48 protein-coding genes, 1 rRNA gene and 1 pseudogene (1 of these 50 only partly in view) are annotated in these 44,565 nt (G+C 35.5%); 14 read left to right on the plus strand and 36 right to left on the minus strand.

Features of this window, described 5'->3' with window-relative positions:
* Positions 1–126, minus strand: partial view of a DUF2179 domain-containing protein gene (locus T323_RS0103675; protein WP_026672069.1) — the 5' end (the start) only. 438 nt of this gene lie to the left of the window's left edge; 126 of the gene's 564 nt are visible here — the first part of the coding sequence; the start codon lies at positions 124–126; its stop codon lies beyond the left edge, outside the window.
* A gap of 801 nt (positions 127–927) precedes the next feature.
* On the opposite strand from T323_RS0103675, the gene T323_RS0103685 reads away from it, so the two are divergent.
* Both T323_RS0103685 and T323_RS25885 read left to right on the plus strand, forming a co-directional pair.
* Entirely contained in the window at positions 928–2,118 is a 1,191-nt protein-coding gene (locus tag T323_RS0103685; protein WP_026672070.1) for a chromate transporter, read from the plus strand.
* A gap of 212 nt (positions 2,119–2,330) precedes the next feature.
* Entirely contained in the window at positions 2,331–2,921 is a 591-nt protein-coding gene (locus T323_RS25885) for a spore coat protein (protein ID WP_051556342.1), read from the plus strand.
* A gap of 160 nt (positions 2,922–3,081) precedes the next feature.
* On the opposite strand, the gene T323_RS0103700 is transcribed toward T323_RS25885, so the two are convergent.
* The 3 genes from T323_RS0103700 to T323_RS0103710 form a co-directional block, all read right to left on the minus strand.
* Positions 3,082–5,601, minus strand: a complete 2,520-nt coding sequence (locus tag T323_RS0103700; RefSeq protein ID WP_026672071.1) for a GGDEF domain-containing protein — start codon at positions 5,599–5,601, stop codon at positions 3,082–3,084.
* A gap of 158 nt (positions 5,602–5,759) precedes the next feature.
* Positions 5,760–6,884 carry a DEAD/DEAH box helicase gene (locus T323_RS25890; RefSeq protein WP_051556343.1) on the minus strand — a complete coding sequence of 375 codons (1,125 nt, stop codon included), beginning with the start codon at positions 6,882–6,884 and terminating at the stop codon, positions 5,760–5,762.
* Positions 6,885–6,990: 106 nt separating this feature from the next.
* Positions 6,991–7,188 (minus strand): cold-shock protein, encoded by a 198-nt coding sequence (locus T323_RS0103710; RefSeq protein ID WP_026672072.1) that lies wholly within the window; start codon positions 7,186–7,188, stop codon positions 6,991–6,993.
* Between the two features lie 329 nt (positions 7,189–7,517).
* Here T323_RS0103710 and T323_RS0103715 point away from each other — a divergent pair, with 329 nt between their 5' ends.
* Positions 7,518–8,951, plus strand: coding sequence for a hypothetical protein (locus tag T323_RS0103715; protein WP_026672073.1), 1,434 nt, complete (start codon positions 7,518–7,520; stop codon positions 8,949–8,951).
* Positions 8,952–8,991: 40 nt separating this feature from the next.
* Here T323_RS0103715 and T323_RS0103720 read toward each other — a convergent pair whose 3' ends face one another.
* The 21 genes from T323_RS0103720 to T323_RS0103820 form a co-directional block, all read right to left on the minus strand.
* A complete protein-coding gene (locus T323_RS0103720) occupies positions 8,992–9,807 on the minus strand; it encodes a uroporphyrinogen-III synthase (RefSeq protein ID WP_026672074.1) in 816 nt (271 codons plus the stop codon).
* A gap of 152 nt (positions 9,808–9,959) precedes the next feature.
* Positions 9,960–10,628: a hypothetical protein gene (locus T323_RS25895; RefSeq protein WP_035177515.1), complete on the minus strand. Its 669-nt coding sequence runs from the start codon at positions 10,626–10,628 to the stop codon at positions 9,960–9,962.
* A 155-nt stretch (positions 10,629–10,783) separates the two neighbouring features.
* The gene (locus T323_RS0103730; protein ID WP_026672075.1) at positions 10,784–11,392 is read right to left on the minus strand and encodes an alpha/beta hydrolase; all 609 of its coding nucleotides are present in this window, start codon (positions 11,390–11,392) and stop codon (positions 10,784–10,786) included.
* 10 nt (positions 11,393–11,402) lie between these two features.
* A complete protein-coding gene (locus tag T323_RS0103735; RefSeq protein WP_026672076.1) occupies positions 11,403–12,383 on the minus strand; it encodes a ring-cleaving dioxygenase in 981 nt (326 codons plus the stop codon).
* 127 nt (positions 12,384–12,510) lie between these two features.
* Positions 12,511–13,113 (minus strand): NAD(P)H:quinone oxidoreductase, encoded by a 603-nt coding sequence (wrbA, locus tag T323_RS0103740; protein WP_026672077.1) that lies wholly within the window; start codon positions 13,111–13,113, stop codon positions 12,511–12,513.
* A gap of 231 nt (positions 13,114–13,344) precedes the next feature.
* Positions 13,345–13,980 (minus strand): MSMEG_1061 family FMN-dependent PPOX-type flavoprotein, encoded by a 636-nt coding sequence (locus T323_RS0103745; RefSeq protein ID WP_026672078.1) that lies wholly within the window; start codon positions 13,978–13,980, stop codon positions 13,345–13,347.
* Positions 13,981–14,003: 23 nt separating this feature from the next.
* Complete coding sequence (locus T323_RS0103750) at positions 14,004–14,522, minus strand: hypothetical protein (protein WP_035177519.1); 519 nt, start codon at positions 14,520–14,522, stop codon at positions 14,004–14,006.
* A 114-nt stretch (positions 14,523–14,636) separates the two neighbouring features.
* Positions 14,637–15,002 carry a hypothetical protein gene (locus tag T323_RS0103755; RefSeq protein ID WP_026672080.1) on the minus strand — a complete coding sequence of 122 codons (366 nt, stop codon included), beginning with the start codon at positions 15,000–15,002 and terminating at the stop codon, positions 14,637–14,639.
* Between the two features lie 77 nt (positions 15,003–15,079).
* Entirely contained in the window at positions 15,080–15,565 is a 486-nt protein-coding gene (locus T323_RS0103760) for a GyrI-like domain-containing protein (RefSeq protein ID WP_026672081.1), read from the minus strand.
* 182 nt (positions 15,566–15,747) lie between these two features.
* Positions 15,748–16,578, minus strand: a complete 831-nt coding sequence (locus tag T323_RS0103765) for a pirin family protein (RefSeq protein WP_026672082.1) — start codon at positions 16,576–16,578, stop codon at positions 15,748–15,750.
* Positions 16,579–16,691: 113 nt separating this feature from the next.
* Entirely contained in the window at positions 16,692–16,883 is a 192-nt protein-coding gene (locus T323_RS0103770) for an alpha/beta-type small acid-soluble spore protein (RefSeq protein WP_026672083.1), read from the minus strand.
* A 56-nt stretch (positions 16,884–16,939) separates the two neighbouring features.
* On the minus strand, positions 16,940–17,131 hold the full coding sequence (locus T323_RS0103775; RefSeq protein WP_026672084.1) for an alpha/beta-type small acid-soluble spore protein: 192 nt from the start codon (positions 17,129–17,131) through the stop codon (positions 16,940–16,942).
* A gap of 238 nt (positions 17,132–17,369) precedes the next feature.
* Complete coding sequence (gene pepF, locus T323_RS0103780; protein ID WP_026672085.1) at positions 17,370–19,154, minus strand: oligoendopeptidase F; 1,785 nt, start codon at positions 19,152–19,154, stop codon at positions 17,370–17,372.
* A gap of 99 nt (positions 19,155–19,253) precedes the next feature.
* On the minus strand, positions 19,254–19,922 hold the full coding sequence (locus tag T323_RS0103785; protein ID WP_026672086.1) for a GNAT family N-acetyltransferase: 669 nt from the start codon (positions 19,920–19,922) through the stop codon (positions 19,254–19,256).
* A gap of 21 nt (positions 19,923–19,943) precedes the next feature.
* The gene (locus T323_RS0103790) at positions 19,944–20,834 is read right to left on the minus strand and encodes a carbon-nitrogen hydrolase family protein (protein ID WP_026672087.1); all 891 of its coding nucleotides are present in this window, start codon (positions 20,832–20,834) and stop codon (positions 19,944–19,946) included.
* Between the two features lie 174 nt (positions 20,835–21,008).
* Complete coding sequence (locus T323_RS0103795; RefSeq protein WP_026672088.1) at positions 21,009–21,632, minus strand: nitroreductase family protein; 624 nt, start codon at positions 21,630–21,632, stop codon at positions 21,009–21,011.
* 68 nt (positions 21,633–21,700) lie between these two features.
* Entirely contained in the window at positions 21,701–22,897 is a 1,197-nt protein-coding gene (locus T323_RS0103800; protein WP_035177522.1) for a Ger(x)C family spore germination protein, read from the minus strand.
* A 1-nt stretch (position 22,898) separates the two neighbouring features.
* Complete coding sequence (locus T323_RS0103805; protein ID WP_245613676.1) at positions 22,899–24,488, minus strand: spore germination protein; 1,590 nt, start codon at positions 24,486–24,488, stop codon at positions 22,899–22,901.
* Positions 24,485–25,597, minus strand: coding sequence for a GerAB/ArcD/ProY family transporter (locus tag T323_RS0103810; protein ID WP_051556345.1), 1,113 nt, complete (start codon positions 25,595–25,597; stop codon positions 24,485–24,487). Before T323_RS0103810 ends, T323_RS0103805 begins: the two co-directional genes overlap by 4 nt.
* Positions 25,598–25,612: 15 nt before the next feature.
* A complete protein-coding gene (locus T323_RS0103815) occupies positions 25,613–25,831 on the minus strand; it encodes a hypothetical protein (protein WP_026672092.1) in 219 nt (72 codons plus the stop codon).
* A 202-nt stretch (positions 25,832–26,033) separates the two neighbouring features.
* A complete protein-coding gene (locus tag T323_RS0103820) occupies positions 26,034–26,879 on the minus strand; it encodes a gamma-glutamylcyclotransferase family protein (RefSeq protein ID WP_026672093.1) in 846 nt (281 codons plus the stop codon).
* A gap of 139 nt (positions 26,880–27,018) precedes the next feature.
* Here T323_RS0103820 and T323_RS0103825 point away from each other — a divergent pair, with 139 nt between their 5' ends.
* Positions 27,019–27,714: an ABC transporter ATP-binding protein gene (locus T323_RS0103825; RefSeq protein WP_245613677.1), complete on the plus strand. Its 696-nt coding sequence runs from the start codon at positions 27,019–27,021 to the stop codon at positions 27,712–27,714.
* Positions 27,707–28,923 (plus strand): annotated as a pseudogene (locus tag T323_RS0103830) (ABC transporter permease). The gene T323_RS0103825 and the pseudogene T323_RS0103830 overlap by 8 nt, the downstream one beginning before the upstream one ends.
* A 211-nt stretch (positions 28,924–29,134) precedes the next feature.
* On the opposite strand, the gene T323_RS0103835 reads toward T323_RS0103830, so the two are convergent.
* Positions 29,135–30,652, minus strand: a complete 1,518-nt coding sequence (locus tag T323_RS0103835) for a glycine betaine uptake BCCT transporter (RefSeq protein WP_026672096.1) — start codon at positions 30,650–30,652, stop codon at positions 29,135–29,137.
* A gap of 142 nt (positions 30,653–30,794) precedes the next feature.
* Here T323_RS0103835 and T323_RS0103840 point away from each other — a divergent pair, with 142 nt between their 5' ends.
* The 3 genes from T323_RS0103840 (at position 30,795) to T323_RS0103850 (ending at position 32,971) form a co-directional block, all read left to right on the plus strand.
* Positions 30,795–31,490 (plus strand): hypothetical protein, encoded by a 696-nt coding sequence (locus T323_RS0103840; RefSeq protein ID WP_026672097.1) that lies wholly within the window; start codon positions 30,795–30,797, stop codon positions 31,488–31,490.
* A gap of 71 nt (positions 31,491–31,561) precedes the next feature.
* Positions 31,562–32,695 carry an MBL fold metallo-hydrolase gene (locus T323_RS0103845; protein ID WP_026672098.1) on the plus strand — a complete coding sequence of 378 codons (1,134 nt, stop codon included), beginning with the start codon at positions 31,562–31,564 and terminating at the stop codon, positions 32,693–32,695.
* Positions 32,696–32,971 carry a DUF3006 domain-containing protein gene (locus T323_RS0103850; protein WP_026672099.1) on the plus strand — a complete coding sequence of 92 codons (276 nt, stop codon included), beginning with the start codon at positions 32,696–32,698 and terminating at the stop codon, positions 32,969–32,971.
* 34 nt (positions 32,972–33,005) lie between these two features.
* Here T323_RS0103850 and T323_RS0103855 read toward each other — a convergent pair whose 3' ends face one another.
* The 3 genes from T323_RS0103855 to T323_RS0103865 form a co-directional block, all read right to left on the minus strand.
* Positions 33,006–34,583 carry a response regulator gene (locus T323_RS0103855; RefSeq protein WP_026672100.1) on the minus strand — a complete coding sequence of 526 codons (1,578 nt, stop codon included), beginning with the start codon at positions 34,581–34,583 and terminating at the stop codon, positions 33,006–33,008.
* A 79-nt stretch (positions 34,584–34,662) separates the two neighbouring features.
* A complete protein-coding gene (locus tag T323_RS0103860) occupies positions 34,663–35,514 on the minus strand; it encodes a CheR family methyltransferase (protein WP_026672101.1) in 852 nt (283 codons plus the stop codon).
* Positions 35,508–38,240 carry a sensor histidine kinase gene (locus tag T323_RS0103865; RefSeq protein ID WP_026672102.1) on the minus strand — a complete coding sequence of 911 codons (2,733 nt, stop codon included), beginning with the start codon at positions 38,238–38,240 and terminating at the stop codon, positions 35,508–35,510. The genes T323_RS0103860 and T323_RS0103865 overlap by 7 nt, the downstream gene beginning before the upstream one ends.
* Before the next feature lie 192 nt (positions 38,241–38,432).
* Between T323_RS0103865 and T323_RS0103870 the strand changes: the two genes are divergently transcribed.
* Complete coding sequence (locus tag T323_RS0103870; protein WP_026672103.1) at positions 38,433–38,831, plus strand: GNAT family N-acetyltransferase; 399 nt, start codon at positions 38,433–38,435, stop codon at positions 38,829–38,831.
* A gap of 31 nt (positions 38,832–38,862) precedes the next feature.
* Here T323_RS0103870 and T323_RS0103875 read toward each other — a convergent pair whose 3' ends face one another.
* From T323_RS0103875 to T323_RS0103900, 6 genes are all read right to left on the minus strand, one after another.
* Positions 38,863–39,258: a hypothetical protein gene (locus T323_RS0103875; RefSeq protein ID WP_026672104.1), complete on the minus strand. Its 396-nt coding sequence runs from the start codon at positions 39,256–39,258 to the stop codon at positions 38,863–38,865.
* Positions 39,259–39,336: 78 nt separating this feature from the next.
* Positions 39,337–40,206, minus strand: coding sequence for a GNAT family N-acetyltransferase (locus tag T323_RS25900; protein WP_051556346.1), 870 nt, complete (start codon positions 40,204–40,206; stop codon positions 39,337–39,339).
* A 13-nt stretch (positions 40,207–40,219) separates the two neighbouring features.
* Positions 40,220–40,789, minus strand: a complete 570-nt coding sequence (locus tag T323_RS0103885; RefSeq protein WP_026672105.1) for a TetR/AcrR family transcriptional regulator — start codon at positions 40,787–40,789, stop codon at positions 40,220–40,222.
* Between the two features lie 3 nt (positions 40,790–40,792).
* Positions 40,793–41,512 (minus strand): MBL fold metallo-hydrolase, encoded by a 720-nt coding sequence (locus T323_RS0103890; RefSeq protein ID WP_026672106.1) that lies wholly within the window; start codon positions 41,510–41,512, stop codon positions 40,793–40,795.
* Between the two features lie 116 nt (positions 41,513–41,628).
* On the minus strand, positions 41,629–41,790 hold the full coding sequence (locus tag T323_RS28710) for a hypothetical protein (RefSeq protein WP_156942385.1): 162 nt from the start codon (positions 41,788–41,790) through the stop codon (positions 41,629–41,631).
* Positions 41,791–41,859: 69 nt separating this feature from the next.
* On the minus strand, positions 41,860–42,183 hold the full coding sequence (locus tag T323_RS0103900; RefSeq protein WP_026672107.1) for a YolD-like family protein: 324 nt from the start codon (positions 42,181–42,183) through the stop codon (positions 41,860–41,862).
* 75 nt (positions 42,184–42,258) lie between these two features.
* On the opposite strand from T323_RS0103900, the gene T323_RS0103905 reads away from it, so the two are divergent.
* From T323_RS0103905 to T323_RS0103925, 5 genes are all read left to right on the plus strand, one after another.
* Positions 42,259–42,477, plus strand: coding sequence for a hypothetical protein (locus T323_RS0103905; protein ID WP_026672108.1), 219 nt, complete (start codon positions 42,259–42,261; stop codon positions 42,475–42,477).
* A 65-nt stretch (positions 42,478–42,542) separates the two neighbouring features.
* The gene (locus tag T323_RS0103910; RefSeq protein WP_026672109.1) at positions 42,543–42,746 is read left to right on the plus strand and encodes a DUF1659 domain-containing protein; all 204 of its coding nucleotides are present in this window, start codon (positions 42,543–42,545) and stop codon (positions 42,744–42,746) included.
* A 36-nt stretch (positions 42,747–42,782) separates the two neighbouring features.
* Entirely contained in the window at positions 42,783–42,998 is a 216-nt protein-coding gene (locus tag T323_RS0103915; RefSeq protein ID WP_026672110.1) for a DUF2922 domain-containing protein, read from the plus strand.
* 46 nt (positions 42,999–43,044) lie between these two features.
* On the plus strand, positions 43,045–43,191 hold the full coding sequence (locus T323_RS0103920; protein ID WP_026672111.1) for a YvrJ family protein: 147 nt from the start codon (positions 43,045–43,047) through the stop codon (positions 43,189–43,191).
* A gap of 422 nt (positions 43,192–43,613) precedes the next feature.
* Positions 43,614–44,117, plus strand: coding sequence for an RDD family protein (locus T323_RS0103925; protein WP_026672112.1), 504 nt, complete (start codon positions 43,614–43,616; stop codon positions 44,115–44,117).
* A gap of 172 nt (positions 44,118–44,289) precedes the next feature.
* On the opposite strand, the gene rrf is transcribed toward T323_RS0103925, so the two are convergent.
* Positions 44,290–44,405 (minus strand): 5S ribosomal RNA (rrf, locus tag T323_RS0103930).
* Between the last annotated feature and the right edge of the window lie 160 nt (positions 44,406–44,565).

Below are 44,565 nucleotides of genomic sequence, written 5' to 3' on the forward strand. Positions count from 1 at the left end.
AATGCCTTCTAACATACCCATCCCTGAAGCTTGCCGTTTCATCCCTTTGACCATGAGCACGGTTCGTAATGTCAAAACGGGTACAAGTAACAGTTGAGCGATAAAAATAATGAGTGCTTGCCACATTGTGCATCTTCCTTTCTTTCATTATTACCTTGCTAAGTGTAACAGATGTTACAAGGAAACATAACCTTAAAGTCATGATTTCTATAAAATGTTTACTTGCCATTTCTATCAAATGATTTACTGCTCTGTTTTGTTCCATATATAATTAAGAAAAACACGGGAGCGTCTTTTCTTTCAAGCGAAGTGAGAAACCCTGCCCGCTTTTGAAAGTGAACCCCAAGTGCTCTTCTTTGGGTGAAACGCGCAGGTGCGAAACCTTGCTCTTCTAGAATAAACTTTCAAAGCTTCACTGCTATCCAAAATTTTTATTTCTAATATAATAAAAAAGAGAGGAGATGGAAGAAATGAGTGATTATCATACGTTTAATACAAGATGTTTTTTTTTTATGTGGTATACAACAAGTAAAAGAAGTCACTGAAAACCACCACATTGAATGGATTGTAGATTTACGAGGTGAAATCGAAGTTCCTCCCGAAAACTCTAAAATAAACTAGTTCAATTTCCACTAATCGATGCAAAACCAAATCAAACAGAACCATTAAACAAGCAATTGATTATGTCGCTTCTAAAGCAAGGCAAAACGAACCTTTAGTTCTGCATTGACAAGGTGGCAAAAGCCGCACCGGTAGTGTGGCCATTGGATTATTACTTGCATTAAAAAAGCAAACACAATTGAAGAGGCCGAAAAAGCTATTAAAAAATATATTGTAAAGAATTCGTAAAAAATACGAAAGTTCAATTGTTCATAAAGCTAAATATTGGTATGGTAACGTTAGACTTTTTAATTGGGGGTACAAAGTGTGTCAACGAAACAAAAATACGAGCGTAGGTCCCTACTTGAAATCCTCCTTGTTTCCACAAGGCTTGGATTTACTTCTTTTGGCGGACCGATTGCTCATTTAGGCTATTTCCATGAAGAGTATATTCGGAGACGGAAATGGATGGATGAAAAAAGTTATGCAGACCTCGTTGCGCTATGTCAATTCCTTCCTGGGCCTGCAAGCAGTCAAGTAGGGATAGGAATTGGCGTCATGCGAGCTGGATTGTTAGGTGGGTTGCTTGCCTTTATTGGATTTACTTTACCTTCTGTCATTGCTTTAATTGTATTTGCTTTAATTCTACATAGTTTTGGATTTGATGGAAGTGGATGGATTCACGGATTAAAGATAGTCGCTGTCGTCGTTGTCGCCCACGCGATTTTAGGAATGGCTAAAAACTTAACACCTGATTTAAACCGGAAAACCATTGCACTTTTTGCGGTCATCGCAACATTATTATGGCCAACCACTTTTACACAAGTTGGTGTCATTATTATAGCCGGTGTGATTGGCTTTCTTTTATTCAAACAGCAAATCATTGAAAACGGTGACACATCAGTTGAGTTTCCGCTGTCAAAACAGTTTGGCATCGTTTGCCTTACTTTATTTTTTAGTTTACTTGTTCTTCTTCCTCTTTTACGTGAGATAACTTCATTTCAATGGGTCGCCTTATTTGATAGCTTTTACCGTGCAGGTTCACTCGTTTTTGGAGGCGGACATGTCGTCTTACCTTTACTTGAACGAGAATTTGTTCCTACAGGTTGGTTAACAGAAGAACAATTTTTAGCAGGGTATGGAGCGACCCAAGCAGTGCCAGGTCCATTATTTACTTTTGCAGCTTATATCGGCACGGTTATTTCTGGGTGGCAAGGTGGCTTACTTGCGACGGTAGCAATCTTTTTACCTGCATTTCTTCTTATTTTAGGAACATTACCTTTTTGGGACGCCCTTCGAAAAAATTCAACGGTTAAAGGTGTATTTATGGGAGTAAATGCAGCGGTTGTCGGAATTTTAATTTCTGCATTATACGATCCAATTTGGACAAGTTCTATTCTTTCAACTGTTGATTTTGCCTTTGCTGCTCTTTTATTTAGTATGTTAGTGTTTTGGAAACTCCCCCCTTGGGTTATTGTGCTTGTTGGAGCCGTTGGAGGATTTTTCCTTTCGTTATAAAAAAATATTAGAGGCTGAGAAAACATCAACTATTGCATGAGAGAAAAACCGCTATTTTAAACTTCATTCCGTCTTTTTCTCTGCTTTAGTCTCAGTATTTTTTTTGTTTTCTATTGGTAAAAAAATACAAAAAAATTTATTGTATGCTTTTTTCAGACTAACTAACAATAGCAATGGGAGCAATCCTAATACACTTTTTGGAGGGACTAAATATGAACTTAGCAGCTCACGAATTATTAGAAACATCAGAAGCCTTAAGAACGAAAGCAGCAGAAATCGAACAACATGGGGTGTTTGCGTCTCAATGTAATGACCAAACCTTACAATCTATCCTTAAAAAGCATCAACAACAAATGATTTCTGCTTATCAACAAGGGATTAACTTGATGACTGGAAAAGGTGCTCACGTTACACACCAACCCCCTAGTTTCCAATCGCAACATTCTATTGGAATCGAAAACCAAACAACAATGTCAACACCAGCAACAAACCCCACAACATTATCAGACCAAACGATTGCTACATTAGCCTTGAACGTTCATAAAACTGGTTCAATGATGGGAATGCAATGGGCTAACGAATGTGCTGACCCTCAACTTCGTATGTATCATGTAAATGGAGCTAATCTTTGTCAAGAAATGGCTTATGAAATTTGGGCATGGATGAACCAAAACGGTTATTATCAACCTCCGACATTTAGTCAACAACAAACAACCCAAATGACAGCAATGTTCCAGCCGATGAATACGATGACAATGGGGAATACAACAATGCAACAGCATAACAGCGGGTATACAATGTAATAAAGAAAAACACGGGAGCGTCTTTTCTTTCAAACGAAGTGCGAAGCCTTTGCTCTTCTTGAAATAGCTTTCAAAGCTTCACTGCCAGACCAAAACTTTTATACTTTCCTACCTATCAAAAAAGAAAAAACCTCAATTCATTGAACTGAGGTTTTTCTATTTATATAATTGCTGCAAAATCAAACGCCTTTAAAGGCTTTGCAAATAAATAACCTTGCATTCGATTACAACGATGAGAGACAAGAAACTGTTTTTGATGGACTTTTTCCACACCTTCAGCAATAATTTCCAATTTTAACGTATGAGCTAATTTAATAATCGCTTCAGCAATTTCGGAATTATTGTTATTTTCATCAATATTTTGAATAAAGGACTGATCAATCTTTAACTTATTAATCGGTAATGTGTTCAAATAACTTAATGAAGAATATCCTGTCCCAAAATCATCAACTGAGATTTTAATTCCATATTGTTGTAGCTCTTGTAATGCTTTTATTGTGTTGACTGTATCGTACATTAAAATCGATTCTGTAATTTCAATTTCAAACCATTCCGGTTTCACATGGAATTCGGAAAGTAGTTCTTTCACTTTATTCACCATAAACTTTGGTTCATGAAATTGCTTCGCTGAAAAATTGACAGCGATTGTTAAAGGGTTATCCATCTTTTTGTTCCATTCTGCTACTTGTTGTAAGGCCTTCCGCATCACTTGTTCCCATACGTCAGTAATAAGACCGGTATCTTCAGCTAACGGAATAAAATCTATTGGTGAAACTGGTCCTAATGTCGCATCCTCCCAACGTACTAACGCCTCTGCCCCCACAACTTGATTTGATTCAACATCAAAAATAGGTTGGAATACAGCTTCAATTTCTTTTTGTTCAATCGCCTTTCGCAGACGAGATTCAATATGAAGTTGTTCATCAGAACGACTTTTCATATGTCTATTGTAAACAACGATGCGATTACCACCTTTTGCTTTTGCTGTATACATGGCCATATCCGCATAAGTTAGTAATTCAGAAATATTCATTGTATCTGTTGGATATTGTGCTATTCCAATACTTGCACGTATATACACTTCTGTCCCTAATAAATTCACAGGGAATTCAAGATTGTTTAATAAAGAACTCATTCTCGTTTCAATCGTTTTTTGATCCATATCATCTAGTAAGATAATAAATTCATCTCCACCTTGTCTAGCTACAATACCAATTTCTGGTGGGAAACATTGTTTAATCCGCTTTGCCACTTTACAAATCAATTCATCTCCTTGACTATGACCAAGTGAATCGTTAATTTGTTTAAAACGGTCTAAATCGATAAAAGCTAAAGCGATGTTCGAACCTTCTACTTCTGCTTTTTCTTTTAATTGTTGCAGTTTTTCTTGGACATATCTTCGGTTTGGTAAATTCGTTAATGGGTCATGGTATGCTTGATGTTGGATAATCGCTTTACTTTCTTCTAAATCATCAATGTACTCTTTTAAGTGTTGACTTAACTGGTTAACGTCTGTAGCTAAACGCCCAAGTTCGTCTTTTCTTTGCAACTCAATTTTTCGATTGAAATTTCCTTTTGTAATTTCATTAACAGAATCGGCAATATAGGAAATTGGACTAGTCAATGACTTTGATAAAAGAACCGAAATAATAAGAACTAATAGGAAAAAAAGTGCAGAAACACTAATTTGATTCATTAAATCTTCTTTTAATTGGTTACCGATTACTGAATAATCATAGGAAACACCTACAACAAACGGTTCCCCTGTCGTCGAAAAAACTGGAACAAACGATTTTTGAACTTCTTTCCCGTTTATCATTTCTTTATAATATGTTGTCGTTTTCGAATCCATTGCTTCTTTAATATGTGCAGCATCCGTTTTCGTATTTTCATAATGATAACTTCCATACCAAATCGGTTGCTCTGAAATCCGAACATACGTATTTCCATTTAAATTCACCGTTTTTTCGTTCTTACCAAAATTATTAGGATTAAATACAGTTAACTCCAGTAATCCTTCACGTGTTGATTCATAATGCTGAATTGCGCTATAGGGTCCAAAACGACGCTCAAAATCTAAAACATCTTCATCGCGAAAATAAGGGTTAATGAGAAAATCAGTTGTCCCATCATAATAGTATCCCCATTTATCACGGTGATTCGGGTTTGATGAGGCTATTTCAATGGGACCTGACCAATAATGCTTTAAGGTCTGACCTTCATCCACAGTAACAGGCTGGACGTCAAATAGCTGTGAAAATGCCTCATACCAATAGCCCCATTCTTTTGTAGACAAATCAATTTGATAAGGGTCGGAAGAACGAACTCCTATAATATCATCATCAGATTTTGCAAATAATGTAATATGAGCTAACATTAGTTCTCTTGCTATTTCTACCAGTTCCTCATTAGTGACATTGTCATACTCATCATCAATCATATGCTTGACTGCAATGGAGGCGGTTCTAAGCTCTCGACCCATCATTTCTTCAATGAATTGAGTCGTTTCTTTTGAGCGATTCACATGATACGTAACCTCACGAGTAATCATTGAAATATCAGATTCATACCGCTCCATTACCTTGTTTTCCCAGCGTATATAGTGAATCGCACTAAATGTTGTTAATATCACTAGTACGACGAGTGAAAAAATAAAAGGAATTTTTTTCTTTATCGACATCCTGCCTTTTCCTCCTGTTACTTTCAAATACAAAATATTACAAAAAAAGAAGCACTATGGAATCATTAGTGACTTAGGTGCCTCATTATCTAACTCATTATACCATGGTTTACAAAGGAGGAATGGAGGTATATATTACAATCTTTTTAAAGACTCATTTAATTTCGTTTATGTTTTGTCTTTACCTTTTCAATGGATACTTTCAGTTCGTTTTCAATATGTGCAAGGTGTATTTTATCCTTTTGTGCGACTAATGTAATCGCAACTCCTTTTTCTCCTGCCCGACCAGTTCTTCCGATTCGATGAATATAGCTTTCGATATCATGAGGAATATCATAGTTAATCACGTGAGTTACTCCTTCGACATCTAATCCTCTTGCCGCAACATCTGTTGCAATTAAATATTGTATTTCGGCTTTTCTAAACCTTATCATGACTTCTTCTCTTTTTGTTTGAGACAAGTCTCCATGGAGAACATCACAAAGATAACGAAACCCATGTAACGCTTCATGAAGTCGGTTAACCCTTCGTTTCGTTCGACAAAATATAATCGCTAAAAACGGCTGTTGTTCATCGAGAACATTACGTAATGTTTCTTGTTTAGCACGATCTGTAGTTTCCACAACATATTGGTCAATATCAGCTATTGTCCATTTTTCTCTTTTAACCCTTATATCATAAGGATCTTTCATATGTAATGTTGCAACACTTTTCAATTCTACAGGTAATGTAGCTGAATACATTAACGTTTGTCTTGTAGTCGGAGTTTGTTCGATAATCGCTAACACTTCTTGTAAAAAACCCATATGTAACATTTGGTCAGCTTCATCAAGAACAAGCATGTTGATTTGAGAAATATCAATGGTTCCTCTTCTAATATGGTCTAACAAACGACCTGGAGTCGCAATTACTATATGAATATTCCCATTAAGCTTATGAATTTGTTGCACAACATCTTGTCCACCATAAACAGCAACAACATGTATATCGTTCATTTTTCGAACGATTTTGTTCGCTTCTTCTGTAATTTGAATCGCTAACTCTCTCGTAGGAGAAAGAATTAAAGCTTGTATTTTGTTATTAGAAACTTGTATTTTTTGAAGAAGTGGCAAAAGAAACGCTAACGTTTTTCCGGTACCCGTTTGTGCTTGTCCAATGATATCTCTTCCTTCTAACGCGGGAGGGATCGTACTAATTTGAATCGGTGTTGGTTCAACTATACCTTGCTCAGCAACTATAGCACGTAATTGTTCTGACAAACCAAGGATAGCAAAATCTTTCATGCCACCACACCTACTTTCATAGTTTTTTCTTTATTTTTCCCTACTTTCGTTTGAAAAACAAAATAAAAAAGATTCCAATGAAGGAATCTTTTTCTATAATGGTTACTTATTTTTGTACGTTAGCTGCTTGTGGTCCACGTTGACCTTGCTCGATTTCGAAAGTAACTGTTTGACCTTCTTCAAGTGATTTGAAACCTTCGCCTTGAATTGCAGAGAAGTGAACGAATACGTCGTCTTGTCCTTCTACTTCGATGAAACCGAAACCTTTTTCTGCATTAAACCATTTTACTGTACCTTGTACCATATTGTTGTGCCTCCTGTGTGGACTTTCCCACTTTGTATTACTATTTTTGCTCTTCAAAATCTTTCAAGACGAAAATCACTTTATTAAGCTCTTTCTTCTATCCAATTATCCGAACAACAATAATTAATCTTATTATAGCATGTTATATATAAAAAGCAAATAAAAATTGGAAAAATAATTTAATTAGGTTTGTAGACCTAGAAAAGGGTAAGCGTTTCCCAAATTAATTTGATCACCAATTACCGAATGCCTACATATAGTATTTTATCGGTGTTTCTTCACCATTAAGAATGGTTATCTCACCTTTTTAGAAAGGGGAATTTATTAAAATGGAACTAACAGTCGCTCATTGGATGTACTTACTTGGCACTTGCATTATTATAGGTACGATGTTACTTCGAAGAAATGTAGTCGTTCCCGCTTTGTTTATGACTTTTCTCATAGGATGGATATTTTCTGGATCAGTAATAGAAGGGTTACAAACGATTTTTACTGCGAGTGTTACAGCAGCCGGGGAATTGTTTCATATTTTCTTAATTATTGCGATTATGACAGCGTTACTTCATGCTCTTAAATCGATTGGGTCGGATGAACAAATGATTGTGCCGTTTCAAAAAGTAATGAAAAATGGAACAACATCGTTTTGGATTCTCGTTTTTGTAACATATGCTTTATCATTATTCTTTTGGCCTGCTCCTGCTGTTCCACTCATTGGTGCTCTTCTCATCCCCGTGGCAATCCGAGCAGGCTTGTCTCCAATCGGTGCCGCACTAGCCATTTCTATAGCTGGTCATGGGATGGCCTTATCATCAGATTTTGTCATTCAAGCGGCACCAGCATTAACCGCATCAACAGCAGGATTAGATGCAGCGATTATTACGGAAAAAGCGCTCATTTTATCCTTAATAACAGGGGTTGTTGCTCTTACACTTGTATATTTATCCATCCGCAAAGAAATAGTTGCTCCATCAAAAGAAAACCTTGAGAAGTGGGAAAACGAAGACGACGATGATGATAACTTAATTAGCCCTTCTCACACAGAAGAAACAGAGAAATCGAAGAAATTTAGTTTTCTTTTTGCGGTTCTTGTTCCAGTCGCTTTTCTAGCGATTGTCGTTTATGTTATCCTTGCTACTTTTACAAGCGCAATCCCTTCAATGGAAGGCGGTGCTGGAGCTGCATTAATTGGGGGAACTGCCGTACTCCTTGTCATCGCCGTTTCATTTGCACAAAATGCAAAATCTGCATTTGATAATGTTGGTGATTATATTCGAAAAGGATTTGTCTTTGCTTTTAAAGTAATGGGTGTCGTCATTCCGATTGCTGGATTTTTCTTTATTGGAAGTGGAGACTTCGCTGCACAAATTTTTGGGGTTGATAGTGATCATGCACCAGCTTTCTTATTTGATTTAGTGCAAGCTGGGCAACACGCTATACCTGAAAATACGTTTATCACAGGGTTCGGTGTTCTTTTATTAGGAATGATTTCAGGTTTAGATGGATCAGGTTTTTCTGCATTACCACTTATTGGTGGGTTATCTGAAGCATTAAGTACTTCGGTAGGAACAGATGCTGCCACACTTGCATCAATTGGGCAAATGGGTGCTATTTGGGTAGGTGGCGGTACACTTGTTGCTTGGTCACCGATTATTGCCATTGCAGGTTTTGCCAAAATCTCTGTAATGGAATTAGTGCGGAGAAGTTTTATTCCCGTTGTCATTGGTTTGACAGTGTCAACGATCTTTGCTTTGTTGTTTCTTTAGGCAATTGAAAAAAACATGGAGAGAAGTTCTCTCCATGTTTTTATTCACTTTGTAGATTGTAATACTTCGATAATTCAATAATCATAGCTCCCATTCTTTCTAATTCAGGAGCGACATAATGTTCCACACCTTCTTCTCTTAACGCTTCTGAAGTGACTTTCCCAACCGAAACAGCATCAATCTCATTTGTAAATAAAGATAGGAGCTCTTTATCCGTTCCTATTTTTTTTGCGTACTTAAATAATGAACGAACTTGTATCGCTGTTGTAAAACAAACAGCATCCACCTTCTTTTCTTTCATTTCTTGAATCAAAGTTTCTACAATCACATCATCAGGTGCAGTATGTTGATAAGGTAACACTTGAAGAATAGACGCCCCTTTACCTTCTAGAAATCCGATCATTTTTGGAGAAGCATCACCATGAAGCTGAACGGCAACTCGTTTTCCTTGCAAATCAATATGCTTTAAAGATTGGATTAATCCTGCAGTTGTCCCATCTTCATCAACTGCGACAGGTTGAATCCCCAATTTCTTTAAGACCCCAAACGTTTTATATCCACGTGAAGCTACACTCGCATTTTGAATTACCGATAAAAAATCATCATAAATCCCAAGGCGTGAGGCAACATCCAATAATGTTTGAGTCCCAATTCCTGTTGTGAATATAAAAAAGTCCGGTTTTTCTTCAACGATTTGTTTCAACACAGGTTCTACTTCTTTTTCAGCTAAAAATACGGTTCCTTGCATAGACCTTACTAATGCCGTTCCTCCTTGCTTTTCAATTAAAGTCGTCATTTCATCGGTTTTTCTTGAAGCTGCTAACACAATTGTTTTTCCTGCTAATCCTTTTTCCATACTGACCCTCATTTCTACTTTACTATTTATATAAACATACTATGTTTTACGTGAATTCACAATATAATCCTATATAACAAGTAGCGTAAACACATCTTTTTATGAGATCAAGAGAGTCCCATCCTTCTATCGAATGAAACTCCCTTTTTAGATTATTTTTTTTCAAATTCTTTTAATAATGCTTTATAACCAGCTCTCGTTAAATTAAAATCAACATCTACAACATTTGCTTTTTGAAGAGCTTTTTTCGTTTTATCTGACAAACTTAGTTTAATATAGGCCAACTCTTCATTGATTTTCGTAAGCGACCCTTCTAACAATGTGTCTTTTTGAAATAAAGGAACAATCTCTTTGATCGGATCTTCTTTAGAAAAATACTTTTTTGTCAACAATAAAGTTTGCTGTAGTTTTGAAATCTCAGCATTCTTTTTTTGAATTTGTTCTCGATATTGTTCCTTCTCGATTTCCTTTAGATTTGCTTTAGAAAACAATTCTTCCAGTAGCTGCGTTCTTCCCAAATCCAATTGTTTCAACTCATCAACTTTTTCATCCATATCTTCCTCGACCTCTTCTACCGGGTCAAGATTCATTTCATTTTTATTTCGTTGTTTTAGAATTTTATTTAGTTTTATATTTACAGTAATCGTAAGAATAAACAAAAACAAAATAACAAAGACCCGATAAATAAAATCATTAAAAATCGAGGAATATACAAGTAGTGAAGCTAAAGCGGAAAAGAAAAACAATAATAACCAATCTGTCCATTTACCAGGATTTATAAGGCGATTCCAAAGCGAACGTGGTTCATGATTTTTTGACATATGTATTTCTCCTTGTTTGTGTAAGACATTTCAACATTAAATTATATGAAAAAGCTTGTACATATATCAGTGTAAAAAGTCCTATAAATATAAAAAAGTGATTTTCACGTCTCATCTACCACAGTAGTTGACTAGAAAATCACTTTATTGTTATTTTACGAAAAATTATTATCATACCATAGTTTTGCTTGTTCCACTTCATCTTTTGTTAATTGATGGCCACCATTCGTCCAAAATTCTGATACTGTGGAATTCGCTTGTCGTAATTGCTGAGCCAACTCTTTCGTTTCCTGTTCAGGAATTAACGGATCAAATTTGCCAGCACCAATAAATACAGAAGTTTTACTTAAGTCAGGTATTTCTATATTACGTAGGGGAACCATAGCATGAAACAATATCGCACCAGAAAGAACATCTTCATAATGATAAAGTAAACTTGCGGCGATATTGGCGCCATTAGAATAACCGATAGCAAGAACACGAGAACGATTAAATTCATATCGGATGGCCATGTCATCAATAAAATCTCGTAATTCTTTTGTGCGATAAATTAGGTCTTGTTCGTCGAAAACACCTTCAGCTAACCTTCTAAAAAAGCGAGGCATCCCATTTTCAAGTACATTTCCACGAACACCTAATGTTGAAGCTTCAGGTGCAATCATGTCAGCTAATGGCAATAAATCTCGTTCATTTCCTCCCGTTCCATGCAATAACAACAAGACAGGTGCATTTGGATTTGTTCCTTGTTTAAATATATGTTCCATACACAATCTCCTATTCTTTTGTTTCTAACGGTTGCAGTCGAGCTTCGATCATTTCACGTTTATCTTCAAAATATGGAGGTAATGATAATTTCTCACCTAAATGTTCAAAATCTTCATCTCCTTCAAAGCCTGGTCCATCAGTTGCTAATTCAAATAAAATACCATTTGGTTCTCTAAAATATAATGAGCGGAAATAATAACGTTCAACAAAACCAGAATTCGGGATTGATAATTGATTTAAAAGGTCCACCCATTTATAAAGTTCATCTTGGTCCTCGACTCGGAATGCAACGTGATGGACACTTCCCCTTCCTTGTCGCTCTCTTTTAAGATCTGCTCTTTCTTCTAAAAGAATTTCTGCACCTGTGCCTCCTTCACCTGTTTCAAAAACTCGAATTTCGGATTGACCTGACGTTGTTGAAGGAAAACTTCTCGTTTCTTTAAAACCAAGAATGTCTGTTAACACTCTCGCCGTTATTTCAGGACGACTTACCGTAAGTTGAACAGGCCCGAGACCATAAATTGCATGTTCAACTGGAATAGGGCTTTTATCCCATGGTTTCCCTCCAGCTACACCTGAATTATGCTCATCAGACACTAATGCGAGTCGTTGGCCTTCTGGATCACGAAATGACAATGTTGCTCGACCAGTTCTCGTTGAAATTTCATCATGGTCCACTTTCAACTCAACGAAACGAGTTTTCCAATATGCTAGTGCCTTATCATTTTGAACTCGTAATGAAGTTAGCGTAATGCTGTTTGTTCCATGATAAGTTGACCCTGCGATCGGGAATTCAAAAAACGTTAAATCCGTCCCTGGATTTCCTCTTTCATCCGCATAAAACAGATGGTAGACCGAAACATCATCTTGGTTTACCGTTTTTTTGACTAAGCGTAATCCAAGCACTTTTGTATAAAAATCATAATTTTTTTTTGCACTACCAGTAATGGCAGAAACGTGATGAATTCCTTTCAAAGCTTTTCTATCCATAAATATGTCCTCTTTTCTGTCTATTTTCGATAGTAGTATTCCCTTATGCCTCTTTCCATTCGTTCAACTTTTTTTATACAATAAATTCGAGGGTGTCTACACTATTGCTCAGACACCCTCATTTATCTTATTTTTTAAGTAATGCGGCTACTTCTACTGTACGTTTTGCTTGATATTTTGCTGCTTCTTGAACGTCTTCTACCATATTTCCTTCTTGGTCAACTGTCACACTTGTTCCATAAGGATTACCCCCTGCAGCAAAAGTAACTGGGTCTGAATAACCAGGTGCGACAACAATAGCACCCCAATGATACATCGTAGTATACAAGCTTAAAATAGTTGCCTCTTGTCCTCCGTGTGCATTAGAAGCGGATGACATTGCACTCACTGCTTTGTTTACTAATTTGCCATTAAACCATAGTCCACCTGTCGTATCTAAAAATTGTTTCATTTGACCTGGCATATTCCCAAATCGCGTTGGCACGCTAAAGATAATCGCATCAGCCCATTCTAGATCGTCTAACGTTACTTCTGGAACATCTTTTGTTTCTTCCACGTGAGCTTTCCAACCTGGATTTGAATCAATAGCTGCTTGAGGTGCTAACTCAGGGACTTTGACTACTTTAACTTCTGCTCCTACTTCTTTTGCGCCTTCCTCTGCCCACTTTGCAAGTTGATAGTTTGTACCGGTTGAACTGTAATAAATGATAGCTAATTTTACATTTGACATTTCTTTCCACTCCTTTTTATTTTACAATATAAATTATCTTTACTTCAAGATAATTACCCAAAAAAATTAAAAGACAAACATCATCTTTTCTCATTTCAGTTTAATTATCTTGAATTCAAGATAATACGACAAAAATATCTTGAATTTAAGATAATTATATAAGGACTGTTAGGGCTTTGTCAAATCTTTTTTTTACACTGTTTTCTCATGAAGTTTGTTTTTCTTTCTCTATTAATACAATCTTTTCAAATAACTTTCCTTTAAGTTTTCCTTTATTATCTCTAGTGTTAATTCTTTCATTTTAATATGATCGACAAGTATTGCAGCTGCATTAGGTCGCTCTTCTTCCTGAATCCAGGAACTGCAATCCCACAATTTTGACCGCTTAAACGCTTTTGCACAATGGATAAAACATTCTTCAACTTCTACACCTATACCGAGCTGGGGAGATCTTCCGTTAACTGCCATTTTTTTCAATAACTTTGAGTCGTTTATAATATAAGCTTTTCCTGCTATTCTTAATGTTTCTTCAACGCCAGGTATTGTAAACAATAAGCCAATCTGAGGATTTGAGAGGATATTATGTATTGAATCCATCCTTTTATTTCCGGGTCTTTCTGGTAGAACAAGATGTTTGTTATCCAATACGAGCACAAATCCTCGTTCATCCCCCCTCGGAGAAGCATCACATTTTCCAGCTTTATTGGACGTAGAAAGAACGACAAAAGGTGATTTTTGGATAAAATCAATACAATGTTCATCTAATTCTGTTATTGTTTTATTTTGTACAGCTAGACTTGGTTTTCCGATGTTTAACTCTTCAAGGTGTTTTATTATTGAAATCTGATTTGAAAAAAAATGACTCATAATCACTCAACTCCATTTCCTTATTACAGTGTGTGTCCATGTGTTGTATGCGATGAGGAATTATTTCTTTTCGTTATCATATTGACTCCCATCACAACAGTTATAAGCTCTTCATTTGTCAAAACTTCAGATGAATTTACGAGTTTAAATGCTGGAGATTCAAAAAAACCATTTATTCTTTTAAAATGAGCTACAACTTCGCCCTTTTGATTGTTTATTTCATATTCCTTGGAAAATGCTTCTGAATGAATCGTATAGCATACTTGATTTTTCGTTAAATATTCAAATTTTTTCGAAAAAAATGTCATCCTTTGTCGCAATACACCTAATTCATTTTCGTTATAATCGACCACTTTCCACTTCGCAGAAAAAACAGGGAAAAATCCACTTGTTATCATCTCTCCTTCTAAATTCACGATATCAACCTTTGATGAAAAAGCACTTTTTAAATCAAGGCTTCCGATTTTTTCTTTTTTCTCATTATAAATATCTGTTAATCCAGCTGAAAAGAAATTGTCTTTAAAAAAAAGCTCATTTCCCACTGTAGCTCCTCCTCTACAAATTTCCAAAAGTTTACATAATATAATTATATATCACCTAAAAATAAAACAACAAGCATGAATGGCATATCGACATCTCCACTCATGCTTGTCTTCTTATGTATGATGCAACGTCCAAATAATATAGTGTTTTGTGAATTTACTCATCGTAATGATTTGCTCTTTATCATCTTGAACAAAAATTAGTGCTGAACCCATTTGATCCTCAAACTCCCATTCCCCTCCTTGCAATAGTAATGCAGGTACTTCATTATAACTCGTTTCTGAGGAACGGGACACATATTTCGTTTCTCTTGCATTTTCTGAAAAGGGAATGATTTCCTCGTCTGTTAATTCTAATTTTGCAATTCCTAAAGCGATCGATAATGGATTGCCTTCTTGAAAAAGGACAGGTGAATAATACAGGACAGAAGCAACCATAACAATTAATAATAGACAAATGGTTATATTCTTTTTTGACATCAAAACCTCTCCATTCAGTATGGGTTGTCCTAATTACATGTTTATACAAATCCTTTAAAAGAATGACAACATTTATTTTAAAATGATTGAACCGGGATTTCTATAAGATAAGAAGGGGTACTTGATAAAACTTCATTCACATTATAAACTTCTTGTTTTATTGGCAAAAGATCATACTTTGGTACGGATTCTAGTTCCACTACTTGAATATTGTTATTTTTAATATACTCTGCAACTTTTTCATACGCACTTGCAATGTCTTCCTCTTTTGGATGATGAAACTGAACATACTTACTAGCAGGTCTTTGCACGGACACCATTTCATTCGGAATATGATTAATATTATTCGTTTCAAAAAAACAGAAGTGAGTGAATCCATCTGGACGGTCATGGATAGATACACCAATGATAATAGACTCATCAATCTTTCCGACAATTTCTTTTTTCCTTTTTAATAATTCGGAAATCAAATTTCTAATTTCTCCATTTGCCGCTTCTTGATACGTTCCTGACCAATGAAAACCAATTCCACAAAAAGCTTGTTTCTCTATCTTTTCAATCACCAATAATCACCTCTAAATCGAAAAAATGGAACTTTACTTTAGTTTACCAAACAAAGGTTCAATCGTATAGAAAAAAATAAGTTACCTATCAACAGCTTGATAGGTAACTCTTTTTATAGCAATTTCCAAATACATTTGTTTTGCAAAACTCTGCTATGACTCCAACATTACTTAGAAAAGCTTTAAATAAATTTACCGTTTCGGAAATCAGCATATGCTTGATTAATTTCCTCTTCAGTATTCATGACAAACGGCCCTCTAGCGACAACTGGTTCGCGGACCGGTTGTCCAGCATACAAGAGAAGTCGCATTGGTTCTGAAGCAAATATATCTACTTCTGTATGTCCTTCTCCTTCTGTTTGCTCAAGAAGCAAAACATCCCCTTTTGTTCCTTCAACTTCATTTAAGCCAAATGTACCTGTTCCTTCAAGAATAACGAAAAATCCATTATAATGTTGAGGAATATCTTGAGCGAATGTAGCTCCTTTTTCTAATTTTATCTCAACCATTGTAATTGGTACATGGTTTTTTGTCTCAGATTGAACATCTCCAGAGTTTCCTGAAAACACTTTAACAATCACACCACGTTCAACCCTTATTGGCATTTTTTCCCCAAGCAAATTTTGATATCGTGGTTCTGTCATTTTTTTATCGCTCGGTAAATTTACCCAAAGCTGTAATGAGTGGACTGTTTCACCAACTGCTGGTTCCTCTGAGTGAATAACGCCCTTCCCTGCTGTCATCCATTGAGCATCCCCTGGATAAAGGGCTCCAGCTCCTCCTTTATTATCTTCATGCTCTAATTTCCCATCTATAACATAAGTAACAGTCTCCATTCCACGATGAGGGTGCGGTCCAAATGTTCCACGTTTAAAATAATCTTCTGCCATTAAAAGAAAGGGATCAAATTCTTCCCAATGACCTGGTTCAATCACAAATCCAGAAGAATGACTTTCATTATGCTTTTTTATATCGACGTTCCACACTCGTGAAATTTTTCGTTTTAACACTATAATCACTCTTTTCCGTTTTCTTTAGACTAATAGGAAGAAAATAAAAAGTCGAAGATTTTGCTCAAAAAAAGAAACGTACAGAATAACTGTACGTTTCTAGCCATTATATTTAATTATCTTCCGAATAATTGTTGCTGAGCTTGAGAAACTAAACGTTTTGTAATTTCTCCACCTACTGAACCATTAGCGCGAGAAGTTGCATCTGCACCAAGTTGTACACCGAATTCCTGTGCGATCTCATACTTCATTTGATCTAGAGCTTGCTCTACACCTTGAACTAGAAGTTGATTGTTGTTTCGTGCCATCTTGAAAAACCCCTCTCAATGATTTTTTTTGGTTACTAGCAGTTTCGAAATAGGAATTACTTAACAAATAATTGTTGTTGAGCTTGAGAAACTAAACGTTTTGTAATTTCTCCGCCAACAGAACCATTTGAACGAGAAGTTGCATCTGGACCAAGTTGTACACCGAATTCTTGCGCGATCTCATACTTCATTTGGTCTAGTGCTTGTTCCACACCTGAAACTAGAAGTTGATTGCTGTTTCGTGCCATCTTGTATCACCTCTCTTTATTAGATTACTTATAGTATGACAGGGATACCAATATTTTATTCAAATTTAAATGTAGGTATATGTTTCCATATATAATAAAAAAGATAAAGCAAAAAGAAGGGCAATTGTAACTCCATAGATGGAATTAAGATATTTTCCTCCTACATCAAAAACTTTATGATGAAATGACAATCGCTAGAATACAAAAAAAAGCCGAATAGACACGGCTTTTTTTAGAATTACAGTTTTGCAAAATCATCAACTAAGGAGTCAAAAAGTGAGAGGGCATGCTTAATGGTATCTGGTTTTGTTAAATCAACACCAGTTGCCTTTAATAACTCTAATGGATAATCAGAGCTTCCAGCCTTTAAAAAAGCAAGATACTGCTCTCTCGTTTTTTCTTCCCCTTCTAACAATTTATCCGCAACGGAAACAGCTGAAGCAAAACCTGTCGCATATTTATATACGTAAAAAGGACGATAAAAGTGAGGAATTCTCGACCATCCATACTTTACTTCTTCATCTAATACAAGTGTATCTCCGTGGTATTTCTTAAATATCGCTTCATATGTTTCATTAAAAACATGAACGTTAAGCGGTTCACCATCTTCCACTTTTTCATGAGTTGTTTTTTCAAATTCTGAAAACATTACTTGAGTGAAAAATGTCCCTTTAAAGCTATCGATAAAATGATTAAGTAAATATTTTTTCATATTCTTGTCATTTGTTGTTTTCAGCATATGTCGAATCAGTAGTACCTCATTGACCGTTGAAGCAACTTCTGCTACAAAGATAGAATAACCAGCTGAAATCTGTGGTTGGTACGTAGAACTGTAATAAGAATGCATTCCATGCCCACATTCATGGGTTAACGTAAACAAGCTGTCAATGTCATTTCTATGATTGAGTAAAATAAACGGATGAACACCATACACACCGATATTGTACGCACCTGAACGCTTTCCTGGCGTCTCCCATACATCAAGGTAACGCTTTTCTTTAAACGACTTTAAAATGTTGACATACTCATCACCTAAAGGAGTTAAACTTTCTAACATTTTTTTATATGCTTCGTCATATGGGATTTCTAATTTAACCCCTTCAACAAGTGGTGCATTTAAATCATAGGCTCGTAATTCATCCACTTCTAACCATTTTTTTCTTAAGTCCACATAACGATGAAGTGGCTCAAGGTGATCATTTGTCGTTTTAATTAACGTAGAGTAGACGTCTGTCGGAACATTATCACTGAAAAGGGCCTTGTGTAGGGCAGAAGGATAATGACGCATTTTAGACAATGTCACATTTGTCTTTATTGCCGAAGCTAGGGTCGATGCGATCGTATTTTGCATTTGAATATAAGGCTTATAATAAGCTTTATAAGCTTCTTTCCGTTTCATCCGATTTTCATCTTCTATTAATTTCGCATACATTCCCCTCGTTAATTCAACTTCTTCTCCACGTTCATTTGTAACCATACCAAATTTAATATCCGCATTATTCATCATACTAAACGTATGACTAGGGGAAGAAAGAGTTTCTCCTAATTGAGATAATACTTCTTCTTGCTCTTTTGCTAATACGTTTTTTTTATAACGATAGGATTCAAATAAATCGTCTTCAAAATATTGTAAGCCGGCTACTTCTGCAATGTAGCCCTTTAATGTTTCTTCTTTTAAACTCAATAAAAATGGCATAAAAAAAGAAGTTGCGGAATTAATTTTCACACTAACTTGCTTTGCACGGTCTAACAAAGCTTGAGAACCTGTATCTCTTGTGTCTACATCTACATGTAACATGGCGTACACATAAACCTTCTTAAAAATAAACGAAAGCTCTTCTTGTGTTGTTAAAAATTCAAATAAAGTTTGTGCGTTTGAAATATTATTATCATACGATTTTAATGTTTCGGCTAACTTTAATGATTGTTGCAAATCTTGTTCCCATTCTGTAGTCGATTCATAAAGATCGCTAAAATTCCACTTCTCTTGTTTTGGTATTTCTTCCCTGGATGAAAAAAACAATGTCCCACACTCCTCAAGTTCTTATTTTACTTATTAGTATTACCATATCAAACTTTCCATGAGCAAAAAAACCAAAAGGATGATCTCCTTTTGGTTTTTTCATTTTATTTTAAATGGATTTTTCCATTCCATTAATAACCCATAATTCAAAGATTCTTCATCCTTTAAATAATTAGGAACGAGTGCAACAGGTGTTCGCCCACATCGAAGTAAAAATGAAAGGACAGGGTCTTTTCTGTTTCCTGATAAGACAGCTTGAACGTATTGGTCCGCTGACATTTCCGTTGCTACTTTTTCGAATCCAGGCATTCGTCCACCACCTAACAGCCGATCGAGCTTTTTATATATGACAAGGTCATACATCGATTGCATTAACAGTTTCCCAATTTGTAGACGACGATAACCAGGTCTAACTCCAATATCAACAACGTAAAGAGTATTTCCATTAGGATTATGATTTCGAATATACCCTTTGTCTGTTATTTCTTCCCAAGTATGAAGGGGGTGTATTGGATCAAATGATACAAGTAACGTTGTCATCGAACCAATAACTTGGTCATTTATTTCAACACATAATGCCCCTTCTTGAAAAAGGGACACATGGTTGTGAATTTGTTGTTTATTCCATAGAAGTTCAGATGGAAAAGGAGGAGGAAAACTTTCTTGTTGTATCGTATATAAATCATCAAAATCATCAAGAGTATAATTCCGAACAATCGCTTTAACAGGAGTGTCATTTTCAAATACAAATACTTCTTTTCTATACATTCGTTTTCTCCTCCAGTTCCGTTATAAACCAATTAGTTCATTTTTTTTCGTTAATCTTTCCCAATCAGGATATAAATCGACTCTACGGTCACGCCACGTTGTAACAGACCCTTTTTCCCTAACTTCATATAATAACTGTAAATCCAAATCGGATGTAATAATCATATCATTATTAATATCGCCTTCCATCATAATTCCTTTTTGAGGGAAAGGGACATCATTAGGAGTTAAAATCGCAGCCTGACCATAATTCGCTCGCATAAAGTCTACCGTTGGCAAGGCACCTACTGTTCCTGTTGTCACTACATAAACTTGGTTTTCAATCGTTCTAGCTTGGCAAGAATAACGCACACGATAAAAGCCATGAGAATCATCAGTGCATGAAGGACAAAAAATAACATCTGCTCCCATCGCTTTCGCCATTCTCACAATTTCAGGAAATTCGATATCATAACATGTTAACACTGCAATTGTGCCTTTATCTGTTTGAAACACTTGTAATCCTTCACCAGGAGTAATATTCCATTCCTCTACTTCTGTTGGTGTAATATGCAACTTTGGTTGCTTTCCAATTCTACCATCAGGATAAAATAAATGAGCAACATTATATAAACGACCTTGTTCCTCAATGACATGAGTACCACCGATAATATGCATGCCCGTTTCCATCGCTAACTTTGTAAACAGAGTATAATACCATTGAGTATATTGTGGTAATTGCGAAATCGAAGGCTCTACTTGGTTCGCCTGTGGGATGGACATAAGTTGGGTCGTAATAAATTCCGGGAAAAGGATAAAGTCTGAATTAAATTCAGCTGCCGTCTTAACATAGTGGGTTACTTGGTTTTCGAACTCTTCAAAAGTAGCAATTGAATGTAGGTGATATTGTACGGCTGACACACGTAATTTCATTACGCCCCCTCCTTTATAGTAAAACAGTCTAAAAAGTATCGTACCATAAATTAAAGAAACGTCAATTGATATTAGCCTATTTTTCAATGTTTTTTTATCCCATTCATTTGCAGTTTCATCATGCTAGAAAAGAGGAAAAGGTTATCGCGGCATGCCATCGATAACCTAATTTTTTTAGTGAAATACAGTTATTCTTTCTAATGTATGACGATGATGTGGATACCCTTCTTCGGCTTTATGACCAACTGGGACCATCGCACAAATTTTTTCATGTTCTTTTAGTTGCAGCAGGCTTTTTATTTTAATTTGGTCAAATCCTAACATTGGTACTGAGGAATAACCAAGACCTTCCGCTGCCAGTAATAAAAACCCAAGTGCAATGTTTGTTTGTGTTAAGCCCCACTGGCCTCTTTCTTCTATAGTCATGGAACCAAAAAATGCCGATAAATTCGCTATTTCTTCTTTTTTCTTGTCTTCTGGTACTCCAGGATGAATCGTTTCTTCTATATGGGCAATTACATCTTCCATATCACTAACAACTAATATGACACAAGGAGCAGATGTTACTTGAGTTTGACCATAAGCCGCTTCTTGTAATTCTTGTTTCATCTTTGTGTCCATCACGGCATGAAAACGCCATGGTTGAAGATTCCAAGCACTCGGGGCTAATTTGGTTAACTGTATAATTTCCTCGATATCTGCTTTCGTTAATGTTTCTTCTTTAAATTTTCTAACACTATGCCTTGATTCAATCGCTTCTTGAACAGATAAGTTTTTATGAGTTGTTTGTGTGCTCATTTTCATTCCCCCTTTTCTTCTATAGTGTTTCCAGTCATTTTATAAAACTGTAAGGGAATTGTTTCGTTTTATTCCTCAATATCCTTCAAGAAATCTTTAGTTCTCATGCCAAATCTACGTAAATAAACAGTAGGTTCAACTTGTATATTGGCTTTCTTAAAAAACTCATCCCAATTGTCTTCCATTTCTTTAAAGGATTTCGGTTGTTGTCTGTACACATCTTCTCCAAAACCAAAAACATCAATTCCATATTGTTCCTGTACTTTTTGAACTGTTGCTTCAACTTTGTCTTTTATTTCTTGTCCAATTTGATTCTCATATGATTTGAATGTGTCTAAATCATCAACGATATCACTGCATTGGCTAGATTCTAATTCAGTTTCAACAATAAGGTCAATGATAATTTCTGGAGTTTCATTCTTCACATTAGCTTTTATGTTAGTCGTTGACTGACTCACTCGTACTCCTAAATAGCGTTCTTTGTCGTTTTCACATGGTACGCTTAATGTCGTATATGTTAAATCTTGTGTCCATAAATAATTGCGGGTCTCCTCCACCGTAAGAAAACCACTTAATTTATCTTCCTCAAAAAGAGCCATCCCATTTAATACAACGATGGCATCTAAGTCAACTTTTTTATTATTTTCAACTGATTTTCCTTTTTCTTCATTACCTTCAATTGTAACTGTTGCCATTATCGGATGTCTTCCTGAGGAGCTTACTGCCGAAATAAAATCGGTTAATCGTACATTCGGGTCTCCCCCCCACTCTGTAATCATTGTTTCTACTTGAGTATTTATTTTAACTGACGGAACTTCTTGTATTGGATATGTCGTCCCGATAATGTCTTTAGCTTTGACCCCTTTGGCCACAAGCATATTAAAGTCGTTTCTGAACTCAATATTCCGTTCTAAAAATTGCAAAAAAGGAGCTACCCCTTCTCTCGCCACTTCTTCACTCACAACTAATGTTTGCATATGCCCATAAATTGGTGTTCGTGTAATGCCAACATTCATTTTATGAGCTAATTCAGCTAATGTTTCTCCTTCAATTGAAAATAAGATTGCAGCTGTATCGCCTTGTGCTGTTTGCATCGATAATTCACTGGAATTAATCACTTCAATTGTAGCAAGATAATGTCCGTTCTCTCCTTTATCAATCGCAATCCCCGCAACAATCGATACTTCATTTAATTCTTGGCGGTCCCAACATCCACATAAACAAAATAGAACCATTAAAAAAATAAGGACATAGTTTGTTTTCATTTTATTGTGATTTATCTCCTTTGTTTGATTGCATCATTGATGTTTTTGTATTTAAAAATTTCGGTCTTTCCTTTAACGTTTTTATCGGAAAGCGGACAAACACATCTTTATTATCTTCCACAATAAAAGGAGCGATTGCGGCTAAATAAGGAACACCAAATGAACGTAAGCTAACTAAATGAATAACGATGATTAATAAACAAAAAAGTGTTCCAAATATTCCAAACCCTGCCGAAACAAGAATTATAACAAACCGTAATAACCTCGCTGAATTAGCAAACGAATAAATCGGCGATACAAATGTCGCCATTGCCGTTAATGCTACTACAATGACGAGAACATTCGATACAATCCCCGCCTCTACTGCTGCTTGACCAATTACTAGCGCTCCAACAATCGATACCGTTTGTCCAACGACTCTAGGCATCCGCACCCCAGCTTCTCGTAAAATTTCAAACGTAAATTCCATTAATAATAATTCAATAAATGCTGGAAATGGAACACCCTCACGTTGCGCTTGCATACTAATTAATAAATTTGTTGGAATTAATTCATGATGAAAAGACGTTAACCCAATATAAAGACCAGGAAGACCTATCGCAATACAAAAAGCAATATATCGCAAAATCCGAATAAATGAACTCATCATAAAATGTTGATAATAATCTTCACTCGCTTGAAAAAAGTCAGCAAACACGACAGGGACAGAAGTCACAAAAGGACTGCCATCAACAAATATGGCTATTTTTCCACCTATTAATTTTGACGCAATTGTATCCGGACGATCACTATGATATGTAAGCGGAAACGGCGTTAATGTCTTATCAGTAATCCATTCCTCTACTTGTCCTGAATCTAAAATTGCATTCATTTTAATAGAAGAAACCCTTCTTTTTACTTCATTCACAATCTCTTCATTAGCAATAGTTGAAATATAACAAACACAAATGTCTGTTCTCGTCTCATGCCCTACGATAAATTGTTCAAACACGAGATTTGGATTTTTTATTCTTTTCCGAACAAGTGACATATTCGTTAACAACGATTCCGTAAAGCTATCTTTCGGACCGCGAATAATTGTTTGAATATCAGATGTTTCAATTGCTCTTTTTTCATCATTAGCTACATGAACGGCAATACAATAATTAACACCTTCCACCAACAATACAATATACCCTGATAAAATATGCCATACTACTTCATGTTCATACTGAAGAATCGTTGAGAAATGACTTGAAAAATATTCTTGTTGAAACGCTGTAAGGTCTTCCTTCGATTGAATGGAATATTGGTTTAACGATGAAAGCGTTAGTGACTGTTTAACTTCTTGTGAAATTCGGCTTAAATCAACCATCGTCTTCATATAGATAGCTAATCCGTTTTGTTTCCCGATTTGAATGGGCTCATGATAGAAATCATAACTTTGGTGAAATAGTGAAGTGAACCGGTCTTTATTTTCCTGTAAATTTGATTTAATTTCTGTTTGACTTCCCCCTTCAGGAATAAGTTCGTCAGGTGTGAACTTCGATTTAGTTTTATCTTTCTTTTTTTTTGCCATCATAGCAGAAAGCATTTTACGATAAATACTCAAGCGCTCAACCCCTTACCTTTTTGACTTTTCATCCTATTTTTAACGAACAGTACGAGAAAAAGGAAAAGAGGAATGCCAAATTGAAATGGAATATGGAAAAAATATGGAACGAGCTCAAGACCTTCTTCATAATGCTCTACGATGTTTTCTGCAATTAAAATAGAAAACAAAGGTAATACTAGCGAAAATGGAAGTAAAAAGGTCCGGTATGGTTTATTAAATACATATTCAGCTCCTTTTAATGCTCCATAAAAGAACACGCCAATTTTAACAAAAATTCCAATTAATAAAATGAAAACAATGAAAATGTCGACACGCTCAATAAATTCTAGTAATTCAACTTCCCGTGCAGCAACAAGAAGAGGAAAATTCGCTCGATTCCTTATATCAACTCCAAGAGCTAGAATTTGAAGCATTTCCGCATATGTAATAAGAAATCCACTTAATAAAATCGCACCCACACTTACCTTACTGACGTACTTAAAATTTGTAGTTGAACCTATAATAACTAAAAACGCCACTAGTTCTCCATAAGGAAACACAATCATCGTTGGATAAACCGCCTCAAGAATTGGTGCAAATCCTTCAGAAAAAATTGGAAGCATCTTCTTAAAATCAAGAACTCCAGTGAACAACAGTAAAACTCCCAAACCGATAATAAGTGCTAAAAAATACGGAATGAAAATTTCCGTCGTTCTTGCAAACACTTCAAGACCATGAAATAACACATATGCAATAATTATCGTCATAAAAATGGAAATGATTTCAATCGGAGTTTTTGGAAGTATTGTCGTTACAATAAGTTCACAAAAATCCCGTAGCACCCTCAATGCAAGATAAGAAAAGTATAAAAGATAACTATAGGCGATGAGCTTTCCAATATTTTTACCCAAAGCAAAATCAATAATGTCGTATAAGCCCCTACCGCCTGCCATTCGACTAATAAAATTGTAAAATAGGAAAAGAAGCACTCCAGTGGAAATTGCAAAAATTTCGGCAATCCACAGGTCCTGTTTTGCTTCTTGTCCAGCTCCAACGATTATCGTTGTCCCTATCGTAAAGGCCGTCATTAAAACAAAGTACTGCCACAACGAAATTTGTTCTCTCATTATAATTCCATTCCTCTATTTCTTTTTTTTCTTCCTATGCTTTCGGTCTTCAAACACACAAATAAACAAAGCAACAAATGCAAATATATTAAGAACCGTCCGGTATGGACCCGTATCATACATTAATAAGTAATAAAAACTTCTCAACAATGTTGTCTCATATACAAGCATGTCAAATATGACGAATAGGGCAAATAAAGAAACTGTAAAGAGCAAAAAACCAAATGTGACCACAATTATCCTCCATAATTTGATTTCAAACTTAAGATTTACTTTGTTAGTCAAAATTATGTAATGGTTGAAACATGAAAAAACCGTTTCAACGTCATTTCGACGTAAAACGGTTCCATTCTTGTCTTTTGCCGTTGCTGAAATTAAAGCAAAACAAAACGTAAAATGTCAGATTCTGCGCTTACCCGGAAAATAAAAAACAATCTTATAATAAAATACGAATATGATTTTCTACACCTTTCATATAAGAATCACTGAGAATATTTTTACCTCCTCGTAAAATTTCTGTTGTGTATAATGGAGAAGGTGCTGTCTCTTTTTTCTTATGAACGACGATAAACGTTACTACATTTTCATAATGCTCGTTTTCAATTTCAACGGAAATAATTGCTGGTCGATATAATGAAATATTCACGCCTTCTCGTTCATATAAATATTCAAGTCCTAGCCAAGGTACTTTATACACTTTCCCCTCGACAAAGCCTCCTTCTTCTACGATATCTGCTTTTCCACCATCAGTAGTAGGTAGACTAAACCTTAGTGTGTATCCTTTTAATTTACCAACACCAACGACATCCGTAAAATAATCATGAACCCCTGCTTTAATAAAACGTTCATTATCTAAGCAAGACCCATATGCAAAATATAAAAAGTCATTCTGTTCCTTTTCAAATCGGTATACTTTCCAATCTCCCAATTTAATTTTTGTTTCACATTGAATAAGCGGATCCCCCGCTATGTATAGTAATGCTTCCACTTCTCCCTTATCTGTATAAACGGTTTGACTTACGCGCTCATATAAATTTGTTTTTCCTTCCCCTTCATACCCTTCTAATTCATTGATCGCTTCTAATTGTTGCTCGTTTACCTCATACAATTCTCCATACACGTTTTCTATCCCCTTTTTCATAACCGGATAGCCAAATGTCGTATCGTATAATTCCCCTTTAGTCCAACATTGTTCAGCTCGTATGATGGCATCTGTTACATAATGATGGTTCGACTCTCCTTTCCGTAATGTTCCATATACAAATAATAAAGTTCTTTTCATATAACTCTCTCCTTTGTATTCTAAATAACATTCAACACTCACAAACTTGGAAAAATAAAACATTTTTGATAGAATTATAATCACGGTTATAAATTAAGTTTACCGAAAGTGAGAGTGATTTCCTATCGAAATAGTAACATTGCAGCTTAAAGAGGCAGGTTATCAAGAAAATAAAAATACGATAGAAAATATTCATCTTTCTATTAACAAAGGTGAATTAGTCGGATTGATTGGACCGAATGGAGCGGGAAAAAGTACAATAATCAAATCCATTCTTGGCTTGATAAACTATGTGGATGGCGAGGTCACCATTCATGAAAATAAACGATATGCTTATATTCCTGAACACCCTACTTATTATGAAGAACTAACGTTATGGGAGCATATTCAACTAGCAAAAACCGTGAATCAAATCGAATCCGACGATTATTTTTCACGAGCGGAAGAACTCCTCGAGTTGTTTCGATTAACAAAGGCAAGACACCAGCTTCCCTCTTCTTTCTCAAAAGGAATGCAGCAAAAGCTGATGATTATAATCGCTATATTGATTCAACCGATGCTATATATTGTGGATGAACCGTTTATTGGGCTTGATCCAAAAGCGATAAAAGATTTTCTGAAAATATTAGAGGAAGAAAGAAAACGTGGAGCAGCTATTTTAATGTGTACACATGTACTCGATACTGCGGAAAAAACCTGTGATCGGTTTTACCTGATTAATAACGGACAAATCATCGCTCAAGGAACGCTCCAACAACTTCAGGATGTAAGTGTTGCTGAAGGCTCTCTTATAGATTGTTTTTATACATTAATGGAGGAATCTGATGATGAGTAGTCCATTTTCATTATTTTGGTTCCGCTTAAAAAAAGAATGGCACTATCAATATGACGTATTTCGCTCAGCTGTTGACTGGATTATTTGGCTTTATATCATTGTGCCTATTATTGCTCTTGTATTCTACCAATATTATTTATTATGGCAAGGAACAGCGAGTTGGGTCGAATCGGTACCTCTCCCTTTTCTATTTTTATTTTTATTTATCCTTTGTTGGACAGGCTGTATTCGACTGTTTTTAACTGAAGGCGATTTACTTTTTTTGCGCCAAAACAAAAAATGGCATGGTGCACTTATGCGATTCGGGATCCTGTACTCAATTGTTTTAAACATATTTTTTACGATGATGATTTCCGCCATTGTCATCCCAATTTTATATTTGTATGCCCATTATTCTTTTTATCAAATTGGACTGTTACTTTCATTTATATATTTTTATCGACTTTTCATTCAATTTGTTAAACAAATCGTATTTGTTTCTTTTTCTGGTTTGCAGCTCATGGCGATAAAAGTAGTTTTGTTTATCGCCTCATTAACGGTTTATGCCATTTTTTTTCATGAAATAATTCTTGTACAATTGCTAATTCTTTGTATCATCGTATTTACTTTGCCTTTACTGTATCGGATTAGAATGAAAAGGACATGGTGTTTTTTTGAAGATTGTGTACGTGAAATTCAACAAAAATTAAAGTTAATACGATGTTTATTCAAGCGCGTGGTTATCACACAACAAAACCTTTGTTTAAACGAGAAAGGCCGTTATTGTTTTACAACTCTGCTTCTATTTTCAAAAGAAAAAATAATCAAAATTTACTTCGTGAGTTATTACTTAAATTTATTTTACGTGGAAAAAACCGATTTGCCCATTTATACCAAATTACAATTATTTGTATTCTTGCCATCGTTTTTGTCCCATTTTGGGTAAAGTGGATAGTGTTACTTTTCGGAATCTATTGTGTTATTCATTTAACACGATCTTATTGGAAAGAGGTCACATCCCATTCTTTTTATCGATTGTACCGGACTGAAAACAAAGATGAAATCGACAAAGCGGTGAAGGACGTTATTTTTTATATGACGGTACCAAGTATTTTTCTGTTCGGTTTTGCAGCGGGTCTTACTGGGTTTTCACTCTTATATGGTTTTTTAATTGCCATACTATCAATATGTATAAGCTACTTTATTATTCGAGATATATGGGTCAATTAAGAAAAACGCGGAGCGTCTTTTCGTTTCAAGCGAAGTGTGGAGCCCTGCCCGCTTTTGACAGTGAACCACAAGTGCTCTTCTTGGGGTGAAACGCGCAGGTGCGCAGCCTTCGCTCTTCTTGAATAAGCTTTCAAAGATTCGCTGCTAGACCAAATTTTATGCTTTCTTATCTTTTTAAAAGAGAGCAGGGACATGTCCCCGCTCTTCTTCTTTATCCTCGTGTTCTTTTTATTTTTCCAATTCCAAGTTCATTCGATTCTTTATGGATCGCTTTAATAAAACTGATTGTCATCATTGCCATAATTACAGAAAATGGTAACGCTGCCGCAATCATCGTATTTTGTAATGCTTGAAGGCCTCCCGTATATAATAAAACGAGCGAAATCGCAGATAGTAAAATCCCCCACGTCATTTTCACTCCGTTTTTTGGATGGTGTGAGCCGTTTGTTGTCATCATTCCGAGTACATACGTGCCTGAGTCAGCAGAGGTAATAAAAAAGGTACCGACTAAAATAATCGCAACTATTGAGGCAAAAAATCCAAGTGGATAATTGGCAAACACCGCAAATAACGACTCTTCCGTTGCAAAACTCGATATTTGGGCAATGCCATTGTATTCTAACATAATCGCCGATCCTCCAAAGGTTGAAAACCATAGGAAGCTAATGATTGATGGAATTAATAAGACACCAAATACAAATTCACGAATTGAACGTCCTCGGGATACACGGGCAATAAAAATACCGACAAACGGTGCCCAAGCAATCCACCAAGCCCAATAAAAAATGGTCCAACCTTCAATCCACGCTCGACGGACCTCATTAAGAGGAGCGATTCTAAAACTCATAGCCGGTAGATTTTGCAAATATTGTCCTAATGTATCTGTGAACAAATTTAAAATGAAAACGGTCGGTCCAAATATAAACATTAATAAAAACAATAATCCCGCCAAGCCCATGTTAACATTACTTAATATTTTTATTCCTTTACTTAAGCCAGACCAAGCGGAAAGTAAGAAGAGCACAGTAACGCCTGCAATAATTATAAATTGAACAATAATATCTGTCGGAATCCCAAATAAAAATGCTAACCCACCATTAATTTGAATCGCGCCAAACCCTAGTGTAGTTGCAATACCAATGACCGTCGCTAATACCGCAAAGATATCAATGACTTTTCCAGTCACTCCTTCGACTGCTTTAGTACCAATTAACGGTTTCAAAGTAGCACTAATTAACCCTTTTTCATCATGTCTGAATGTAAAATAACCTAATACTAGCGCAACAATTCCATAAATCGCCCAAGCATGAATGCCCCAATGGAAAAATGTATAACGCATCGCATCACGAATACCTTGAGCCGTTCCAGCTTCTTCTGTAGGTGAACTAACGATAAAATGACTAATCGGTTCCGCGGTTCCCCAGAAGACTAAGCCAATTCCCATACCTGCACTAAATAGCATCGCTAGCCATGTTGGTCTTGTGAATTCAGGTTCTTCCTCCTGCTTTCCTAGCTTTATTTTCCCAACTGGACTAATTAACAAATATAAACAAACGATAACAATAAGTGTAACTAAAATTAAATAATACCAGCCAAATGCTGAGGAAATAAATCCTTGTATGTTTGCCGTAGCTTGTTCTAATAGGTCAGGAATCGCAATTCCAACTATGACAAGGAGTAGCAAAATAGCTACCGACACATAAAAAACCGTTGTTCCACCTTTTTTCATCGTTTTATCCTCCTTATTCCACCAATCCTGTTCGTAGTGTAACCTCTCTTTTTTTTGTCATACATGCGAAATCACAATGAAATCCCACAACGACAATGATTTTTGTTATGATAATACAAAAGACTAGAAAGGAAACTCAACAATGGAAAGTCAGCTTCATGAACATTTAAAAAGGCAAGCCCTTTATTGGCTAAAAGATAAGATGACAGATTTATGTGCAAACGAAGTAAAACTATTCATTCGAAGAAAGCGGCTGAAAGCGGATGCGCTAGGCATTAATTTAGAACGGAAAGAAGCACGAATTATTGAAGTGAAAGTAACAAAAGAAGACTTTAAACGAGACGAAGTTCTCCATGCCAATTACGGCTATCATGCTCTTGCAAACTATGCTTATATTATGACACCTGTTGGATTACTCCAAAAAGAAGAAATCCCTATTGGGTACGGATTATTAGAAATCGACGAATATGATGTGATTAAAGTCATTAAACGACCTGTACGAAATCCTAAACCACAATTAAAGCTCGATACCCTTGTAAAACGAACAGGACGGGCTGCCACAAACGCGGTATTGTTTCAAGAATTATCAAAAGAAACAAAAGATATAACGAAAGGTGCATTTTCTAAAAAACCGAAAGTTCATCTTATTAGTGCGACATGTCCGTCATGCAAAAAAAGAAAGCAATACTTAATAAAAAAAGAGCAAGAAACCGTCACATGCATTGCAAGAGGATGTAAACATGACATCCCGTTAAGCAAAGCTCGTGTTCATCATATAACGGCATATAATGAAGATTTTTTTTCTCAAATGCAAGCATTAATGAATGATTCTATATAATAATCAATCATTCTTAATGAAAGAATTAAACTAGTAGTGGTAGACTAATCTGAAAGGCAATGAATGACAACATGATAAAAAATACATTATTTCTTTTTCTTGCTTTCCTCTTAAGCGCATGTACTTTTCAAGAAGAAGTAAGTCTTACACCTGAGCAACAACAACTAAGCCCTCAAGGTGAAAGTACCGAGACGATTGATAAACCTGAATTAATCGTCCATTTCATCGATGTTGGTCAAGCAGATGCAACATTATTTGAGTACTCCTCTGACGGCATCGATTATCGAATTTTAATTGATGCTGGAAATTGGAATCGAACAGATGTACTAGACTATCTAGAATATAACAACATTACCCATCTTGATATTTTAATTGGCACTCATCCACATGCTGACCATATTGGACAATTCGACCAAATCTTAATGACAATCGATGTAGGAGAAGTTTGGATGTCCGGCGAAATGGTAGCTTCTGATACGTTTTCTCGGATTCTCGATGCGATCGAATCTTCTGGGGTTAATTATCACGAACCTAGAGCTGGGGATACTTATGACATTGGCCCACTCGTTCTTGAAATCGTAAACCCTAAAAAACTAACTGGAGATGTACATAAAAGCTCAATTTCACTACGGGCCGTATTTGGAGATGTGGCATTCATGTTTACCGGAGATGCCGAACATGAAACAGAAAACGAAATCATAAACAAAAATCTAGAAGTAGAATCAACGTTTCTTCAATTAGGTCACCATGGATCAAATACATCAACAAGTTCCGAATTCCTCAAAGCAATAAATCCTAAAGTAGCGATTTATTCAGCAGGTAGTGGAAATTCTTATGGTCACCCTCATCAAGAGGTGATAGACCGCGTTCTATCCAATGAGATCGCACTTTACGGAACAGATATTCATGGGACAATTATCGTTCGAACTAATGGAAGAAACTATGACATTAGTTTAGAAAAAACAAATCTGAACGAAAATAAACAATCTAATAGAACAGACAACACAATTGCTTGTATTAACTTAAATCAAGCGTCACTTACAGAGATTGAACAAATCATCCATATCGGAGAAAATCGAGCCGCTGATGTGATAGCATTAAGGCCAATTAAATCGCTTGATGAATTAACAACAATTAATGGAATAGGACCTGCTAGGTTAGCTGATATCATCGAAGAAAATAAAGCATGTATCGGAGGCGAATAAATGCGTATACTCGGGTGTATTGACCGAATCGTCGATCAACAAAATGCTGTCATTGTTATTGAACAACTGAAAAAAGAAATAACCGTACCTATCCTATCATTGCCACAAGGAAGTAAGGAAGGCAGCTGGCTAACATTTGAACTCACTAACCAAAAAGCTGGAAACTTTAAACTCCAAAGCGAGATAACCTTTGAAAAAAATAAAGTTATTGAAGAAAAGTTAGATCAACTAAGAGCTAAACGAACAACTAGTAAATTTCAAAGGAACACTAACTGAGCACATTTTGTAAAATCAAAAAAGAACCGTCCCTTTAATGGGATGGTTCTAATTCCACCTCAGCTTCTTTTTGTTCAAAACGAATAATAAAGGCCGTTCCTTTACTACTCGTTTTAATATCGATACACGCAGAATGTCTTGAGGCAATACTGTAACAAATCGCCAATCCTAATCCTGTACCATCTTCTTTCGTCGTGAAAAATGGTGTTCCGATATTTTCTAAATCCTCTTTTTTAATGCCAGGCCCTTGGTCTTTAATGGCAAGTATAACACTTTGTCCTTCTTTATACGTTTGAATCGTCAACACGCCACCTTCAGTCATCGCTTCAAGCCCATTTAAACCAATATTTAAGATGAGTTGTCTAATTTCTTTTTCGTCTAAAAATAAAGGTGGACACTCTTCTAATTTGAGTTCAATCGAATTGTTTCCCATTAATGCTTCCGCTCTAAGCAAAGGATGTAACTTCATAACAACATCATTTAATGATTGGATTTTCTTATCGGCCGCTTTGTCTTTCGCAAATGTTAAAAATTCAGTAATGATGCCGTTAGCCCGATTTAATTCATCAATCATCAAATCTATATATTCTTGTGGCTGCCTCATTTCTTCTTGGATTTTCATTAGTTGTAAAAATCCAAGAACAGTCGTCATCGGATTTCTTATCTCATGTGCAATACCAGCAGCCATTTCTCCAACAAGATTTAACCTATCTAAACGAGAGATTTCTTTTTCCATTTGCGTTCTTTCTGTAATATCCGTAATCGTACTAATGATACATGGTTCATCATTAATCATCGCTTGTTCAGTGGACAATAGCCCTTCACGAACCTCGCCCGATTTAGTTTCAAATGAAACACGTTCATTAAAAAGAGAATCTTGTATGTCGAATGGAATCGTACCATCTAGTTTTCCATCCGACGATTTAATGTTTAAAAAATTATCTGAGCGGTGGATAATATCATCCAACTCATATCCTGTAAACTCTGACCACGTCCGATTTACATCGATATAATGGTGTGTTGCCAAAGATCGAATAGCCATTAAGTTTGGACTAAATTGAAACACTTTTTGGAACCGTTCTTGTGAAACTTGTAATTCTTTATTAGAACGAACAAGCTCTTTCGTTTTCTCATGAATAATCATTTCTAGATTGTTAGACTTTGTTGTTAAATCAATCGTTTGTTGCTTTAATAAATTTCGTTGGATTTCAATTTCCTTTTGTTTCAAATAAATTTGGACGAAGGCCTCTACCTTACTTTTCAAGATGTTTGGGTTAAATGGTTTAAATATGTAGTCAATAGCTCCTTTAGAATATCCTTTATTGACATGTTCATTTGCCTTACTTAACGCTGTAATAAACAATATCGGAATATGTCGTGAGCTTTTTCGTTGCTTAATGATTTGTGCCGTTTCAAACCCATTTAACCCAGGCATTTGAACATCCATCAAAATTACAGCTATATCATATTGAAGCACAAATCGTAACGCTTCTTCACCTGATTGCGCGCGAATTAAGTGATAGTTTTCTGATACAAGTACAGCCTCTAATGCCATTAAATTTTCAGGTCGGTCATCTACCATTAAAATGTTCACTTTATTATTATCACTCATGCTTTATCCCTCTGTTTCTTTTCTATCTTTTTCCATACCCAGAGCGAATCTGTTGGTGCCATGTTTACAATACCCCCCTTTAGTCAAATGTTGAAACTTTTTGGTAAATCTTTTCAGTGGAATCAATTTCACGATATAGATTTGCCTTGTCATTCCCAGTCATCGCTTCTTTGCTTCCTAGACCTAAAAAACCCCCTTCACTTAAGCTACGGAAAATAAGATCATACACTCGGTCAGTTAAGTGCTTATTGAAATAAATCATAACATTTCTACATATCACCACATGGAACTCATTAAAAGAATAGTCAGTTGCCAAATTATGATGAGCAAACACCATATTTTTTCTTAAAGTGGGGTGAAGTTTCACATAATCTTGATAAACTGTATAATACTCAGAGAACTCTTGTGTACCACCAGCTTGGTGATAGTTTTTTGTATATAATTGCATTTGGTGTAGCGGAATTTTACCTTCTGCCGCTCGTTCTAATATATCTTCATTCATATCTGTAGCGTAAATTTTCACTTTGTCATATAAACCCTCTTCCTTTAATAAGATTGCCATAGAATACGCTTCTTCCCCAGAAGAACATCCCGCATGCCAAATTCGAATAAAAGGTAATTTCCGCAAATGTGGAACAACGTTTTCACGAAATGATTTAAAGAACGTTGGATCCCGAAACATTTCTGTAACATTTATTGATAGATCATTTAATAATCGGTCTAAATATTCATGGTGATGAAGAACTTTTGCTTGTAATTCAGAAATGGAATTTAACCCTTCTGCTTGTTTTCTGTTAACGATGCGTCTTCGAATTGACGAAAACGCATAGTCGCGAAAATCAAAACCATAGTGACGGTAAATCCCTTCAAGTAGCAATTCTATTTCGATTTTTTCCAGCTCACTAATCGTCGAATGTTCTTCTACTAACAATGTCTCTCACCCTCATTATAAAGCCAAACTTTAATTAAAGACACAAGTTGTTCAATGTTGACTGGCTTACTTATATAATCTGAAGCCCCAGCATTAATGCATTTTTCTTTATCTGTTTTCATTGCCTTTGCTGTTAATGCAATAATCGGCAATTGTTCAAATTCCTCTTTTTTACGAATTTCTCTCATAGCATCAAAACCATTCATTTCAGGCATCATAATATCCATTAGAACAATATCAATCGATGTGTTGTTTTCTAGCATATGAATAGCTTCTTTTCCGTTTTCTGCAAAAAGGACATCCATCTTTTGCGATTCTAATGCTGTAGTTAACGCAAATACATTTCTCATATCATCATCAACAACTAACACAACTTTATTTTCTAGTAGATGCTTCGACTCTTCTTTTGTTTCTTCAGCAACGACATTCTCATCCTCTACTTCTTTCTCTACTTCTTCCTCTACTGCGATTTCTTCTGATACAGCGACCTCTATGTCTGAACTAGTCAGCCCTGGCAACCCTTCAAAATCTGGTAAGTGTAAAGTAAATGAGCTACCTTGTCCTTCAGTACTTTCAACTTCAATAAAACCACCTAGCCGTGATGCTAAATCTTTGCATATCGATAAACCTAAGCCAGTACCACCGTATTTTCGTGACGTTGTACCATCACTTTGATAGAACGCTTCAAAAATACTTTCTAATTTATCATTGGCAATACCAATTCCTGTATCGATCACCGTAAATTTTATTTTGGAACGCGAATCATTGTCTAAGCCTTTACTTATTCTTAAAGTAACGCCTCCTTCATTTGTAAATTTGAAGGCATTTGATAATAAATTCTTTAAAATTTGTTTAAGGCGTTGGTCATCTGTAAATAAAATGCTAGGCGCGTCAGAATGAACATCGATCGAGAAATATACCCCTTTATGTCTAGATACCGGAAGAAATTGCCGCTTCACAAACGCTTCGATGTCATTTAGTAAAACCTCCTCAGGATAGACTTCAAATTTGCCTGATTCAATTTTTGATAAATCTAAGATATCATTAATTAAATTTAATAAATCTGTCCCTGAAGAATAAATCGTATGTGCATGTTCAATTTGCTTTTCTGATAAGTTCCCATCCGTATTTTGAGCAAGCATTTGCGATAAAATTAACATGCTATTTAAAGGGGTTCGCAATTCATGTGACATGTTTGCTAAAAACTCAGATTTATATTTAGAACTTAATTTAATGCCACGGTTTTTCTCTTCAAGGTCTTCTTTAATCCGCTGCAACTCTTTTGTCTTATCATCAGATTGTTTATATTGTTCATGTAACTGTTCATTAATTAAACGAAGTTCTTCTTGTTGTTGTTGAAGCTCTTCAGACTGCGTTTGTAATTCTTCTGTTAACGTTTGAGATTCCGATAGAAGCTCTTCAATTCTCATATGATCTAATATTCGGTCAATGCTTGATCCGGATGTTTCGCATACTTGTTGAAGGAGGCGATGTTCAATTGGTGTAAACGGCTCAAATTTCGCGATTTCTAATACCCCATAAATGTCCCCTTCAAATTCTATGGGAAGCAAAAGTAACGTTGTTGGATTGGCCTGTCCAAGACCAGATTTTGTCACTATATAATTACTTGGTAATGTGTCAAACGATAATATTTTTTTATCTTTTGCACATTGGCCAACAAGCCCTTCTCCAATGTCAAATTTTACCTGAGGTAATTCTTCACCATTCCCCGCATAAGCGGCAACCCTATTCATCGTGCCACTTCCATTTGTCACATAAAAAGCACTGTAGCTTGCTTGAACTAATGGTGAAACTTTAGAAAGAAATTGTTGTCCAAATTCTTCCAAATCTTGAATGCCTTGAAATTCGATCGCTAACTCAGTATGTTTTGTTTTAATCCAATTTTCATCCTGTAATGATTCTTTTAATTCTTTTTCATGTTTGAAGCTCGTTTCAAGAGACGTAGCCATCTCGTTATATGCCAGACCTATTTCTCCAATTTCATCTTTTGAATTCACCTCAACTCGAGGAAAGTTTCCATCTTTAATGTTTGATACTTTTGTCATGACTTGTCTGACTTTATTTATACTTGTCGATATGCTTTTTACAACAGAAACACTCACTACTAAAACTAAAGCTATACTTACAATAATAATAATAGTTAATGCGCTTAAAGCCACTTCATACGCTTGCTCAGACTCTTGTAAAGACTGATTCATTAATTCTTCCTCATGAGCTGTAAAATCATCAATTTCAGTAATAATTATCTGTCGTATATTCGTAGAATCATCAATGAGTAATTGCCTAGCGCTCTCGGTCGTACCATTTGAAACTTCATTAATAATGCTATCAATATAATCACTATACGATTGATTGTATGAACGAAGGCTGATTAGTATTTCCCTAGTTTCAGGATTTAGGGAAGGAACTAGTAATAATGAATCAATTGTTGCTGATGCTTGCTCACGCAAAGCTAGTATTTCAGGAATTTTCTTTTCTATTTCTGCTTTATTGTCGAGTAACAACAGCTCTCTAATTTCTCTTCCCGTCACCTGCGTGTCACTCTTTAAGGAATTTACAAGCTTCACACGTTCATAGTTTTCTTGTACAATCTCTTCCATAAACTTATGTTGTTGATTAAGGGTAAACAGCATATAACTAGCAAGTACTAAAAGAATAATTAAAATAAAGCCAAACCCTAAGTATAATTTAGTTTTTACTTTCATTATGTCACCTTTCTCATTTTATTTTATGCCAAAAATGTATGTAAACTTACTCCTTTCTATGATTATAACAGAAAATTGGATCATTATAGTAGCAGATGTACTTTTATTGCTAATCTACTTGCATTTACTAGATTTTCTTCATTCTTTTTGCCATAATTAAGAAAATATTGTATGAATTTGTTGGAGGTTACAATGAAAATAAAGTATAAAGTTAATGAACGTATTACGGTAAAACAGTTGGCCACAGTGTTTTCTACTTCAGGTATACGAAGACCAATCGAAGATTTAACTCGGTTAGAAAGGATGCTAAACGAAGCTGATATTTTAATTACCGCATGGGACAACGAAGAGGTAGTTGGAGTAGCTCGTGCTCTAACTGATTATAGCTATTGTTGTTATTTATCAGACTTAGCTGTTGACAAACGTTATCAAAGTAATGGAATTGGAAAAAAACTGATTGAATTATTACAAAACGAGTTAAGCGAGGAAGTTGCACTACTCTTACTTTCTTCACCAACTGCCATGGATTATTATCCACAAATCGGCTTTGAAAAAATAGATAATGGATTTATTATTAAACGAAAGAAATAAAAACAACGAGTCACAAGTGACCCGTTGTTTTTTAGTTGTTTTCATAGGAAAACCAGTCTGTTATAAGCTCTTGTAGCTTTTCAATTTCTTCTTCTGGTAATTCTTGTTGCAGTTTATTTACATAGTCAAACATGTCTTCGATTGAGAGTGTAGAAAGAAGTTCAATCGGAAGCTGGAATTCATCGTGTGAATTTTTGTTTCCAAACGGGTCTTCAAGTTCCTTCACACTACCTTCTTCATTTAGAATATCAAACCCAACTTGTTTTTCCTTAATCTTATCACTGTTTTCATACCCCGCTATATTATCAACATAACTTTTCACTTCACTAGCTTTTTCTTTAAAATTTGTGAAAACAGATTGACCTTGACCTGTTGAAATGATGCTTATAAAAACTAGAAATAGAAGTCCTACCCAAATTAAACGCATAACTACCTCCTACAATCGAAGCGCTTTAGTAACAAGTATGTACATGCGCTTTGTCATTTACACTTATTACTTTTATATTTAAGCATGTCCTACGAACGGAAACTTCCATTTTTCCGGAAATGCAATCGAAGACGATTTTATAAAAAACGTGTCATTTCCATTCGTACTGGTAGTAGCTACAGCTTCACAGTCAGGAAATGAAGGAGTAAAATGAAATACGATGTTTGTTTTCTTTGTTGAACTTATAGCCTCAATGAGATCTCGAAGTTTTATTTCTTGTTTACTTAACACGGCATACAGGTGAATCGTTTTTTGTTCTTCTTTATATATTACAATAGTATGTAAGTCTTTGATAAAGTAAATATCCGATGGAAATACAGTTAAACAATAAAAGCCAAAAAGATATTCTGTATCTAATACGTCAAAGTGAGAAATTGTTCTATTATGATAAAAGTCAAATAATAACGTGATATCTTCTTTTAATAAAGGATTTAATTTAAGAAGTGGCTTGCAGTTTTGGTCATGGTCCATCAGAACAGAGTAATTCGTTTCTAGAACAGTGGTAAATCCAAATTTCGGATAAAAGTCTAATACTCTTTGGTTGGCGAATAAAAGAAAACCATCATATTCGCCATTATACTTGTCGAGTACGTAATTCATCAGTGTCTTTGCTAATCCTTTATTTTGAAAGTCAGGATGTGTCATAACAGTACCAATTTGAATGACCTTATGTGTTTTTGAATTCATGAAAAGACGCTGTTTATTAACGGATACGTTTGCTACTATTTGATTATTCGAAACAAAGGAATAACATTTGTATTGGTCCTTCCAAAACCCGGATTTAAACCAAGGTTGAAAATCAATGTTAAATGTTTGCCTAGCTAAATGAAAAAAACTTTCCCGTAAAATGTCATTCTCCTTGTAGTTTTCGACTATCTTTACATCCATCGAAATCGCCTCTTTATTTTGAAATGTGCTTCATACCTATAAGATATGTTCGAACCATATTTTCAAAGCTTTCATTTAAATCAAGTGGAAAACCAAAGCCACCAGCTTGTTCAAGAGAAGCAAAGCCGTGTAATAAGCTTCTTATTCCTCTCACCATATGAATCGTTTGATCCTTCTCAAGATGATACGGTGTTATTACATCAATCATCAAGTAAACAATTTCGTTTGCAACCTTTTCAATTTCAACGTCCTTTGCATCAGGAGCTTTTAATGTCATTTCGTATAACCCTGGATGAGTTCTAACAAATTCTAAATAAGAATGACCAATTGATAAAATTGCTTCTTCTCCTTGTTTATCATTGACAGCTTCTTTCATCCCTTTATAAAGCTTTTCTAACCCATATTGGGCTAGGTGTTTTTTTAGACCTTGCAATCCATCAATATGATTGTATAAAGAAGGCGACTGTACATTTAATGTTTTAGCCAATGTCGCCATCGTAAGCGCTTCAATCCCACCTTCATCTACAATATTCGTTGCTGCTAATAAAATTGTTTGTAAATCAAGTCCCATTCGTGGTGACATCTTTTATACTCCTACCTTTGCTTCGTTTTTCGCTGCTTCGTTAATTGCTTTTTTCATTGCTTCTACAGGCTGTTTTATCATTTCTCCATGACCAACCGCTAACAAACTCGGATTATATTGAAGGAGATTTTCAGCACTTTGTAATGCTAACTCTTTACTCCATGTCGCCAATGCAGGAAATGGAAATAACCATCTTAATTGACCTGCAACGGCTAACCCACCTTTTGTTTGAAAGGCATCTCCTGCGATTAATGCGTTCGTTCGTATATCCATAAATGCCATCATACCTGGAGTATGTCCTGGTGTTGCTATGGCTAAAAGAGAGCCAATCCTATCTCCATTATCTACTAATATATCAGGTTTTACCTTACTTTGTTTCGGTATACCACCACGAAGCGGTAATTGCGGTTCAGATTGTAAAAGAGATTGGTCCCCCGCCCAAATTTTCGCATCTCGTCTTGATAAATATATTTTAACATGGGGTATTGCTTTTTTTAACTTTTCTAATGCACCCATATGATCATCATGTGCATGGGTAATGACAATACGAGTAATGGGCTTTTTTAATTCTTCTGCAATTTTCAAAATCTTTTTTGCATGAATTGATAACCCTGCATCAATTAATGTGAATTCACTTCCCTCATCAACCAAGTAACAATTTACAGGAAAAAAACGTGGCATAAAAGTGATTTGATATAAAAACTTTTCTTTCGTTAGTTTCATGACAAGAACACTCCAATTCTAAAACTAATAGTATTAGTTTAACTATAACTAATACCATTAGTTTTTACAAGAAAAAATAATATACCCTCTCAAAAAAATTGAGAGGGTCGCTATTACTACCTATTATCTCTACCACGGGCACCAACAGATTTCCCCATACTTCGAGGTTTTACTTCATCTTTTAATTTCTTCTCACCTAGATGTTCTTCTCCATCTGGATATTTCGCTTTACGATTTTTTTGTTCCTCTATAAACTTGTCAAAGTTTTCATTCACCATAAAAAAACCACCTTTTCTTTTCCAATTTCTAATGTAGTTTTGTGTTTATATCTAGTTTTTATTCGTTCGTTAACGTACATCAACAAGATGAGCAATCGGAATATAATGCCTTTCATCAAATTGGTCCACAACACGTAATTGCTTGTTCACCGAATCTATATAATGAACTTTGCCAAGTACAATACCATACTTTCCGTCATCCCAGTAAACAAACGTCAACACATGATTGTGTTCCATTGCTTCACAAATGAAATACTCAAATTCCTCTAATTGTTGAATATCAACAATTGGCTTTTTAACGGTTGTGAGTTCTTCCGCTACCTTACGTAATCGTGATACATGTTCCGGAATCATCATCGCCGTCCACTTTATATTACCTCTATCCTTAAGCATGAAATTGCCTCCAGTTGCATATTGTAAAATAGAACAAATGTTCGTATAATTATTATATAGGAGGTTGAAAAAAATATGCAAGGTATTTTAAAGCGATCTTTTATTGCTCAAACACCAGTTGAAATCATTTATATGTCAAAAAACGGTACGATTACACAACGAAAAGTCACTATCCAACAACTAGACGATCACCTACTCATCGGCTTTTGCCATGTAAGAAAACAAAGAAGAATGTTCCTTATCCAAAATATATTGTCTGCAAAACCTGTTCATCGCAAAGAAAAAGCGATTTAAGTTTAGAACGTTCTCCCCTATTTCTATGTCTTCACATATTTACAGTGTGGAAAGGGGGTGAAAAAATGTTAACAAATACTCGATTAGTGATTGTGTTTGAAACGGGAATGGATAGTAAAGGTGAACCCACATTTAAAACAAAAAGCTTTAACAACATTAAAACCGATGCATCTGACGCACAACTTTTAGCCGCAGCAGAAGCATTAACACCATTGCAAGGCTGGATTTCAAACAAAGTTGAACGAAATAACGTGTATTCGCTTGCGTAAGTTTGTTTTTTAATTTATTGAAAGGAGAGGAAAGCAATGAACAAACGATTAGAATTATTATTTCAAAATGAAAGTGGAGCCACAGTGACACTTTCATTAGATAATCCTATTTACCCAGCAGATCCAATCGCCATTCGGACAGCTATGGAAGGGATTATTATGACAAATTGTTTTACGTCAACAGGTGGTAATATTGTTGCTATCAAGTCTGCTCGCATTGTCGATAGAACGGTTGAAGAAGTTTTAGTTTAATTAAGAAGGAGCTTGTCTCCTTCTTTTTAAGAAAGGAGGAAAATGTGTGGAACCTTGGTTACCATTATTAAGTGAATTTGGATTCCCTGTAGTCGTAACATTGTACCTTCTTCACCGGATGGAGAAAAAATTAGACCTTGTCAATGAATCCATCCAAAAATTACCAGAACACTTATTGCAAATATCTAAATAAATCCGTTTTATCCTCTCCTTTATGAGAGGTTTTTTTATTGTTCATGGTAATGAAGCGGCCATGATAACCGTTATCTATGAACATTGCTAACGTTTTGGCACGATGGTGGCCACAGGAGCAGTTAATCATAATATATAGGCTAGGAATAGCGTTGCTTTTGCGTGAATAAGCGCTCCTGTGGCCACTAAAAAATGGAAACCCGTATCATGTTCACAAATAACGGTTGCTCTGACCGCAAAAATGAGAGTTGGAATCAATAGAACCTAATTGTTTGTACAAACTATTTATTCACGTGTTCAAACCTTGAATATGTTCCTTTTGTTCTTATTATTTCGTTCAACTAAACATTTTTTCCTTTTTTATACAGTTATCCAATGGTATAATGATTGTATACTATGAACAGACTACTGGGGGGGAATGTTATGGAACTAAAGCAAGAAACGCAAACAGAAAAAGAACTAAAAGACCGTTTTCTACACCGCGATTTACGAGCAGGTGGCATTATCCGAACCATTGCCTTATTTTATGACGCCGTAATTCTCGGTATGGTGTTATATATGGTTGCAGGTGGTACGACTTTATGGATCATGACAAATACTGAAACGCTATTTATTGGCAATCCCGAAAGAGCCAGACAAGATATACTAGAAAATGAACCACATCTATTTATTATTAATTATGTAATATTAGGTTCAATCTTTTTAATTTACCAATTTATTTATCCTATGTTTAAAAAACAAACATTTGGTATGATGATTGCCGATTTAACATTAGTAGATGAAAATAGGCAACCATTAACAAAAAGGCATTATCTAAAGAGAGAGTGTTTGAAATTAGTTCTTTTCCCTACCTACTTCATGTCGTTTGGAAAAGAAAGACGAACATTATATGATAAGCTAACAAATACTTACTTAATGAAATATTAATACCCTTTGCTTAATAAGGGGTGTTACTTCTCGAATATGGTCGTTTAGGTCATCTATACCGTTAAATCAAAAAAACAAAGAATTTTTGTTGTTTTTTTTAAAAAATATCGGAATAGATGCCCAAACGAAAAAAAAACACATGACGTCTTATGACATCATGTGTTTTTGATTGGCTTAGCAACGTCCTACTCTCACAGGGGGAAGCCCCCAACTACCATCGGCGCTGATGAGCTTAACTTCCGTGTTCGGCATGGGAACGGGTGTGACCTCATCGCTATCGTCACTAAACCTTCTGACTTCGATCACTTCTGCGCAGATTTGCGACGAGGAAGCTTACCTCGAAGCATGGCTTGTAGACGCAGGAGCAATCCTATTATTCAGTTGAGTTCATCTCATGATTCCCTCAAAACTAGATAGTGTGTGTATTGAATTGTGTCAAAAAGACTTC

This window comes from Alkalihalobacillus bogoriensis ATCC BAA-922, assembly GCF_000621445.1.
Taxonomy (GTDB): Bacteria; Bacillota; Bacilli; order Bacillales; family Bacillaceae_F; genus Bacillus_AO; species Bacillus_AO bogoriense.

What these genes read in the sequence shown, in the direction of transcription:
- T323_RS28710 (WP_156942385.1), bottom strand. Translation starts at nt 41,790, where the DNA reads ATGGTGAATGAAAACTTTGACAAGTTTATAGAGGAACAAAAAAATCGT.
- T323_RS0103775 (WP_026672084.1), bottom strand. Translation starts at nt 17,131, where the DNA reads ATGGCACGAAACAGCAATCAACTTCTAGTTTCAGGTGTGGAACAAGCA.
- T323_RS0103885 (WP_026672105.1), bottom strand. Translation starts at nt 40,789, where the DNA reads ATGTCACCACGAATGGGACTTGATTTACAAACAATTTTATTAGCAGCA.
- T323_RS0103745 (WP_026672078.1), bottom strand. Translation starts at nt 13,980, where the DNA reads ATGAGTCATTTTTTTTCAAATCAGATTTCAATAATAAAACACCTTGAA.
- T323_RS0103785 (WP_026672086.1), bottom strand. Translation starts at nt 19,922, where the DNA reads ATGTATAGAAAAGAAGTATTTGTATTTGAAAATGACACTCCTGTTAAA.
- T323_RS25895 (WP_035177515.1), bottom strand. Translation starts at nt 10,628, where the DNA reads ATGTCAAAAAATCATGAACCACGTTCGCTTTGGAATCGCCTTATAAAT.
- T323_RS0103905 (WP_026672108.1), top strand. Translation starts at nt 42,259, where the DNA reads ATGCAAGGTATTTTAAAGCGATCTTTTATTGCTCAAACACCAGTTGAA.
- T323_RS0103865 (WP_026672102.1), bottom strand. Translation starts at nt 38,240, where the DNA reads ATGAAAGTAAAAACTAAATTATACTTAGGGTTTGGCTTTATTTTAATT.
- T323_RS0103915 (WP_026672110.1), top strand. Translation starts at nt 42,783, where the DNA reads ATGAACAAACGATTAGAATTATTATTTCAAAATGAAAGTGGAGCCACA.
- T323_RS0103900 (WP_026672107.1), bottom strand. Translation starts at nt 42,183, where the DNA reads ATGCTTAAGGATAGAGGTAATATAAAGTGGACGGCGATGATGATTCCG.
- T323_RS0103910 (WP_026672109.1), top strand. Translation starts at nt 42,543, where the DNA reads ATGTTAACAAATACTCGATTAGTGATTGTGTTTGAAACGGGAATGGAT.
- T323_RS25890 (WP_051556343.1), bottom strand. Translation starts at nt 6,884, where the DNA reads ATGAAAGATTTTGCTATCCTTGGTTTGTCAGAACAATTACGTGCTATA.
- T323_RS0103800 (WP_035177522.1), bottom strand. Translation starts at nt 22,897, where the DNA reads ATGAAAACAAACTATGTCCTTATTTTTTTAATGGTTCTATTTTGTTTA.
- T323_RS0103845 (WP_026672098.1), top strand. Translation starts at nt 31,562, where the DNA reads ATGATAAAAAATACATTATTTCTTTTTCTTGCTTTCCTCTTAAGCGCA.
- T323_RS0103810 (WP_051556345.1), bottom strand. Translation starts at nt 25,597, where the DNA reads ATGAGAGAACAAATTTCGTTGTGGCAGTACTTTGTTTTAATGACGGCC.
- T323_RS0103855 (WP_026672100.1), bottom strand. Translation starts at nt 34,583, where the DNA reads ATGAGTGATAATAATAAAGTGAACATTTTAATGGTAGATGACCGACCT.
- T323_RS0103755 (WP_026672080.1), bottom strand. Translation starts at nt 15,002, where the DNA reads ATGTCAAAAAAGAATATAACCATTTGTCTATTATTAATTGTTATGGTT.
- T323_RS0103890 (WP_026672106.1), bottom strand. Translation starts at nt 41,512, where the DNA reads ATGAAACTAACGAAAGAAAAGTTTTTATATCAAATCACTTTTATGCCA.
- T323_RS25885 (WP_051556342.1), top strand. Translation starts at nt 2,331, where the DNA reads ATGAACTTAGCAGCTCACGAATTATTAGAAACATCAGAAGCCTTAAGA.
- T323_RS0103700 (WP_026672071.1), bottom strand. Translation starts at nt 5,601, where the DNA reads ATGTCGATAAAGAAAAAAATTCCTTTTATTTTTTCACTCGTCGTACTA.
- T323_RS0103850 (WP_026672099.1), top strand. Translation starts at nt 32,696, where the DNA reads ATGCGTATACTCGGGTGTATTGACCGAATCGTCGATCAACAAAATGCT.
- T323_RS0103870 (WP_026672103.1), top strand. Translation starts at nt 38,433, where the DNA reads ATGAAAATAAAGTATAAAGTTAATGAACGTATTACGGTAAAACAGTTG.
- T323_RS0103795 (WP_026672088.1), bottom strand. Translation starts at nt 21,632, where the DNA reads ATGAGCACACAAACAACTCATAAAAACTTATCTGTTCAAGAAGCGATT.
- T323_RS0103840 (WP_026672097.1), top strand. Translation starts at nt 30,795, where the DNA reads ATGGAAAGTCAGCTTCATGAACATTTAAAAAGGCAAGCCCTTTATTGG.
- T323_RS0103715 (WP_026672073.1), top strand. Translation starts at nt 7,518, where the DNA reads ATGGAACTAACAGTCGCTCATTGGATGTACTTACTTGGCACTTGCATT.
- T323_RS0103720 (WP_026672074.1), bottom strand. Translation starts at nt 9,807, where the DNA reads ATGGAAAAAGGATTAGCAGGAAAAACAATTGTGTTAGCAGCTTCAAGA.
- T323_RS0103835 (WP_026672096.1), bottom strand. Translation starts at nt 30,652, where the DNA reads ATGAAAAAAGGTGGAACAACGGTTTTTTATGTGTCGGTAGCTATTTTG.
- T323_RS0103820 (WP_026672093.1), bottom strand. Translation starts at nt 26,879, where the DNA reads ATGAAAAGAACTTTATTATTTGTATATGGAACATTACGGAAAGGAGAG.
- T323_RS0103790 (WP_026672087.1), bottom strand. Translation starts at nt 20,834, where the DNA reads ATGAAATTACGTGTGTCAGCCGTACAATATCACCTACATTCAATTGCT.
- T323_RS0103735 (WP_026672076.1), bottom strand. Translation starts at nt 12,383, where the DNA reads ATGGATAGAAAAGCTTTGAAAGGAATTCATCACGTTTCTGCCATTACT.
- T323_RS0103925 (WP_026672112.1), top strand. Translation starts at nt 43,614, where the DNA reads ATGGAACTAAAGCAAGAAACGCAAACAGAAAAAGAACTAAAAGACCGT.
- T323_RS0103710 (WP_026672072.1), bottom strand. Translation starts at nt 7,188, where the DNA reads ATGGTACAAGGTACAGTAAAATGGTTTAATGCAGAAAAAGGTTTCGGT.
- T323_RS25900 (WP_051556346.1), bottom strand. Translation starts at nt 40,206, where the DNA reads ATGGATGTAAAGATAGTCGAAAACTACAAGGAGAATGACATTTTACGG.
- T323_RS0103730 (WP_026672075.1), bottom strand. Translation starts at nt 11,392, where the DNA reads ATGGAACATATATTTAAACAAGGAACAAATCCAAATGCACCTGTCTTG.
- T323_RS0103875 (WP_026672104.1), bottom strand. Translation starts at nt 39,258, where the DNA reads ATGCGTTTAATTTGGGTAGGACTTCTATTTCTAGTTTTTATAAGCATC.
- wrbA (WP_026672077.1), bottom strand. Translation starts at nt 13,113, where the DNA reads ATGTCAAATGTAAAATTAGCTATCATTTATTACAGTTCAACCGGTACA.
- T323_RS0103770 (WP_026672083.1), bottom strand. Translation starts at nt 16,883, where the DNA reads ATGGCACGAAACAACAATCAACTTCTAGTTCAAGGTGTAGAGCAAGCT.